The 43806-nt window shown below is 63.2% G+C and carries 41 protein-coding genes; 28 read left to right on the top strand and 13 right to left on the bottom strand.

Going from position 1 to position 43806, the window contains the following annotated elements:
- The first annotated feature begins 374 nt into the window (after nucleotides 1-374).
- From rpmH to yidC, 4 genes are all read left to right on the top strand, one after another.
- Nucleotides 375-518 (top strand): 50S ribosomal protein L34, encoded by a 144-nt coding sequence (gene rpmH, locus E7T06_RS17405; protein WP_019010814.1) that lies wholly within the window; start codon nucleotides 375-377, stop codon nucleotides 516-518.
- 91 nt (nucleotides 519-609) lie between these two features.
- A complete protein-coding gene (gene rnpA / locus E7T06_RS17400) occupies nucleotides 610-1047 on the top strand; it encodes a ribonuclease P protein component (protein WP_136367034.1) in 438 nt (145 codons plus the stop codon).
- A gap of 71 nt (nucleotides 1048-1118) precedes the next feature.
- Nucleotides 1119-1403: a membrane protein insertion efficiency factor YidD gene (yidD, locus tag E7T06_RS17395; protein ID WP_205750972.1), complete on the top strand. Its 285-nt coding sequence runs from the start codon at nucleotides 1119-1121 to the stop codon at nucleotides 1401-1403.
- Nucleotides 1400-3013 carry a membrane protein insertase YidC gene (gene yidC / locus E7T06_RS17390; protein ID WP_136367024.1) on the top strand — a complete coding sequence of 538 codons (1614 nt, stop codon included), beginning with the start codon at nucleotides 1400-1402 and terminating at the stop codon, nucleotides 3011-3013. Before yidD ends, yidC begins: the two co-directional genes overlap by 4 nt.
- A gap of 86 nt (nucleotides 3014-3099) precedes the next feature.
- Here the strand turns inward: yidC and E7T06_RS17385 are convergent, their stop codons facing one another.
- The 4 genes from E7T06_RS17385 to E7T06_RS17370 all read right to left on the bottom strand — a co-directional run bounded on the left by E7T06_RS17385 (nucleotide 3100) and on the right by E7T06_RS17370 (nucleotide 8260).
- Nucleotides 3100-4146: a C39 family peptidase gene (locus E7T06_RS17385; protein ID WP_240741144.1), complete on the bottom strand. Its 1047-nt coding sequence runs from the start codon at nucleotides 4144-4146 to the stop codon at nucleotides 3100-3102.
- Between the two features lie 310 nt (nucleotides 4147-4456).
- Nucleotides 4457-5467: an alpha-ketoacid dehydrogenase subunit beta gene (locus E7T06_RS17380; RefSeq protein WP_136367023.1), complete on the bottom strand. Its 1011-nt coding sequence runs from the start codon at nucleotides 5465-5467 to the stop codon at nucleotides 4457-4459.
- Nucleotides 5468-5585: 118 nt separating this feature from the next.
- Nucleotides 5586-6704, bottom strand: a complete 1119-nt coding sequence (pdhA, locus tag E7T06_RS17375) for a pyruvate dehydrogenase (acetyl-transferring) E1 component subunit alpha (protein ID WP_240741143.1) — start codon at nucleotides 6702-6704, stop codon at nucleotides 5586-5588.
- A gap of 650 nt (nucleotides 6705-7354) precedes the next feature.
- On the bottom strand, nucleotides 7355-8260 hold the full coding sequence (locus E7T06_RS17370) for a DUF4384 domain-containing protein (RefSeq protein ID WP_136367022.1): 906 nt from the start codon (nucleotides 8258-8260) through the stop codon (nucleotides 7355-7357).
- A gap of 174 nt (nucleotides 8261-8434) precedes the next feature.
- Here E7T06_RS17370 and E7T06_RS17365 point away from each other — a divergent pair, with 174 nt between their 5' ends.
- Complete coding sequence (locus E7T06_RS17365) at nucleotides 8435-9151, top strand: hypothetical protein (protein ID WP_240741142.1); 717 nt, start codon at nucleotides 8435-8437, stop codon at nucleotides 9149-9151.
- Complete coding sequence (locus E7T06_RS17360) at nucleotides 9148-10434, top strand: HAMP domain-containing sensor histidine kinase (RefSeq protein WP_136367021.1); 1287 nt, start codon at nucleotides 9148-9150, stop codon at nucleotides 10432-10434. The genes E7T06_RS17365 and E7T06_RS17360 overlap by 4 nt, the downstream gene beginning before the upstream one ends.
- Before the next feature lie 120 nt (nucleotides 10435-10554).
- On the opposite strand, the gene E7T06_RS17355 is transcribed toward E7T06_RS17360, so the two are convergent.
- The 4 genes from E7T06_RS17355 to E7T06_RS17340 all read right to left on the bottom strand — a co-directional run bounded on the left by E7T06_RS17355 (nucleotide 10555) and on the right by E7T06_RS17340 (nucleotide 17048).
- Nucleotides 10555-11592, bottom strand: a complete 1038-nt coding sequence (locus E7T06_RS17355) for a CAP domain-containing protein (RefSeq protein WP_136367020.1) — start codon at nucleotides 11590-11592, stop codon at nucleotides 10555-10557.
- Nucleotides 11593-11922: 330 nt separating this feature from the next.
- Nucleotides 11923-12519 carry an RNA polymerase sigma factor gene (locus tag E7T06_RS17350; RefSeq protein ID WP_136367019.1) on the bottom strand — a complete coding sequence of 199 codons (597 nt, stop codon included), beginning with the start codon at nucleotides 12517-12519 and terminating at the stop codon, nucleotides 11923-11925.
- A gap of 235 nt (nucleotides 12520-12754) precedes the next feature.
- Nucleotides 12755-14539 carry a S8 family serine peptidase gene (locus tag E7T06_RS17345; RefSeq protein WP_136367018.1) on the bottom strand — a complete coding sequence of 595 codons (1785 nt, stop codon included), beginning with the start codon at nucleotides 14537-14539 and terminating at the stop codon, nucleotides 12755-12757.
- A 100-nt stretch (nucleotides 14540-14639) separates the two neighbouring features.
- Complete coding sequence (locus E7T06_RS17340) at nucleotides 14640-17048, bottom strand: tetratricopeptide repeat protein (RefSeq protein ID WP_136367017.1); 2409 nt, start codon at nucleotides 17046-17048, stop codon at nucleotides 14640-14642.
- 452 nt (nucleotides 17049-17500) lie between these two features.
- Between E7T06_RS17340 and E7T06_RS17335 the strand changes: the two genes are divergently transcribed.
- A complete protein-coding gene (locus E7T06_RS17335) occupies nucleotides 17501-18238 on the top strand; it encodes a cyclase family protein (RefSeq protein ID WP_136367016.1) in 738 nt (245 codons plus the stop codon).
- A 76-nt stretch (nucleotides 18239-18314) separates the two neighbouring features.
- Entirely contained in the window at nucleotides 18315-19502 is a 1188-nt protein-coding gene (gene kynU / locus E7T06_RS17330) for a kynureninase (RefSeq protein WP_136367015.1), read from the top strand.
- Nucleotides 19503-19874: 372 nt separating this feature from the next.
- Here kynU and E7T06_RS17325 read toward each other — a convergent pair whose 3' ends face one another.
- From E7T06_RS17325 to E7T06_RS17315, 3 genes are all read right to left on the bottom strand, one after another.
- Nucleotides 19875-20711, bottom strand: a complete 837-nt coding sequence (locus E7T06_RS17325; protein WP_136367014.1) for a cytochrome c oxidase assembly protein — start codon at nucleotides 20709-20711, stop codon at nucleotides 19875-19877.
- Nucleotides 20708-21403, bottom strand: a complete 696-nt coding sequence (locus tag E7T06_RS17320) for an SCO family protein (protein ID WP_136367013.1) — start codon at nucleotides 21401-21403, stop codon at nucleotides 20708-20710. Before E7T06_RS17320 ends, E7T06_RS17325 begins: the two co-directional genes overlap by 4 nt.
- A gap of 141 nt (nucleotides 21404-21544) precedes the next feature.
- Entirely contained in the window at nucleotides 21545-22144 is a 600-nt protein-coding gene (locus E7T06_RS17315; RefSeq protein ID WP_240741141.1) for a copper chaperone PCu(A)C, read from the bottom strand.
- 242 nt (nucleotides 22145-22386) lie between these two features.
- Here E7T06_RS17315 and E7T06_RS17310 point away from each other — a divergent pair, with 242 nt between their 5' ends.
- The 3 genes from E7T06_RS17310 to E7T06_RS17300 all read left to right on the top strand — a co-directional run bounded on the left by E7T06_RS17310 (nucleotide 22387) and on the right by E7T06_RS17300 (nucleotide 25829).
- A complete protein-coding gene (locus E7T06_RS17310) occupies nucleotides 22387-23391 on the top strand; it encodes a LacI family DNA-binding transcriptional regulator (RefSeq protein WP_136367012.1) in 1005 nt (334 codons plus the stop codon).
- 69 nt (nucleotides 23392-23460) lie between these two features.
- A complete protein-coding gene (locus tag E7T06_RS17305; protein WP_205750970.1) occupies nucleotides 23461-24306 on the top strand; it encodes an ABC transporter ATP-binding protein in 846 nt (281 codons plus the stop codon).
- Nucleotides 24303-25829 carry a hypothetical protein gene (locus E7T06_RS17300; RefSeq protein ID WP_240741140.1) on the top strand — a complete coding sequence of 509 codons (1527 nt, stop codon included), beginning with the start codon at nucleotides 24303-24305 and terminating at the stop codon, nucleotides 25827-25829. The genes E7T06_RS17305 and E7T06_RS17300 overlap by 4 nt, the downstream gene beginning before the upstream one ends.
- Nucleotides 25830-25876: 47 nt before the next feature.
- On the opposite strand, the gene E7T06_RS17295 is transcribed toward E7T06_RS17300, so the two are convergent.
- Both E7T06_RS17295 and E7T06_RS17290 read right to left on the bottom strand, forming a co-directional pair.
- Entirely contained in the window at nucleotides 25877-26254 is a 378-nt protein-coding gene (locus tag E7T06_RS17295) for an FUN14 domain-containing protein (RefSeq protein ID WP_136367011.1), read from the bottom strand.
- A 246-nt stretch (nucleotides 26255-26500) separates the two neighbouring features.
- The gene (locus E7T06_RS17290; protein ID WP_136367010.1) at nucleotides 26501-28549 is read right to left on the bottom strand and encodes a DNA topoisomerase subunit B; all 2049 of its coding nucleotides are present in this window, start codon (nucleotides 28547-28549) and stop codon (nucleotides 26501-26503) included.
- A 318-nt stretch (nucleotides 28550-28867) separates the two neighbouring features.
- Here E7T06_RS17290 and E7T06_RS17285 point away from each other — a divergent pair, with 318 nt between their 5' ends.
- The 17 genes from E7T06_RS17285 to E7T06_RS17210 all read left to right on the top strand — a co-directional run bounded on the left by E7T06_RS17285 (nucleotide 28868) and on the right by E7T06_RS17210 (nucleotide 43624).
- Nucleotides 28868-30871 (top strand): vWA domain-containing protein, encoded by a 2004-nt coding sequence (locus E7T06_RS17285; protein ID WP_136367009.1) that lies wholly within the window; start codon nucleotides 28868-28870, stop codon nucleotides 30869-30871.
- Nucleotides 30872-30989: 118 nt separating this feature from the next.
- Nucleotides 30990-31472, top strand: coding sequence for a hypothetical protein (locus E7T06_RS17280; protein WP_136367008.1), 483 nt, complete (start codon nucleotides 30990-30992; stop codon nucleotides 31470-31472).
- A 256-nt stretch (nucleotides 31473-31728) separates the two neighbouring features.
- Nucleotides 31729-33045, top strand: coding sequence for a LysM peptidoglycan-binding domain-containing protein (locus tag E7T06_RS17275; protein WP_240741139.1), 1317 nt, complete (start codon nucleotides 31729-31731; stop codon nucleotides 33043-33045).
- Between the two features lie 71 nt (nucleotides 33046-33116).
- Complete coding sequence (gene rbfA, locus E7T06_RS17270; RefSeq protein WP_064014105.1) at nucleotides 33117-33404, top strand: 30S ribosome-binding factor RbfA; 288 nt, start codon at nucleotides 33117-33119, stop codon at nucleotides 33402-33404.
- A gap of 11 nt (nucleotides 33405-33415) precedes the next feature.
- Complete coding sequence (locus E7T06_RS17265; RefSeq protein WP_136367006.1) at nucleotides 33416-33853, top strand: thioesterase family protein; 438 nt, start codon at nucleotides 33416-33418, stop codon at nucleotides 33851-33853.
- 273 nt (nucleotides 33854-34126) lie between these two features.
- Complete coding sequence (locus E7T06_RS17260) at nucleotides 34127-34603, top strand: NUDIX domain-containing protein (RefSeq protein WP_136367005.1); 477 nt, start codon at nucleotides 34127-34129, stop codon at nucleotides 34601-34603.
- Between the two features lie 15 nt (nucleotides 34604-34618).
- Nucleotides 34619-36085, top strand: coding sequence for a M1 family metallopeptidase (locus E7T06_RS17255; protein ID WP_240741138.1), 1467 nt, complete (start codon nucleotides 34619-34621; stop codon nucleotides 36083-36085).
- A gap of 128 nt (nucleotides 36086-36213) precedes the next feature.
- Complete coding sequence (locus tag E7T06_RS17250) at nucleotides 36214-36957, top strand: BON domain-containing protein (RefSeq protein ID WP_136367004.1); 744 nt, start codon at nucleotides 36214-36216, stop codon at nucleotides 36955-36957.
- Between the two features lie 110 nt (nucleotides 36958-37067).
- On the top strand, nucleotides 37068-37304 hold the full coding sequence (locus E7T06_RS17245) for a ferredoxin (RefSeq protein ID WP_136367003.1): 237 nt from the start codon (nucleotides 37068-37070) through the stop codon (nucleotides 37302-37304).
- 40 nt (nucleotides 37305-37344) lie between these two features.
- Nucleotides 37345-38001, top strand: coding sequence for a Crp/Fnr family transcriptional regulator (locus E7T06_RS17240; protein WP_136367002.1), 657 nt, complete (start codon nucleotides 37345-37347; stop codon nucleotides 37999-38001).
- 363 nt (nucleotides 38002-38364) lie between these two features.
- Nucleotides 38365-40137 carry a sensor histidine kinase gene (locus E7T06_RS17235; protein WP_136367001.1) on the top strand — a complete coding sequence of 591 codons (1773 nt, stop codon included), beginning with the start codon at nucleotides 38365-38367 and terminating at the stop codon, nucleotides 40135-40137.
- A complete protein-coding gene (locus E7T06_RS17230; protein ID WP_205750968.1) occupies nucleotides 40134-41402 on the top strand; it encodes a hypothetical protein in 1269 nt (422 codons plus the stop codon). Before E7T06_RS17235 ends, E7T06_RS17230 begins: the two co-directional genes overlap by 4 nt.
- A complete protein-coding gene (locus E7T06_RS17225) occupies nucleotides 41399-42079 on the top strand; it encodes a response regulator transcription factor (protein ID WP_136367000.1) in 681 nt (226 codons plus the stop codon). Before E7T06_RS17230 ends, E7T06_RS17225 begins: the two co-directional genes overlap by 4 nt.
- Nucleotides 42080-42117: 38 nt before the next feature.
- Entirely contained in the window at nucleotides 42118-42621 is a 504-nt protein-coding gene (locus tag E7T06_RS17220) for a hypothetical protein (RefSeq protein ID WP_136366999.1), read from the top strand.
- Between the two features lie 4 nt (nucleotides 42622-42625).
- Entirely contained in the window at nucleotides 42626-42916 is a 291-nt protein-coding gene (locus E7T06_RS17215) for a hypothetical protein (RefSeq protein WP_136366998.1), read from the top strand.
- 41 nt (nucleotides 42917-42957) lie between these two features.
- Entirely contained in the window at nucleotides 42958-43131 is a 174-nt protein-coding gene (locus E7T06_RS21335) for a hypothetical protein (RefSeq protein WP_168733614.1), read from the top strand.
- A 40-nt stretch (nucleotides 43132-43171) separates the two neighbouring features.
- Nucleotides 43172-43624 (top strand): DUF3995 domain-containing protein, encoded by a 453-nt coding sequence (locus E7T06_RS17210; protein WP_240741137.1) that lies wholly within the window; start codon nucleotides 43172-43174, stop codon nucleotides 43622-43624.
- The last annotated feature ends 182 nt before the right edge of the window (nucleotides 43625-43806 follow it).

Genomic DNA, 43806 nt, shown 5'->3' with positions numbered 1-43806 from the left:
GTGCGCGAACCTTGAAGGCATTGAAGGCACGCCTTCGGGTCGGTTGGCAGCGCGTTCGATATATCCGGCTGCCAACACAGCTGCTTCATAGCTACCTTCCGTCGTAAACTTCAGCCGAGATCAATAGACCCTAGACCTTTAGACCCTTAGACCTTCCCCCTTTTGCGCCGCCCACCCCCCGTGCTACACTCCCAGAGTTTGCCCTCTAGAGGGGGCGCAAGATCGCGGGCCGAACAGGCCTAGGCAGGGCCGCAGGAACAAGGCAACCTACCAAGAGGGCAACCTCGGACTAGGCAGCCGGAAACCAGCGGGACAGCCAGCAGCGGTGCGGGGGCGTGAATCCTCCCGTCCGCCGCGAACGAAGGAGAGAGCACATGAAGCGTACCTACCAACCCAACGTCCGCAAACGGGCCAAAACCCACGGCTTCCGCGCCCGCATGAAGACCAAAGCTGGCCGCAACATCCTCGCACGCCGCCGTGCGAAGGGCCGTCAGCAACTCACCGTCGCCGACGAGTAAGCGCCTCCCCCTACAGGAAGCGTCTATCGTCACGCCCGATCAGTCCAGCGCCATGCAGGAGCGGCCCCGCCGCCCGGTGGCGCTGGACTCTTTGCGTGGTGACCGCGAATTTCGCAAGGTGCGTCAGCAGGGTGTGGCGGTGCGCGATCCGCTGTTTACGTTGCGCCTCACCGACTATCGCCCGCGTTACGGCGAAACATGGCAACCTCGCGCCATCATCGGTGTTGTCATTTCCAAAAAAACCCTAAAACGCGCTGTAGACCGCAACCGTGCCCGCCGCCGGGTGCGCGAGGCGCTGCGAACCTTAGAGGGCGGCCTTCCGCCTTGCCGGGCTATTTTGCTCCCCAATCCGGGTGTGCTGACCGTGCCGTTTCCGGCGTTGCAGTCGGCCCTGATTCGGGCCTTAGCCAAAGCACCGGGCCGCGTGAAAAAGGGCGCGGGCGGCAAGGGGGGCGGGAACTCTGGCCGCTCTCAGCCCGTATCTGTCCCTGTGACCCAAGTTGTGACTCAGGGCGAACCTTCTGCATGAAGCAGATTCCGACCACATCCGTCCTGCCCCCGACGCCGCCCGCCCCTTCTCCGGGGCTGGTGGCGCGGGGCATGGTGCGCGTGGTGCGCGGCTATCAGCGCAAGCTCTCGCCGCTGAAACCCGTGCCCACTTGCCGTTTTGTACCGACTTGTTCGCAGTACGCTCTAGAGGCGATTGAACGCTTCGGGGCCGTGCGGGGCGGGTGGCTGGCCGCGTGGCGGGTCATGCGCTGCAATCCGTTAGTGCCGGGCGGCTTCGATCCGGTGCCAAGTTCATTCCCGGCCTATCTCGGCTCGGCGGCCCGCGCTCCTACGGCTGACCCGGCCCATCCCACCGCTGGAAAACCCAAACCATGAAACCAAAACATCTGCTTCCCCTGACCGCCCTCGGTTTGCTGCTCCTGACTGGATGCGGTCAGACTGGCCCGCTTCCCACCTTCGGCAAGGCCATTACGCCCGAATGGATCAAGGCCGACTTTGACGGCGTTCCCGGCGATGAATTCATTGCCACCAGCAACCTGCAAGACGTGGTGTTCAACGCACGCGGCGAAGTCATTGGCTGGTACATCAAGCAAAATGCAGGTACGCCTTACATCAAAAAAGGTGCTAACGGCTACGACTTCAGCACCCTGAAAACCCAGAAGGGTCTGGTGAACATGGTGGGGCAGCCCGCTGTGCAGGGCGCTGGCGCGGCAGCTTTTCCCCCAGATCGCCGTGCGTTTGCCCTCAAAGGTGGCCCCCTTGATCCGGCGACGGCTGCCGAAACCACCGTGCCCCGACTGACGCAGGATTTGGCGCAAAACCGTCAGGACGCCGTGTTCCGCTACACGCAGGGCGGCGCAACCGTAACCAAAACGGTGACGTTGCGCCCCCGCAATTTTAAAATTGACATTAAAACCGCTGTAACGGGCGGCCCCGATAGCGTGAATATGTTGTTCCCCGGACTGGGCAAGGCCGACAATCCTCAGGTGCGGGCCGTCCCAGTGGGTGGAGAGGCGGCCAGCGTTCAGGGCAGCGGCACGATTACCGTCAAAAACATTCAGTACGCCGCCCTTCAGGAAAAGCCCAGCCAGATCGCCCACGCCCTGATCGTGCGCCCGCCGAGTGGTTCGTCGGTCAGCGCCACGCTCACGGGCGGCTCGCAAGGCCTGATCAGCGTGGCCCTGCCTGCTACCAGCACCCTAGAAGTGTACGGCGGCAAAAACGAACTGATCCATCTGTACCAGAGCGGCTACAGCGTGTTGCCCGGACTGTTCAAGCCCAATATCTTCGGCCAAATCAGCCTGTATATCGTGAAGCTGATGGAAGCCATGTACAAGGTGATCGGCAACTGGGGCCTCGTGCTGGTACTCCTGACCGTACTGCTGCGCCTCGTGATGTGGCCGTTGATGCAGGCTCAGGGCCGCACCACCGCCCGGATGCAGGTTATGCAGCCCAAGATCAAGGAAGTGCAGGACAAGTACAAAGACCGCAAAGACGCCGACTCGCAGCGGGCGATGCAGGCCGAAATGCAGCAGGTCTACCGCGATTACAACTTCAATCCGGCGGGCTGCTTCAGCACCTTCGTGCCGTTCCCGGTGCTGATCGCGCTGTGGTCTACCATTCGTAACTTCGAGTTCGATAGCGGCTTCTTGTGGTTGCCCGATCTTGCCATTCCCGATCCGCTGTACATCTTGGCCCTGATCTACCTGATCGTGAACATCGGCCAGTTGTACGTGATGACCCGCAAGAACCCAGCAATGTTCCGCCAGCAGGCCTTCATCTACCTGATCTTCCTGTATTTCGCCCTCACCTTCCCCGCAGGCGTGACGATCTACATTATCTTCAGCACCCTAATCGGTATTGGGCAGCAAATCCTGATCAATAAGCAAGTGGAGAAAGAAACGGCCAGCATTGGTACCACCGTGCAGAAAACGCCGATGCGTCCTGCAAAAGTCGCCAAAACGATAGACGCGCCTAAGAAGTAGGTTTAAAGCAAGAGATGCCGCCCCAACTGTAGAAGTGGGGCGGCATTCTTTGTGATCGTAGAACGTGGAAAGAGCCAAACCACGATCTACGTTCCCGTGTTCAATCCCGCCAACGCTACCCGCGCCGCTGCGAACGAAGGACGCACCCTCAACGCCTCGCGGTAGGCGGCCTTCGCCTTGGCGCTCTGACCCTGCGCGGCCAACGCTCGGCCCCGCCAGTACAGGGCTTCCTCATGGGCGGGGGCGTCTTGTAGCACGGCACTTGTCAGGCGCAGCACATCGGCGGTGCGGCCTGTGCGGGTGTAGGCTTCCAGCGGCCCGAAGGAATACCAGAGCGTGCGCCAAGGCAAGCCGCCCACCGTGCGGGCAGGCCGGGTGGGGTCTAGCGCGGCGTCGGGGCGGCTGGCAAAAGCCTGATCGTAGGCGCGCACCGCGCCGCGAGAATCGCCCAAGGCCAGCCGTGCATTGCCCAAGTTCAACCACGCAATCGCGTCGTTTTTGCGGTTCGCTTCGGCCACCGCCACCCGCAAGGCTTCTCGTTTTGCCAGCACGGGATCGGCCCGGAACCCCAGCAGCCCACGCAGTTCTTCCTCACGCTCCGGCGGCGAGACTACCAAGTACGTGCGCCCGAAGGCCCGCCACAGTTCATCCAGTTGGGCATAGGTAAAACTCAGTTTGCCCAAGTAGGAATCCAGCGCCGTGAATTTTTGTTTGGCGTCGTCGTAGCCGTTGAGGATGCGGTAATGGCCCATGCCGCCGCTGTCTGAAGTCACAAACCACGTTTCGACGATGACTGGAAATCCGGCGGCCAGCAGGCGCTTCAGCATGGCGCGGCTGCCATTGGTCGCCAAGTGCGTTTGCATGCCCTGTTTGCGGGCAAACGCGGCTAACTCGGGCGGGGTCACGTTCACGTCTCCGCCATTGGGCTTCAGCACCGGCGCAATCTGATACTGCGTTAGCGTGCCGCCCCAGCGGCTCAGGGCCATGCCTACCGTGACTGGGCCGCAGTTGTTGAGGCGCTGATATTCGTGCCGCACGCCTGACACGTTGGCAAACGGCGGGAGTGAAGACGCTGCCCCAGCGAAGCCGCAGCACGCGAGAAACAAGCCGAAAGACAGAGAGCGGAGGCTCATGCTCTCTATCGTTTCAGGTCTGGGGGGACGGGATTGTGGGGAATGGGGGAGTGGGGTTGGAAGGTGAACCCCCCCGTTGCTGGCGCAACGCCCCCCCTTAGAGGGGAGGACTAAACAGCTTTTGCGCTCCCCTTAAGGGGGGCTGGCTGCGAAGCAGACTGGGGGGTTTTCGCGGAATCGTAGTGTGGCTTGGAATGTGAACCCCCCGTTGCAGGTGCAACGCCCCCCCTCAGAGGGGAGGACTAAGAGCTTTTGCGCTCCCCTTGAGGGGGGCTGGCTGCGAAGCAGACTGGGGGGGTTACACGCAGCGTCAGTACCCCATCACCGTCCGAATGGCCCGCGCCACCCGCACCGCGTTCGGGCGGTACACGTCCTCAATGGCGGTAAACGGCGGGTAAGGTGCGTCATATCCGGTCACGCGCAGGATCGGGGCGCGGAGGCTGTCTATGGCGTGTTCGGCAATGTTGGCGCTGATTTCGGAGTGGAAGCCGCCCGTGCGGGGTGCTTCAGTCACGACGACGGCGCGGCCCGTCTTTGCCACCGAGTTCAGCACCGTTTCCAAGTCCATCGGCACCAGCGTTCTCAGGTCTATTACTTCTACGCCGATGCCGTGAGCGCGGGCGGCTTCGGCGGCTTTCACACTCACTTCCACCATGCCGCCGTAAGTGATGACCGTTACGTCGTCGCCTTCCGTCACCACCCGCGCTTTGCCCAGCGGAATGGTGTAATGGCCGTCTAGTACGCTCTCTTTGTTGCTACGGTACAGCTTGATAGCTTCCAAGAAAAACACCGGATCGGGGTCTTCTATGGCGGCCAGCAGCAGGCCTTTGGCGTCGGTGGGCGTGCTGGGAATGACCACCTTCACGCCCGGTACATGCGCCAAAATCGCTTCGGGGCTGTCGGCGTGCTGCTCCGGTGTATGTACGCCGCCGCCGTAAGGCGCACGAATGACCATCGGCAGGCTGTAGCGGCTGCGGGTGCGGTGGCGGTAACGGCCCAAATGCGACAAGATTTGATCGAGCGCCGGGTACATGAAGCCTGCAAACTGAATCTCGGCAATAGGCCGCAGCCCCGCCAGCCCCATGCCGATGCCCATGCCCACGATGCTCGCTTCCGCCAGCGGGGTATCGAACACTCGGTCAGTGCCGAACCGCGCCTGCAACCCATCCGAGGCCCGGAACACGCCGCCCATCACGCCCACGTCTTCGCCAAACAAGTAGGTGGTGGGGTCGCGCTCCAGCGCAATGGCGAGGGCGTCGTTGATGGCGGCAACCATCGTGCGGGTGGTGGAGGCAGTGGGAGGGGTTTGGGTAGCGGTCATGCGGGAACCTCTGTTTGGAAGGTGGATCGTGGGAGGTAGATCGTGGGCTGAAGGGCAAAAGATTGGACGTTCTGAACGCTGTTTCTACGATCCACGATCCACCCTCTACGCTCCCGCCTCATTCCCCTACCTCACGCAGAATCTCGGCCCGCTGCGCCACCAATTGCGGCGTCGGCTCGGCAAACACATGATCCAGAATTTCGGCAGGTTCGGGGTCCGGGTAGGTGTCGGCCTCGTTCAGCGCGGCTTCAAATTCTTCGGCAATCTCCTTCAGCAGGGCGGTGTCGCTCTCTTCGGTCAAGATTCCTTCGGCCAGCAGATGAAGGCGTAGGCGCGTGATCGGGTCTTTTTCGGCCCAGCCAGCGGTATCGGCGTCGGTGCGGTAGCGGCTGGGGTCGTCGGCCACCGTGTGCGCGGCAATGCGGTAGGTCACGGTTTCGATCAGGGTCGGCCCCTGTCCGGCGCGGGCGCGGGCCACTGCTTCTGCCGTGACCTGATAGGTCGCCAGTACATCGTTGCCGTCTACGCGCACGCCGGGAATGCCGTACCCATCGGCGCGGCGGGCCAAGTTCACGGCGCGGGTCTGGGTGCGGGTGGGCACACTGATGGCCCAGCCGTTGTTCTGCAAAATAAAGATGCACGGTGCGTTCAGTGCGCCCGCAAAGTTCAGCGCCTCGTGAAAGTCGCCCTCGCTGCTGCCCCCGTCTCCGATATAGGCCATCGCCACATTCTTGGTGCCCTTGCGCTGCTCGGCCAATGCCGCGCCCACCGCGTGCGGGTACTGGGTGGCAATCGGGATGTAAAAGGGCAAGACCTTGAGGTGCTCGGGCATGTGCCAGCCGTGCGGGCTGGTGCGCCAGTAGGCCAGCGTGCGAGCAATCGGCAGGCCCAGCGTCAGGGCCGCGCCCGTATCGCGGTAAGTCGGAAACAGCCAATCGTCGGCAGTGAGGGCCGCTGCCGTGCCCACCTGACTGCCTTCCATGCCCTTAAACGGCGGAAAGACCCCCAGCCGTCCGGTGCGGTACAGCACCCAGCCGCGCTCGTCAAAGTGACGGATTCGGCGCATATGCTGGTACAGGCTCAGGCGGGTCTGGGGATCGGGCAAGGCGTCCGGGTTGGGCGCGGTGCCGTCTGGCGCAAGCAACTGAAAAGGAATGTCGGTGGCGGGCGCGTGCCGGGGAAAGTCGGTTGCAGGATCGGGAACAGCGGGAAGCGGTGCAGAAGCGAGATCGGTCATAGAAACTCCTGAAAGGGGAGAGGCAAGCAGCAGACAGGCAGACTCCGGGGCCGAGTCAGGGAGCGCGGCGCTGGTTCATCAGGCGCGTGCTGGAGCTTGGGCCAATGCTGCATGCCGCTCCATTCGTCAACTTGTCTGTGTGAACCGTCATTCCATCACCCGATCTGCCTTACTTGAGCTGCCTTTGGGAGTGCTGCGATTTGTTTGAAAGCTTGAGGCGTCTAGCCTACCAGACCTGCCTAACGCCCGTTTGGGTATGAGGGGCGATGTGGATGCTTGGGTGGTCTAAGGGTCAAGAGTCAAAGGGTCTAAGGGCAGGTCAAGGGCAATCGGTGGGGCTGCCCGCTGTGCTTGTGCGCTTTTCTTGATTCTTGCCTGTGTGGGTAACACCTTCGAGCGTTGGCGGGTGAACCCCCCCGTTGCTTCGCAACGCCCCCCCTTAGAGGGGAGGACAACTGCTGTTGCGTTCCCCTTGAGGGGGGCTGGCTGCGGAGCAGACTGGGGGGTTTGCCTAGAATCGTGGACTCTGCGCTCTTGTCAAGTTCACGAGCTTTTCTTAGACCCTCGACTCTTAGACGCCCCTCTTACCCAGAACACAAAAAACCGCCGCCCCTGTATGCAGGAAAGCGGCGGACTGAATTGAAGAAGGTTTAGCGGCGCGTAATCGTCACGTCAAAGCGGTTGCCACGCTGCTTCACTTCGAGGCTGGCGCTTCCCCGGCTGCCCTTGAACTCGCTGCGGATGTGGTTTCCGGTCTGGCGGCTGCTGACCAAGACGAAGCCTTCGTTGCGGAGGCGGTTCACGTACTCGTTGTTCACGTCGCCCAAGCTGCGGTTGCTGCTAAAGCTGCTGCGCGTCACGCCCACGCTGTAGCCGGGCTGAATCGGAGCGGGTTGCACGGGAACCGGGCGTACAGGAGCTGGCTGAACCGGAACCGGACGAACAGGAGCGACATTGCCCTGAGCCACGTTGTAGAACGCGGTGGCCGAATCCCAAGTGTTCTGGGGCACGGGGTTCACGACGATGCTCAGCGCCTGCGCCAAGCGCTCTGGCCCCTGCGCCGCAGGACTCACGGGCGCGAAGCTGTTCTGGCCTGCCCGCACTTTGGCGATCTGGTCGATGTTCAGGGCCGTTTTGCTGGCTACCGCCAACACTTTGTTCAGGCCGTAGGGTGCGGCAATTGTAAAGGTAAACGCGTCGCCGTTGCTGGGAAACACTTTGACCGTGTTGGCCTTCAAAAAGTTTGCGCCGCCCGCATAGCCGTTGGGCAAAATCAGATCGACTTGGCCCTGCGGGTCGATATTAAACAGGTACACATACGAATCTTGAGACACGCTGGTGTACAAGCGGATATTTTCGCCGGGGTAGTAGTTGGGGCTTTGGGTACCACTGGCGTCGCGGTCTGTCCAGACGCGCACATTCACAGTGGTGGGCACAGGGTTCACGATGATGCTTTGGGCACTGAGCTGGGGCGCAGCCTGAACGTTGCCGAGCGTCGCGGCAGCAAGCAGTGCGGTCAGGGTTGCTCCGGCGGTGAGGGTCAACTTGTTCTTCATGGGTCTATCTTGGCGGCTCCGCGTGACTGAGGCCTGACCTGCGCGGCGCGGCAACCATGACGCTCCTCTCATACGGGCGTCAGGTGCAAACCAATATTTCTTTTTCTGAACAGCTAGTCACACAGGCGTAACCGAGCCGACGTTTCGGGGCAAGCAATACTCTAGACTGCTCAAGTGACCCGCCATGAACCCGGCCATTCCCACACGGCCCCTGTCGTGGTGGGTCGTTCGCGCAGCCTTCCGAGCAGGCCTCTGGGCTGGAATCTGCGTTGGAGTTTAGGCTGGAACCCGCACCGGGCAGCCTGTACCCTGCTGATGGCAGCGGGATTGTTCGGCGCTGGGGCGGCGGCCCTTTCCACTGCCCAGACTGTTCCCGCTTTGCCTGCCTCGCGTCAGGCGGCGTCTATTCCGGCGCTGCCGAGCAGCAATTCCGGCCCTTTTCAGTATCTGCGCCCCGGTAGATCTATGTTGCCAGCCGCCAAGCCCGGCGAGCGAGTCATGCTGACGCTGGAAAGTCCGGGCGGTAGATTTAAGCTTACGCGGGCGCAATTGCTGGCGCTGCCCACCATGCGTTACACCACCGAGCAGCCCCAACTGCACCGCACCTTTACCTACGAGGGCGTGCCGCTACGCGATCTGGCGCGGTTGGGCGGCTTTGCGGGCAAAGACCTGCGTGTGTATGCCAGCAACGGTTTTATGACTATCATTCGGGCCAGCGACTACCTGAACACCCCGATGATGCTGGCGCATACGGCAGGCGGAAAAACCATCCCAGTGCTGGAAAAGGGGCCGCTCACCATCGTGATTCCCAGCAACGCCACACAGCTTCCGGCCCGGCTGTATTCACGTTACTGGGTCTGGTACGCCGTTAAAATCTCGCCCGCCCCATGAGCCGCGCCCGGCCCGCCGCTCCAGAGCAAAGCAAAAAAAGTGTCGCCCGGCCAGAACAGGCGGGACGCAAGCCCCGGACAGTGGTCACAGCGCGGGAAGTGCTGTTGGCGGCCCTGCCTGCCCTGCTGACCGTGCTGCTGCTGACGCTGGTCACGCGGCCCGCCTACACCAAGCTGCTGGAAAACGACAATGGCTGGTCGCCTTACGCCTATCAGGCGTTGGTGCAAGACATTTTGCGTTATCAGGTGGGCTTGCTCGATCCGGCGCAGCCCGCTGAAGAGTTGCCCGAGCTTCGTGACCATGCCCGCTCCAGCTCCCGGAATCCCGGCCAATTCACTTCTCTGGCGAGGGTCGAAAGCTACGGCGACGCGAGGCTGGCAACCGTAAACCGCTTGTTGCTGCAAGACACGGCAGAGTCGGTGGCCGCTGCCGGAGCAGAAGCTATTTTGCTGAATTCGCAGGCCAATAATTTTGGGCAAGAAACAGGCGGCGAGTACTTCAAAGCCATTTCGGAGATGCGGTATGCCCTGATTCTCACGGCCATTATTACGGGCTTGCTGAGTATGCTGCTGACGGTGCGGGCGCTGTGGCTGTGGCGCACCGAGCGCGAACGCCGCAGCCAGCGCGAAGCCCGCCAGCGCGAAGCCCTGAGTTTGGCCAGCCACGAACTGCGCCGCCCGCTGCAAAGCTTGATGCTCGCCAGCGATCTGCTGCGGCACGCCGAAACGCCGGAGCAACGTCAACATCTGCTGACCCTGATCGAAGACAGCGCCACCCAGTTGGCCAGCCGCGCCGACCTGACCCGCCTGAACGACCTCTATTTGGACGTGACTCTCAAGTTGATGCGAACTGACCTTCGCCCCTTGGTTCTGCGCGCCGCCGAAACGGGGGGCCGAGTCACTGCCGCCGTGCCAGACGCGCCGCTGATCTGGCCGGTGGACATCAACCGTGCGCGGCAAGTCATCGAAAATCTGGTGGAAAATGCCTTGAAATACACCAGTGGCCCGGTCAACCTGACCCTCAGCGAGCAGGACGGCCAGCCAGAAATAGACGTCCGGGATTTTGGCCCCGGTATTGCCCCAGAGCTGCGAGAACAGCTGTTTTTGCCCTACGAGCGTGGCCCCAGCGGACTGATAGAAGGGCATGGGCTGGGGCTGTCGCTGGTGCGCCGCTACGCCCGCGCTCACGGCGGCGACGTGACCCTGCACACTCCAGAAGACGGCGCGGGAACACTGGTGCGGGTGCGGTTCGGTACGCCGCTGCTGTCCGAACAGAGCGTGTGAGGGACGTTCCGAACCTATGTTGTTGCCCTCTCCACCTGTGGGAGAGGGGCGCTGTGAAACAGCGGGGTGAGGGGGCAGTTCAGCGGTGTATCCGCCAAATGCAAGGAATTTAGTTTCGAATTAGAGCCGCGCAAACACCTGCGTCCAGTAGGTCTTGTATTTGGTGCCGGGGCGGGTCACGTAGCTTAGGCCGATGAAACTAAACTCTCCCATGATGTTGTGGCAGTGGCCGGGACTGTGTAGCCAGCCGTCTACGACTTCCTCGGGCGAAGTTTGCCCAGCAGCTATATTTTCGGCGCTGCTGCGGGGTTTCATGCCGGTGGCCTGCACGCGGCGAAATGGGGTGCTGCCGTCAAGGGCGCTTTGGTGGTCGAAATATCCAGCGAGGGCCATGCCCGCCGACTGCGCGGTGGCTGCCAAATCGAGTTGGCTGTTGCGGGCCAACGGAGGCAAGGCCGGGCCACCTTCCTTCTTCGTGGCGCAGTTCCAGCCCCGTTGCCGGGCGCGGTTGGTCAGGCGCAAGACCTCGGCGTCGTAGGGAACGCTGCCGCCCAGTGGGGCCATCGTAAAGCTGAGGCTGCGCTCCAGCAGGCCCGCGCTGCCTGCCATCCGGACAGTGACGCGGTGTGGCCCAGCCGCCAGCGCCACTGCTTTTGGCCCGACTTCGCGGCCATCCACCTGAAACTGGGGCGTGCCGGGGGCATAAGCCACACTGCCCGCCGCACTCACCCGCACTTCTCCTGCGCCCAGCAGGAGCGTCACTTCGGCCCGCTCTGCGCCGCTGCTCTGCACATCTATCTGGCCTGCCGCCGTCGTCACCACTCGGCCTTGACTATCCAAAATCTGTGTATTGATGCTGTAGCTTCCGGCCCGGTAATAGGTGTGCTGCACGTCTGCGCCTGCGCCCTGCTGCCCATCGCCAAAATCCCACGCCACGCGGTAGCCGTCCGGTACGGTGGCCGACATGGTCACGTCTAGAGGGGCGCGGCCCTCGCCATTTGCGCTCAGGCGCACGCTGTAGCTCACAGAGCGCTGGACACCCTGCGCCAACGCCGACAGCCCCTGACCCAAATCCGCCGAAGACACGGTACTCAGGCCCACCAGCAACAACGCCCGCCCTGCATTCTGTTTCCAGTTTCTCTTTGTTCCAGCGCTCACCCATTCAGCTTAAGGGCGCGAATCTTAAGACGGCGTGAAGGAGTGTACGCGGCCCGCTGGGGGAAGCGCGGGCGCATTGGGGGGGTGCTGAACTCAGAAACGTTGAGAGGGCGGCCCCACCGGATGTCTGTCCCTCACGCCTTGCCCGCCCTCTTTGCTCATAGCTCTGCCCCGACTAAGGCCCGCTGTGTTGGGATTCAACCGCAATCTGGATCAGCCGTTCAAGGCTTCACCACAACAAGTTTTAGCGAACCGTCCTACAACGTCGTCCAGAAAAGTCGCTTGCTCTAAGCGCAGATAGGGCTGCCTGACTTGTTCCCCTGACCCAACTCAATGCACATCGGCAACGTCGGCCAGAAGCGCGGCCAACTGCTCTTTGGCCCGGAACACGCGGCTTTTGGCTGTACCCACCGCTACGCCCTGAATGCGGGCTATTTCGTCGTAGGGCAGGTCTTCTACAAAGCGCAGGACAACGGCTTCCCGGTACTCTTCGGGCAGTTTCAGCAGGGCACGCTGTACCCGGTCTTGGGCCTGTGCGCTTTCGGCGGCTTGAGTGGGGCTGCGGGCCGCGCTGGTCACTTCAAACCCCACGTCCTCGCGGGCTTCTTCTAGGCTAAAGCGTTGCAATTGGCGGCGGCGGTGAGATTCGATCTGGGTGTTGCGGGCCACCTGATACAGCCAAGGCAACACGCGCTCGCCGGGGCGGAAGGTACGAATAGAGCGCCACGCCCGGTAAAACACTTCTTGTGTGAGGTCGAGGGCGTCTTCGCTGTTGCCTTCCAAGCGGTACAAGTAGCCGTACATGCGGCCCTCGTATTCGGTCACAAAGGCGTGCCACGCGGCTTCCTCGCCTGCCACGAGCTGTGCCAGCAGTTCCGCAGACAGCAGATCGGGAGGTGGGGGGAGCGGGGGCGGGGCAGGTTCCACGTTGCCTACACCATACCGCCCCAGCACACGGTGCGGCAGGCAAGAGGGTAAAGTAGGCCAGATTGCTCAGCCATGAGGCCTGATCCGTCTTGAAATTCAAAGTCAAGAGGTATGCGCTTTAAATCGGGAGACGTTTTTCCCGTCTTGCTCTGCTTCGCAGCTTTGCCAGTCCGCTGGGCTGAGAAGTCAACATACACGGCTCTTAACCGGACTTGATGCGCCATGAACAACCTGTTTACGGGCAGCCGCCCAGAGCAGCCAAGTTCAGGGGAGCCGTACCCGGCGTCAGTACCAGCGGCAAAAAGGGCACGCCGGGGTTGCACTGGGCCCACAGCGCCAGCCCGCCCGCCACCACCGGAGCGGCAAAAGATGTACCGAAATAGGGCCGCCCCCCAAACCAGAATTCGCCCGGAGCCTGCACGCTGGGCGGCGGCGCGGTCACTCCTTTCAGGCGCATGGCTCGGTTGTAGGTCGCCATTTCCTGAGTACCGATGTCCCAGCCCGCCACGCTGAGCAGCAGAGTCGGACGGCGGCGCTGCGCGATCAGGCTGGGCAGGCCCATCACCGAGAATTCGGCGTGCCAGTCGGCGGGATAGTGCCAGCAACGGTCACCGGGGATCAGGCCAGCGCAGTCGTCGGTATTGCCATACGAGGCGGCGGTGGGAACGCCTAGGGAGGCTACTTCTTGAAGGGCCAGCCGCAATCCCACCAGCGGCACGGGGCCACCCAAGCTGAAATTGATGACATGCCGCCCACCCTGCTGCGCCGCCGCAGCCACCGCGCATAAGGCCTGCACAGTCCTCAGAGTGGAACAGTTGCCCGCGCCGTCGCACACGGCCTGATACTGCAACGCTGCGCCGGGGGCTACTGTTCCAGCAATTTGACCCACCATGCTGCCGTGTCCTGCTAAACCGGTATAAATCTGGTTGTAATAGTTGATCGGCTCGCCCATCACGAACGGGTCAGAGACGCTGTTGCCCGCGCTGCTGGCCGTGTCCAGCACGTGAATAGTGACGCCTTTGCCTGTGCCTTTTCCGGTGCCGATCAGTTTTTCCAGCACAGTGCCGGGTTTTTCGTTTGGGAACGGAGGAGTGGCTTGGGCAGGGTGAAATCCACCGGAAGGATCGACTTGCAGGTCATCTCCGAACAGTGCGCCCAGCAACGCCAAGACGCGCCCGGTAGGAAGGCCGGACGTAGGCAGAGCTGTACCCAGCCAACTGCAAAAGTTGCTGTTTCGGCGGGCAGCGACAACTGCGGCGCTGCTGAGGGGCGGCAGGGTCAGGTTGGGCAGTCTGAGGCTTTGAATGTTGAGGGCGGGCGTAGGTGTCACAGCGGGCGCACTTGGCACATTGGCCGCACTCGGAGTGATTCGCACAGGAGTCAGCGCCACGGCAGGCGAGCGTACCGTTCCCACAGGCGCTGTGCCCAACGGCTGCAAAGCGGGCAGGGTCAGCGCCGACAAGCGCCCAAGCGTATCGGTCAGTTCGGTGGGGCAACCGCGCTGGCAGGCCGCCCCAAACCGTTTCACGCGCTCGCTGAAGGTGCTGCGAATCTCTGCCGCTGCCGCTGGATTCACGTAGATCACCACGTCGCCCGCCGCCGATTCTGGAGGCAAGACGTTCAAGACAGGGCTGCCCTGCTGCGCTGGGGCATTCACACCTAGACCTTGTGGGCCGCCCGCCGCGTCTTTTGGCACATCAAAGGCCAGCCAGCCCGACACCGCATCGCGCAGCAGCGCCGTAGGCCGCCCGCCGATCCACAGGGTGTCGCGCACCGTGAGGCGGGTCGGCCCCGGAATCCACACGCGCTCGCCGGGGGCCGCCATGCTAGGAAAAACCGTGCCGATGCTGGGAATCGTGGCAACAGTGTTTTGTGCGTTGGCTGCGCTGCAGATCAGCAGGGACAACAGAACCAGCAGTAAAGCGTATGGCACAGATAAAACTGGGGCAGGCAGGGCTGCCGTGCAAGTCTGAGCCGTGCTGATTCGTAGCTGGCGGTGAAGCAGGTGAGCAGGATTCATGGCCGAACCTCCTGAATGCAGTGTGAAGCTGTAAGGAATATGAACCCTCGCCCGTGATCAGGGCGTGACCGGAGGGCGGCGGCGCTACCGAACAATGCTGCTACGACTGCAACGAACTGGGGGGAAGGCGCGACACCACCTGAGCGTTGCGGCGAATAGAGGCCACGAGTTCATGCTGTCCGGCCCGCTCCAGCATCTCCATGACGTCCTCAAACTCGCTGAGATCGCCCTCGATCTCGCTGAGGTTACTTAGGGCTAGACCCAGATTGCGGATGCTGCCCGTTCCCCTTAATAGGTACACAGCGTCCTTGTACAGTCCCAACGCCTCCATCAGCTTGAATTGCAGATGAAAGCACAGCCCCAGATTGATCATGGCCTGCGCTGCGCCGATAGAGTCTCCGGCCTGCTTAAGTTGCTCGGCGGCCTGATGGAGGGTGATTTGGGCCAGTCCCCAATTCTGGTTCTCGACGAGCAGAAAGCCGTAATTCACCAGCATCGTGCCGCGCACACTTGGTAGGCCTTTGGCACGTTCGAGCAAGGCTTCAAAGGCTTCGGCGGGGGCCGCACCGAGGCGCACGCGGGCCAGTGCCACGAAGCCCAGTTCACTCAGGTGTTGTTCCTCGTCGCCGTTCAGTTGCCACAGGTCGGCGGCAATGCGGCTGTAGCGGCGGGCCTCGTCCCAGCTTTCGCGGATGCGGGCGGCGTGGGCCAGCACACTCGCGGCCTGTGCGCCCTCTGCGCCCGTTCCCGTGACCCGGCCTGCCAACGCGCCAGCTTCGGCGTGGCGGCCCATACGAACCAGTGCCGTGGCGCGGGCCGCCAGCACAGCGGGAGTGTCGGCGTGCGGCGGCGTCAGGGCGTCCAACCGCCGCAGCGCCTCGGCGTATTGGCCTGCACCCAGCAGCGCCCAAGCGTGCGGCACGGCCAATTCGGGCCAAGCTGGAAGGCTGTCCAGCAGGGCGCGGGCTTCTCCGGGGTGGCCCCGCCGAATCAGGGCGTCGGCGCGGGTCGCAGCCAAGGCGGCAATGCGCGTGTCGTCAGCCCCTTCCCACAGGTCGCGGGCGGCGGCGTAGTGCGGCCAAGCGGCCTCGGGCGGCAGGGCGCGGGCCAAACGCAGGTGCAGCAACTGAGACTGCACGTAAATGGCCGACAAGGAATGCCGAATGGCCGCCGCCGCGTACACCCGGCCCGTTTCGCCCGTCAGTCCTTGTACGGTCAGCGCCGACAGGATGCGGGCAAAAGCGTCGGCGTGCAAGTTCAGGGCGGCGCGGGTGGCCCGCAAATCGGGGTCATCTTGCAGGGCCAGCAGCAAAAAGGTGTCGCGCAGTTCGGGCGGTAGGGCACGCACTTTGGCCCCCTGCCCCAGTTCCAGCGGTTGCCCACGCAGGGCCGCGCCCACCAGCGTCGGGTGCCCATCGGTCAGGGCGTGCAGGCCGTGCTGCTGCACGTCTTCAGGCTCCAGCAATCCCAACGTCAGGTGAGTCCGGACTTCAAACGGGGGGTGGCGGCGCGACGTGACCACGATCACGGCTCCGCCCGGTTCCGCAGAAACGGCTTGCCGGGCAGCGAGGGTCAGCACCTCTCGGCTGGCGTCGTCCACACTGTCCCAGTCGTCAATGGCGACTTTTAGGCGGGCCGTCTTGAAGGCGCTCAGTGCTTCTCCCACACTCCTGACCGGACGCGGCAGCAGGGGCGAGAGTGTGGCGTAAGGCTCAGGACTCCCCGTCAACATCTGCCAGCCCCCGGCCCGGTTCAGGGCGTCCAGCAGCGCAGTTTTGCCCATTCCACCGGGGCCGCTGACCCATGCGAAGCTTCCGGGCGGCAGGGCGGCCAGTTGCCCCAGTTCGGCGGCGCGGCCCACGAACGGCGCAGCGGCCACGATGCGGGCACTCGGACTGTCCAGCGGCACACCCAGCGTGCGGGCGTCGCGCTCCACTTGTGCGGCCAGCGGGTGGGCGCTCAGGTTCAGTAGGTGGTACAGGCGCGGCAGTTCGCTTTCGTCGGGCGGGGGCGCACCGGGGAGCATCAGGGCGTGGGCGGCCAACGTTCCGGCTCCCTCGGTGTTGCCCCGCGCCGCTGTTTGCCCACCCAGCGTCAGTAGCGCCGCCCGCATCTCCAGCGCCAAAGCTTCCCGCGTTTCATATACCCATTCCTCTAAATCGGCCCCCAGCGGAATCGTCAGGCTGTCTAGGAACGGCCCGCCATACAGCGAAACCGCTTCCTCCAACAGCCCACTTCTGGCCGCCGCCCGCATCTGGGCCGCGTCGCAGGCTAGGGCAGCTTCCACGCGACTGCCTTCTTCGTGCAGCGCCCCCGGTAACCCGCGCAGATGCACCAGATGTTGCGCGAGGCTGTTCATGGGGTTGGCGGCGTCGGGCCAAAACACATCGGCCAAACGGCGGCGCGGCTGCGGCCCCTCTAGGCATAGGTACGCCAGCAACAGCAGCACCTTTTCACGCTTCAGGCCCGCGCCTTCTACTGCCAACGTCCCCAATGTGCGAAGTCTCATGAGGTCAGCAGTGGCCCAAGTGGGCTGGAGTAAAGCAAAGCCGTCTCATACGCGCATTCTTGACCAAGGCGGGAGAGGCGTGCAAGCAGCGTAGGAAAAACCTCACAAGTCGGGCTAAAAGCGGGACAGGCAGCGGGTCAATTTTGTTAGGGTGGCAAACAAGAATGCTTACTGGCACACACTCCGCTTGCCTTGAATCTGCTGCTGCAACTCCGGCTCTCTGAACCCGGTGCAAATCTGTTCGGTGCTGGCTTGGAACCGGACTTGGAAGGTGAACCCCCCAGTCTGCTTCGCAGCCAGCCCCCCTTAAGGGGAGCGCAACAGCTTTTAGTCCTCCCCTCGAGGGGGGGCGTTGCGTTAGCAACGGGGGGGTTCACCCGAAATCGTCACCTCTTCCATGCACACCAAGGGTTAAAGCCCACGCTCCCGCCCCAGCGGTTTATGGTAGGAGCATGTCAACTGCACCCGCCGCCCTGCAAGACATCTCCCGCGCCCTCACCCCCGGCCATCCGAGTTGGCCCGGCGATCCCGAATTCGTGCTGCACCCCCGCGGACGTATGGCGGCGGGTGACAGCGTGAACACGGGCGAACTGGGCCTGAGTACCCACACCGGAACCCATGTAGACGCGCCTTGGCACTACGCCGACGCCGCCGAAAAGCTGGACGCCGTGCCACTGAGCCGCTATGTGGGCCGATGCCGCGTGATTCGGGTGCAAGGCAGCGGCGAGCCTGCACGGGTGGGCGTAGACGCGCTGGCAGGATTGCCCGACCAACTGCCGCCCCGCGTGCTGCTGCATACCGGGCAACCCGCCCACTGGGACACCTTTCCCGAAGATTTTACGGCCCTGCACCCCGACCTGATCACGGAACTCGGGCGGCGTGGCGTGCAACTCATCGGCACCGACAGCCCCAGCGTAGACCCCCTGACCAGCAAAACGCTGGACGCCCACGCCGCCTGCTTTGCCGCAGGCATTCTGATTCTGGAAGGCCTGAACCTGAGCAGCGTGCAGGACGGTGAATATGACTTGATGTGCCTGCCGATGTCGCTGGCGAGTGGCTCCGACGCCGCCGGGAACTACATCGGCATAGACGGAGCACCTACCCGCGCCGTGTTGCTGCCTGCCGGAACGCTGGCCGCGTTGGAGCCGACAGAACTAGAGGTTGCGGCGCTCAGTGGATTGGGCGAATGAGGGGGCAGGCGAGCCGCGTTGAAACCAGAGACAACATTCCACCTGTTCACTTCAAATCTGTTCAAATAGAGCCACTATGAGACGCGACCTTTTTGCGATGCCCCCCGGCATCTACATGGATGGCAACAGCCTCGGCGTCATGCCACACGCGGCGCGGGAAGCGGTGCTGCGGCGTCTGGACGACTGGCAGCACGACGCGGTACACGGCTGGGACAAGTGGTTTGGGCTGGCCGAAAGCCTGTCGCCGGGAGTGGCGCGGCTGGTGGGCGCACTGCCGCACGAGGTCATGGCGACGGGCAGCATCACCTCTAATCTGCACTCGCTGATGGCCACCCTGTACCACCCGCACCCCGGTGACACACGGCGGCATCTGGTAGCCACGTCGCTGGATTTCCCCTCGGACGTGTACGCCATGCAGAGTTGGGCCGACATGCACGGCGCAGACCTGAGACTGATTCCCAGCCGCGATGGGCAAACGCTGACCACCGAAGACATTCTGGCGACCCTGACCGACGACGTGGCTGTCGTGTTGCTGCCCACCGTGTTGTACCGCAGCGGCCAACTGCTGGATATTCCGGGTCTGACCGCCGAGGCTCAGGCACGCGGCATTCTGATCGGCTGGGACGCGGCGCATTCGGTGGGCAGCGTGCCACACGACTTGCACGGCAGCGGCGCGGATTTTGCGGTGTGGTGCCATTACAAGTACGTGAACGCTGGCCCCGGCGCACCCGGCGGGCTGTTCCTGCACGAGCGGCATCATCACCGTATGCCCGCCCTGCGCGGTTGGTGGGGCCACGATAAAACCAGTCAGTTCGAGATGGCCCACAACTTCCGGCCAGCAGCGGGCGCGGGCGGCTACCAATTGGGCACGCCGCCTGTGCTGGCGCTGGCGGGACTAGAAGGGGCGCTGGAAGTCTTCGCCACGGTGGAAATGGAAGACATCCGCACCCGCAGCCTCGCCCTGACCGACCACATGATCGCCCTTGCAGACGCGCATCTGCCCGAACTGAAGATGGTCACGCCCCGCGATCATGCCGTGCGCGGCGGCCATGTGGCGCTGGCCCACCCGGACGCCCTCGCCCTCAGCGTGGCTCTGCGTGAGCGCGGCATCATCCCCGATTTCCGCCAACCCGATATTTTGCGCCTCGCACCAGTGGCCCTCTATACCACCGAGGCCGAAGTAGAAGAAACCGTGCGCGTGCTGCGCGACTTGCTGGATACGGGGAGCTATAAAGCTGCGCGGGAAGTGGGGTTAGTAACTTAGGCAGTCAGAAACGAAATAAGAACAGCCCACTTGTACCGAACAGGTGGGCTGAAAACTTTGAAAAAACGGCGCACGACGGGGGAACGAGAGGGCGATTACTTCAGGGCTTGCAGGATCGCCGCCAGACCCGTCAACACAGTGCCAATTGCCGTGAAAATCACAGCAACTTCACTGGGCTTCAGTGGTCTTTGGGCGCGTTTTGGTGTACCCTTACGTTGTTTACGCATAAGGATGTCACCTCCTTTTTCGCAACGCCCGGAAGTTCAGTCCGGGTGTTGCCGCTTCCGTTCTGTTGCTCCCTCTGTTCTCCCCGGTTGTCATACGCCGCATCCCTTTGGGGACAGACTGACTCTAGAGTTTTTTAAGTCGTCCCTACTCCCGCTGAGTTCCCCCATCGGCCAACGCGATCAGCCACGCGAACAACTGGATGAAGGCCAACGCTAGCGCGGGCAAGCCGGCCAGCATCATGATCCAGCCGCTGAATTGCTGGTTGTCCAGCGGGGTCAGGTTCCAGAGGCATAGAGCGTTGACATAGGGCGTGTACAGCACGGCGGGCGAATACAGCCAGACCATGCCCACCGTCATCATCGGCAGAGCGGCCAGCAGTCCGAACCAACCGCGAGAGCCGATAGTGGCAGGCTGCACGGCAGGCAGGGGCCGCAATACGACTGCCCAGACCATCAGGCTACTCAGCAGGTACAGCGCAGGCAGCAGCGCCGCCGCCGTGTTGGTGACCACCGAGGCGTTGAATCCGGCGGGAATATTCCAAAAGATGATGACGGCAGACCAGACGCCCAGCGCCACCCAAGGGTCGAGCAGCACGCCCAGCACGCGGCCTAGGCCTCTGCGCGGGTCAAGGTTCACGTTGCGGGGAATGCCCAGCATCAGCAGGGGCGGCACCACTTCGGCCAGCACCATCAGGCGGCCCATGTACAGCGCCATGCTCCCCGAAGTCAGGCCAGCGGCGCGGCTTTGGGTGGTCAGCAGCAACAGCACAATGCCGAGGCCAAACAAAAGAGGCTTCCACACAGGCCAACGCCCCCGGCCTTCTGGGGTACGCCGCGCCTGTGCATACCGCCAAAAATACAGCGCCGCCACGATCAGCGCGGGCACCAGCATCAGCGGATCGGGGCGCAGGGCCAGCAGGTCGGCCAGTGTGGGATTCAGGTTGGCGGCCACTTCCGAAACAGGGACAATCGGGGCGCTCACGGTTGCTGTCCAGCTTGCGCCGCGCTGCCCAGCACGTAACGCACGTCGGCGGTCACGCGCTCCACTTGCGGCAACTGCGTGTAGTCCCACAGCACGCGCAGGCGGCCTTCTGCGTCAATCAGGTAGGTGGCGGTGGTGTGGTTGATCTGGTATTCGGTGGCACTTTTTATATCCGCCTTCTGGTAGCTGGCCCCGTAGTCCCGCGCCACTCGGCTCAGGGCAGATTCAGCCATCCAAATACCCTGCGCCTTGCCAAAAAACGTGACGTACTCGCGCAGGCGTTCGGGTGTATCGCGGGCCGGGTCTACGCTGACCAAGACCACCTGAAAGCGGGCTTGCTCGGCGGGCGTGAGACTCAGGCGCACTTTGTCGAGGTAAGCCAACGAAAGCGGGCAAATGTTAGGGCAGTGCGTAAAGCCGAAAAACAGCGCCGTGACCTTCTTGTCGGTTGCCGGAGTGAAGGCGAACGGGCGGCCATCCTGATCGGTACCCTTAAAGGCGGCGGCCTGCTTGGGCACGTCGTAAGCTGTGCCATAAAACGGAAACGGGCTGCGAATCCGTGCAAACACCCATGCGCCGCCTAGCACCAACGTAATGGCGCACACGGCCAAAATAGCCGACACATACCAAGGCCGCCCGCCAGAAGGGTGCAGGGTGACGGCTTCGGTAGGGTTGGCGGGATGATCGGTCATGGGTGAGCCTTATGTTGAGACGGGACTTAATTCGACTGGCTTGATCTGAATTGCATACGGGGTTGGGTTCCCCGAACTGTCGGGAGCGGAGATGAATCGGCTAAACTCGCCTCTCCCACTCTCCGCGTCCCGAACACACTCTCACGGCTTACGTACCACCGCCGTCACCTTCAAACTACGGCCATCCGACGTGCGGAGCGTGAGGGGCAGGCGCTCGCCCGCCTTCAGCGGACGCTTGAGGCCCGTCAGCATCAGGTGATCTCCGGTGGCGCTGAGGGTCAGGCTGCGGCCAGCGGGAACGGGCAGGGCGCGGGTTTCCGACATGCCAGTGCGGCCTTGTGCGTCGCGGCGGGTGATCATCAACATGCCCTGTGCAGCCACCGCAGAAGTCACGCCGCTCAGAACGATGGGTTTGCTGCTCGTATTTCGGAGCGTCATAAACACGCTGGTTTCGGTGATGCTGGGGGGCACGGCTACGATGGTGGCGTTTTGGGCTGTGAGAGGCAGGGCAGCGGCAGACACCGATAAGGGAGCAGCAACCGGAGCAGTGATCGGCACGGCCAAAGGTTCAGCTATGCTGTGCCCCGACATGTGGCCCTGTTGGGCGGCAGCCGTATTTTGCGCCAACGCCACCGACAGCACGAAAGCGACGGAAGCAGCGGCCAAAGACAAGGCGAGCGCCACAGGCTGCCGCACAGGTTGGCTATTGGGTGACGAAATGGAAGGTTGGGCAGAAGACATAAGGACTCCAGTGGGGCCGGGGAGGTGTGTACTACGGCAAGAAAGTGTATTGCCCTGAACCGCCACTAGGGGCAGTTTAGACGCTTAGGCCGGGCTGAATTGTCCCTGTGTGCGGTCAGCGGGATATCTGGTAGGCCAACTCCTGTGCTGACTGTCCCGCCTGCTTAGACGACTAACCACCCATCTGAGTAAGCCGTAATGGAACCCGTTCCATGTGGCGCGGTATGGTGACCGGTATATCTATGCGAAAGCCCACCATTCAAGATGTCGCCCGTGAGGCGGGTGTCGGCGTCGGCACCGTGTCCCGCGTGCTGAACAACCACTCTGCTGTGCGCGGCGCGACCCGCGATACGGTGCTGAAGGCCATTGCGGACCTCGATTACACGCCCAATCCCCATGCCCGGCGCATTGCGGGCGGCAAAAGCTACACCATCAGTGTGCTGCTGCCCGTCGTGACCACCGAGTTTTACGTGCGCCTGCTGGACGGCTTGGAGACGGCCTTTCAGGAAGCGCGGTACGACGTCGCCATTTTTCCGCTGCTGGATCGTTCGCGGCTGGAACGCTATTTGGGGTCACATACGCTGGCGTATCAGGCCGATGGCTTGGTGATGGCCACCTATAACCTCACGCAGATGTTTAACGAGCACCGCCTGAGAACGCAGCAACCCACTGTGCTGGTAGACGCCTATGCCGAGGGCGTGGACTGCGCCTTTATGGACAACGTGACGGGCGGCAAATTGGCCGGAGAGTACGCCGCCACGCTGCCGGGCACGCTGCACGCCATTTGGGTCGAAACCGAACTCGATCAGTTGTTTACCACCCGTGTCTTCGAGGATCGCCGCGCCGGATTCCTGAAAGCAGTGGCCGGGGCAGGGCGGGAAGTGAAGAGCGAACACACGTCTTCCTTCGACCCGTTGGCTGCCCGCAATAGCGCCTGTACGCTGCTGGACGAGGTGGCAGCCGGGGGAGGCTTTCCCTGCACCGTGTTCGCCTCTGCCGATTTGCTGGCCGGAGCCTTGCTGGACGAGGTGCGGGCACGCGGCCTGACACCGGGCCAAGACGTGAGGATCATCGGGTTCGACGATCAGCCTTGGGCCGCCGCACGCGGGCTGACCACCTTGCACCAGCCTGTAGAGAACATGGGCTACGAGGCCGCTCAGTTGCTCCTGTCGCGCTTAGGTGGACACAGAGGCCCCGCCCGTGCCCGCCGCTTTGAACCTAAGTTGATGGTGCGCGACACGGCCTGAACCCTTCACATCTGACCCATTGCCTAGCTTGAGGCAACTGTCGCTGCCAAGGGCGCGTAGCCTGACGGTATGACCTCAAGTGCTGACATGGCATCTGTTCAAGCTCACCCACACGCTGCCCCGGCGCTGGAACTGGTGAATCTCAGCAAACGCTTTGGCAGCCGCGAGGCGGTGCGGCGGCTGAACCTGCGGGTCGAGGCGGGCGAACTGTACGCGCTGCTGGGGCCGAACGGGGCGGGCAAAACCAGCACCATCCGCATGATCGCGGGCCTAAGCCGCCCCGACATGGGCGAGGCGCGAATTGGGGGCCACAGCGTGACCACCGACGCGCAGGCCGCCAAACAACACCTTGCTTATCTGCCCGACGATCCCTTGCTGTACGACAAATTGACGCCGCCCGAATATCTGGAATTCGTGGCGGGGTTGTGGGGCATGGGCGCGGCGCAGGCGGCCCCCGAAGCCGAGCGCCTGCTGACGTGGCTGCAACTCTGGCCGCACCGTTTCGAGCGCACCGAGGGCTTTTCACGCGGGATGAAGCAAAAGCTGGCGCTGGCAGGCGCACTGATTCACGGGCCGCGCCTGCTGCTGCTGGACGAACCGCTGACCGGGCTGGACGCCGCCGCTTCCCGCCAAGTCAAGGACGCCCTGCGCGAGTTTGTAGACGCGGGCGGCGCGGTGGTGCTGACCACGCACATTCTGGAAGTGGCCGAGCGACTGGCCGACAGAATCGGCATCATCGCGGGCGGCGAACTGGTGGCCGAGGGCACGCCCGCCGAACTGCTGGCCCGCACCGAAACGGCCACGCTGGAAGACGCCTTCCTGAGCCTGACCGGGCCGACTGCGCCAATCACGACTGCGCCAATCACGACTGCGCCGCCGCCTACCACCACCCTTCGGGCCGAGGAGAAGGAGTGAACAGCGCCCCACCCGGCAGCCTGATGTGGCTGCTGCGCTGGCAAACGCGGGCAGCGTTGGCAAACCTGACCCAATCACAGCGCTGGTGGATCGGGATTGGGCTGCTGCTGTTTTCAGGGCTGCTGATTTTTGTGGGCCTGACCCTGCGCCCCGATCTGTCGGCCCTGAGACTAAATGCTCCGCTGCCCGACGCGGCCCTCCCGCTGCTGGCGCTGGGGTTGGTGGTGCTGTGGACGATGATGGTGGCGGCGGCTGTAAATGCAGCGTTGGCGGCGTTGTTTACGCGGGGAGATATGACCTTGCTGCTGCACTCGCCCATCGCGCCGCGCACGGTGCTGGCGTCGCGGGCGCTGGGGGTGGCGCTTTCGGCAGGCGTCAGTGTGGCTCTCCTGATGGTGCCGCTGCTGGCCGCCGCCGCTGTACTGGGGGTGTGGCGGGCCATGGGACTGCTGGGATGGTGGCTGGCCGCCGCTGTATTGGCCGCCTGTGTGGGCCTGTGGCTGACGCTGGGGCTGGTGAGAATTTTGGGCGTGCAGCGCACTCGCACCGTGTCTGCCGTGTTGGGATCACTGATCGGCGCGGCGGTGTTTCTGGCCTTCCAGTTGCCTAATATGCTGCGGCTGTCGGGCCAAGACCGGGGCGCTGACCGTCTCAATCCTGTATTCGACTTCTTGGCTGGCTTGCGCCTGTCGTCGGGCAGTCTGCTGGCCCTCCCGGTGCAGGCGGCGTGGTCGGAACCCGGCCCGCTCTTGGCGCTGCTGGGGGCGGCGGCGCTATGCCTGATGGTCACGGTCATGGCGCTGACCCGGCTGTTTGTGTTGGGCGCACAGACCTCGCAGGAACGGGCCACTGCACGCCCGCCGCGCCGTACCGCTGCCCGCCCGCTACGGTTCCGGACGGCCAGAACAGCCACGCTGCTCAAGGAATGGCGGCTGATCTGGCGTGACCCGGCGTTGTTGTCGCGCACGCTGCTGCAACTGTTGTATTTGCTGCCGTTGCTAGCTCCGGCTCTACGCGGGGGCAACTTGGCAGCCACCGTCGGCGTCGGAGTGGTGCTGCTCACGTCCAATCTGGCTGTGTCGCTGGCCCAACTCACCCTCAATGCCGAAGACGCCCCCGATCTGCTGCGCTCGGCCCCGCGTTCGCCTGCGGCCCTGCGGCGAGACAAATGGCTGGCTGCCAGTTTGCCCCCGCTAGGGTTGGGGCTGATCGGACTGACTTTACTGGCCTTCCGGGGGCAGGCTCAGGCGGCGGCTATAGATGTGCCGCTGCTGCTGCTCGGCGTAGGCGGCTCGGCCCTGATGGTGCTGTGGCAACCGCTCCCCACCCGCCGCGCCGATCTGTTCAAGCGTCAGAACACTGCCCCCTTTTGGCTGACTATCCTGACCCTCGTCTTTCAGGCGGCGTTGGCCGGAACCGCTTACCTGCTGAATGCGGGCCAGTGGTGGGGACTGGGCACGCTGGCGGTTGCACTGGCCGCGCTTGCCATCGCTTACGGCGAACGCCGCTCGGACGCCACCTGAATCCAGCTGTGTTCTCACTCCCCAGTCGTTCCAACTCGCCGCAAGCCCTAGCCCCGGGCCCGCAAACCCACCAATAACGCCGCTGTAAATGACCCCGCAAACGGCAAATTGGCGGTCAGCAGGCGCGAGAGCCATGCCGCGCCCTGTTCGCCGCCCTGCCTCAGCCAAGGTTCGCTGAGCGCCTGCACCCGCGTCCAATGCACCGTAATCAGATCGAACCACGACAGCACTTGCAGCGTGATGAACAGCAGGCCCACCAGCAGCAGCACAACGCGCCCCAGTTTTTTGAGGGCGTATCCGGTGGCAAAGCCCAGTACCGCGCCCACGCTCAGGTCGGGCAGGAGGGACGCCAGTAGGCCACCGCTAAGGGCTGGGTCGACAGCAGTGGGGTCAGTCAGTGTTGAAGAAGAAAGGGGCGCAGGCATGGACGGGGGCGCATGCTAGAGCATCTGGCCTGTCAAAGACCTGTCAGGGCAGGATGAACAGCGTCTAAGGGTCGGGGGTTTAAGAAACAATAATGGACTCCAGTTGTATAGAGTTAAAAAATCATCCCCTATCTGTCCAGTAGAACAAATTATTTCGATCCTATAGAAGTTCCGAATTTTAAAAGCAAATAAAGCCGCCCCTTCTATCTGGGGGCGGCTTCATTGACTCTCTATTGTGGCTAACGCTTAAACGCTGATTTCTGCAAACCTCGCGTTCTCGCGGATGAATTCCTTGCGGGGCGCAACATCTGTGCCCATCAGGGAATCGAACACTTCGTTGGCGACGATCAGGTCTTCGATGTTCACACGCTTCAGCACGCGCAATTCGGGGTTCATGGTGGTTTCCCACAACTGGTCGGCGTTCATTTCGCCCAGTCCCTTAAAGCGCTGAATCTCGTACTTCTTGCCTTCCTTGTTGGCGCGGGCCACATGCTGCTTCAACGTTTCTTCGTCGTACAGGTAGGTGCCTTTTTTCTCGCGGCCAAGCGTAATGCGGTACAGGGGCGGCTGGGCAATATACAAGTGGCCCTGTTCAACAATGGGGCGCATATAGCGGAAGAAGAAGGTCAGCAGCAGCGTAGTGATGTGCCCGCCGTCCATGTCGGCGTCGGTCATGATGACGACTTTGTGGTAGCGCAAGTTGGTCAGGTCGAAGTGCATCCGGTCACCCGTGCCTTCCACACCCGCCCCGATGGCCCCGATCAGGGCGCGGATTTCGGCGTTTTTCAGAATCTTGTTCAGTTCCGACTTTTCCACGTTCAGGATTTTGCCGCGCAGGGGCAAGATGGCCTGAAAGCGGCGCTCGCGGCCACCTTTGGCGCTGCCGCCTGCCGAGTTGCCTTCCACGATAAACAGTTCGGATTCGGCGGGGTCTTGCGAGGAGCAGTCGGCCAGCTTACCGGGCAGGTCGTCGTTTTCCAGCGGGTTGCTGCGGCGCACGATGTCGCGGGCTTTGCGGGCGGCTTCGCGGGCGCGGGCGGCTTCGGCAGCCTTTTCTACAATCGTCTTGCCGATCTTGGGGTTCTCTTCCAAAAACTCCGCGAATTTCTCGCCCACGATGGCATTTACGGCGGTCTGCGCTTCACTGTTCAGCAGCTTCACTTTGGCCTGAGACTCGAACTGAGGCTCGCCCAATTTCACGCTGACCACGCAGTAGATGCCCTCCAGCAGGTCGTCTCCGGTGGGAATGGGGTTGCCGTTCTTGATCAGGTTCTTGTCGCGGGCATACTTGTTCAGAATGCGCGTGTAGGCCGTCTTAAATCCGGTCAGGGGCGTGCCGCCGTCGCGGGTACGGATCATGTTGGCGTAGGTCAGGATGTTGTCGGCGTTGTAGGTGTTGGCGTGAATGAACGCCACTTCCACTTCCACTTCGCTATGCGTGCCGCGCATCACGATGGGCTGGTCGTACAGCAACTTGGAGTCGTCGGTTACAAGAGCGCGGGCAAAGTTGGCGATGCCGCCCTGCTCGTAGAATGTCTCTTCCTTCACGTCGCCCGCGTGCAGTTCGGTGCGCTCGTCGCGGATCACGATTTTCAGGCCAGTCAGGTAGGCCAACTCGCGCAGGCGGCGGCGAATGCGGTCGTAGTCGAACAGGTTGGCAAACTCGCTGAACACGTCGGCGTCGGGCAGGAAGCTGACTTGGGTGGCCCACTTCACATCGGCGGGCGTGTCGCCCAGCACTTCCAGCGGGGTCACTACGTCGCCGCGCTTAAAGCGGATGTGGTGCAGTTTGCCGTCCTTGTTCACGGTTACGTCAAGGTAGGTGCTGAGCGCGTTGACCACGCTGCTGCCTACGCCGTGCAAGCCGCCCGACACCTTGTACGCGCCCTGTCCGAACTTGCCGCCTGCGTGCAGCTCCGTAAAGATCACTTCGATGGCGGAACGGCCTTCGCTTTTCATGATGTCTACGGGAATGCCGCGCCCGTTGTCGGTCACAGTGGCGCTGCCGTCGGCGTGCATGATCACATGAACTTCGTTGGCAAAGCCCGCCAAACCTTCGTCAATGGCGTTGTCGATGATTTCGGTGAGCAGTTGATGGTAGCCGTCGATGCCCGTGCCGCCCTGCACGTACATGCCGGGGCGTTTGCGAACGGCTTCGAGGCCTTTCAGAACAGAAATGTCGGCGGCGGTGTAGCTTCCGCTGGGGCCGCCTGCGACGGTACTTTCTGCTTGGTTGCTTCCATTCTGGGCGCTGTCCAGCACGGCGTCCTTAGGTTTGGGGTCAGTTTTCGTCATGTTCCTCCTGATCCGCCCACGCGGGGCGTCTCGCTGGTTCTGGCTGGGTGTGGAATGAAACGGGAGAGAGCCAGAGGTGGAAAGGGAAAGTAGAGTGGTGAGGTGGCACGCAACTGCGCCTCCATCAGTCTGCTCAGTATACTCCCTTTACTGAAATGGGTCAAATAAATTATGTTATAAACGTAATCTTAGGGTGGTCTTCTTGAGGGGCGTTGGGGGTAGAAAATCCGTCCCAGCGCCCGTCTGGTTGCCTGCATTTTTGGGGGCAGGGGCCAAGGTTGCACGTTGACCCTCTGTACAGGTCAGAATGGGCACGCGATGCGCCGCGTTTTCTCCCTCTCTCTCCTTTGCCTGACCGCTTCGTTGTCTCTGGCTAGTCCCACAACGCCGCCCCCGTCTGCCCCGGCCCCTGCCTGTGTTCTCCCTGCGGGGCCGCTGCCCACCCAGACGCGGGCGGTGTTCCTGCTGGACACCAGCGGCAGTATGCGCGGCATTGGCGACGGTCAGGCCAATATTTTCGAGCGGGTGAAGGTCAGCATCAACAACTATGTGCGGGCCGAACAGCCTGACCGCGTCGACCTCGTGACCTTCGACAGCGGCGTGAGAACCCAGCGCGGTTACGATTTTCCAGCCGCCGCTGGGCGCTTTAATGGCGACCTTGCCGCGCTGCGGGCCGATGGGCGTAACACTTATCTGTACCAGAGTTTGCAGGCCGCGTTAAAGCCGTTGTCGGGTGCGAACCGTTACCTCACCCGCGTTTTTGTGCTCACCGACGGCATAGACAACGACACCAGCCGCTCTGCTACAGCCCAGGGTGCGCTGGCGGCCTTTAAGGGACGTGGCACGCTGGATACGCTGCATTACGTGGCGCTGGGGGCCACCATTCCCGCCGACGCCGCCCGCGCCCTAGCCGCCAGCAGCTACGCCGATACCCAAACCGTGCCAGTGGGCGAGGTGCCTGATCTGACGCGGGTGGCTACAGGCGACGGCCTGAGAACCGTGACCGATGCGGGCAAGGTGGCCGCCCCCTACCTCGACGGCACACCGCTGGCGTTGGCCTCGGCTGCCAGTGGCGTGCAGTTGGCCCAACCCACCGCGCAGGGCGGCTTGGTTCGCCTGAATGTGCCGCCGCGCTTGCCACACGGCACGGTGGTGCTGCTGTGCGCTCCTTCGTCCCGCGCCGAAGCTCCGGCCCGCCGCGTGCTGCTGCGCCTGAATATCGGCACCGATCCGGCGCTGGCGTGGCTTAATCCTGCCGCAGACCTCACCCTCAAGGCAGGGGAGACGGTCAATCTGCGCTACCGGGCCGCCATTGGCCTCAACTTGGACGGCGCGAGGGTGGGCGGCGTAGCTGGAACCGGGCTGGAAGGCGTGCTGGAGCAGCAACCCGGCAGCCGTGAATTCACGGTGCGGGTGACCAACGCGGGCCTAAAACCGGGCAGAACCCTGACACCAACTTTGGCGCTGGCAGATGGGCGGCGGCTGGCTCTGCCTCCCATTGCGGGCGACGAGGGAGGGCGCGTGCTTCCTGCGGCTGGAAGCGTCGGCACTGGCCCGTCTGTCCCGCCAACCCTGCCTGTAACACCAGAGAACTCCGGTGGCCCCGCCCGCTTCGCCGCTTGGGTGTTGGGCGGCGCGGCGCTCTTGGGGCTGCTGTTCTTCCTCTGGCGCAGAAGACAGGCCCGCCGCTTAGCTCCCGCTGCCCGCGTGTCTGTCCCGCCGCCCGCCGTAGAAGGCATCGAATACCGCGAAGACCGCACGCTGGCCCTCGTGACCGCCAACGGCGACGTGAGCAGCGTGAATATGCCGCTGGGGGGCGCGTTCGATTTGGGCCAACTCGCCAGCGTGCCGCACCTCAGCGGGTTGCGGGCCGAGCAGCACCGCGACGGCCTCAGCATCATCAACGTGCCTGTCGACCTAGAAGTGAGTCAGGGCGCACGCCTGCTGCAATCGGGCGACGTGGTGCGCCCCGGCACGCTGCTGGGGGTGGCGGTGGCGCGGCTTTCGCGTGCGCCTCACCCGCCGCTGGGGTCGTTGGTGGGATTAGGTCTGCCCCTGCGCCTGCTGGCCGATGGCGTGACCCTGCACGTCACCGGGCCTTACGGCGATCACGCCTTTACGCTTGGGGCGGGCATCACCGATTTGGGCGAGGCGTTTCAGGCTCCGGCGTTGGTGGGCGTGCGCGTCAGCTCCAGCGGCCCGCGTGTGCTGCTGGCCGACGTGCCCAGCCACCTGATTCTCAGCCGATTTGGGGAACCCGCACCACTGCGCCCCGGCACGTATCTGCCGCCCGCATCGGAATTGACGTTTTTGAACGACTGAGTTCATAGGAAAGGTGACGGTGAGGAGGCGGTGAGCGAGTGAGAGTAACGCTCTATGTTCTCATTCCTGCCTGCGTTGTTGCCGCCACCTCCCGCCCCTAGCGCGTTAGGCTAGCCCTATGGAGTTGCTGCAAGCGGTTCACGGGTATCAGTTTTTTGGGGCGTGGGCCAAGCTGACGCCCACGCCTTACGCTTTGGTCACGTTGGTGCTGTTCGTCTGGAGCGCCTTTCCGGCCATCAGGGGTGCGGTGCATTCCAGTTTCACGGTGGGGCTGCGCGTCACGTGGTTCTTTACGCTGCTGCCAGCGGTTACGGGAATTTTGCTGGCCCTGAACGGCCTCAAGGTTCCCAGTGCCACTGCTGCGGCGGGCGGCCTGACCAAATACGGCTTCGAACCCGATCCCAGCCGCAATTGGGAACACTGGATGTACAGCCTGTTTGCCCTGATGAGCCTCTATGTTCTAGAGATTCTGGTGCGCGGCAAATTGATCGAACACCGCGTCGGCCTGCGCTTTTTGCCAGTCGTGACGCTGTTTTTGTATGGCGTGGCCTACATGATTGGGCGTGTGGCGGTGTTGCCGGGGAGTACGCCGGGGACTTGAGAGCTTGCGGCGCTGACGTGTAAACCCCCCAGTCTGCTTCGCAGCCAGCCCCCCTTGAGGGGAGCGCAACAGCTTTTAGTCCCCACCTCTAAGGGGGGCGTTGCGTCAGCAACGGGGGGGTTCACCTTCCACCCTTAACCGCACCCCCCACCGCCCCGGCCCCTTCATCCTCACTCCCAGTCAGCTTCGGCTCACCCGCTGCTGAACTTGGCATGCTCAGCTAGGGGCGATGGTACGCCGTGTTTGCTCTGTTGCTATGTTGACCCTGATGATGTTTGGTGCAGGTGTGGCCGCGCCCGCTACCGTAAAAGTGAAGTCTGGCGATACCCTTTTTAAGATCGCCACCCAGCAGGGTGTGAGTGTGACCCGCCTCAAAACCCTGAACGGCCTGACCGGAGACACCATCCGAGTCGGGCAAGTGCTGCGCCTAAGCGGGAATGCCGCGCCTGCCGTGCGTCCAAGCTCTTCGGTCAACGCTGGTCAGGGCGTGTATACCGTCAAATCTGGCGACTTCCTCAGCAAAATTGCGGTGCGCTACGGCGTCAGCGTGGGGTCTTTGCAAGTGCTGAACGGCTTACGCGGCAGTGTGATTACGCCGGGTCAGCGGTTGCGCCTGCCCACGCGGGGAACGGGCATCGGCTCTGTGGCTGCCGCCCGCCCTGCACCCCGGCCCACCACCGAAGTTCGCATCATCTATACCTACGTGCGCGTGGGCCTGCGCGACAGCGCCGACAGCCTCGCCGCCCGCTACCGCACCACCCGCCCTGCCCTGATGAACCTGAACCGCCTGAATGCCAACACGCGCTTGGTACCGGGGCAAAAGCTGCTGGTGCCTCAGCGGGTGCCAGTGCCGATTCCGCCCGCTGCACGCGGGGCCGCCGTGACCTTCAAACGCTTCAATCCGCTGAATATTCCGGTGCAGGTCTTCCGGGTAGATTTGCGTCACCGCGACGTGTTGGTGGCCCCAGTGTTGCCACGTGCGGGCCTCGGCTACGGAGCGCGGGTGAGCACGCTGGCCCAACAAAGCGGAGCGCGGGCCGTCATCAACGGCAGTTATTTTCATCCTCAGACCTTTGCCCCCGCCGGAGATTTGGTGATGCAGGGCCGCCTGCTCACGTGGGGCCGCATTCCCGCTGCCCTCGCCATTACGCCGGACAACCGCGCCGCCTTTGCCGTGACCACCACCGGACTGCTGGGCCGCCCGCTGGAGTCCACATGGAACGGCATGGAAACCGTAATTGCCACCGGGCCGCGCATTTTGTTGGGGGGCCGAGTCCAAACGCGCTACAACGTGGCTTTCCGTGATGCGGCGCTGTTTGGCCGAGCCGCCCGGAGTGCCGTGGGCCTCAGCAGCAACCGCGACTTGGTGTTCGTATCAACGCATTCGCGCCTGACCACCACCGAAATGGGCAAAGTCATGGCCCGGCTTGGCGTGCGCGACGCCTTACTACTTGACGGCGGCAGCAGTACGGGCGTGGCTTGGAACGGCGCGGCGATTATAGACAGCACACGCAAAGTCAGCTACGGCATCGGCGTATTTACCGATTACACGGGCAGACGTTATGCCAGATAACACTGCGCGAGATAGGTCATCCCGTAACATGTCCAGATGATCTCGCCCGTTTTTTCCCTCCCGGTGCAGCCATGAGGCCCGAACAAGTCCAGTCTCAACTCCTGCGCGTGCTGAGCGACGCCATTGCCCAACTGCGTGACCCGCGTGTGCCCATGATCGTGACCGTAGAGCGGGTGGCCGTCACATCCGATTACGGCATCGCCCGGATTTACGTCAGTTCTATGAACGCCGACATGAACGGCCTGCTGGACGCCCTGAACCACGCACGCGGCCACCTTCAGCGGGAAGTGACGGCGCAGGTCAAGCTGCGGCGCACGCCTGTGCTGGAGTTTCATTCGGCGGCGGATGTTCCCCTTTAACGGTGAATGGAATGACTGAATCCAGCGCCAGCATTCAAACAGCCAGTATTCAAACCGAAATCCGTGTGCGCTACGCCGAAACCGATGCGATGGCGGTGGCGCACCATGCCAATTACCCCATCTGGTTCGAGGTAGGCCGCACCGACCTGATGCACGCGCTGGGGCTACCGTATGCTGAGGTGGAAGCACGCGGCTATTTCCTGATGCTCAGCGGCCTGAACGTGCAGTACCGCCGCGCCGCCCGCTACGATGACCGCCTGACCCTGACCACCCGCGTCTCGGAAATTCGCAGCCGCACCCTGAAATTTACCTACGAACTGCACCGCGCAAACCCGGACGGCCCCGCCGACTTGATCGCCACCGGAGAAACCCAGCACATCGCCACCGACAGGACCTACCGCCCTGCGCGCCTGCCGGATGAGGTGCTAAGGCTGCTGCAAGGGCAGTAGGGGGATGGGGGTGGCGGAAGGGCAATCGCTGGCGCTCACTCACCCTCTCCCAGCCTCCCCCCTCAAGGGTGAGGAGCTAAAAACCCAAGTTTCTAGCTCTTGCCGTTCGCCCTCGCCCCCTGCGGGAGAGGGGCGCTGCTTAGCAGCGGGGTGAGGGGAAGTGAGCGCAGCGATTGCCCTTCCTTAGACCCTAGACCCTTAGACCAAGCACCCGCAAACCAAACCTACCCAATCCCCCTCACCCACACGCCAATGCTCTAGACTGCGCGGCACATGAGTCACCTCTCGCGCACCCTGCCCATCAAGCGCGCCGCGCACGTCTACTTGGTGCGCGAAGGCCAATTGCTGCTGGTGGAAGAACGGATGGACGACGGCAGCATCTTTTACGGCCTTCCGGGCGGCAAAGCGCAGGCGGGCGAAACGTTGGCCGCCGCCGCCGTGCGCCAAGTGCTGGTCGAAACGGGCCTCACTGTCACCGACCTGATGTTTGTCAGCCTGCTGGAAGGCGAACTGCTGACGGGCACACGCAACGAGTGTTACGCCACCTTTGCCCGCTTTACCGCCGAGTTTCACGGTGAACTTGACCCCACCGACCCCGAAGTCGTGGGCGTCAAATGGGTGCCCTTCGAGATGGTAGAGGCGTTGGTGCGCTACGGCCCGCCGCCCGAAGTGGAGGAGCGCAATCCGCTGATTTGGCTGCCCACCAAAGACTTTTTGCGCGGCAAAACCCGCAGCTACTACTCCATCTGAGGGTGAATCCATCTGATGATGAATGAGAACAGGTGTGGGGCGTTTATTTTGCTTGGGCTGCTTCTGTGCGGCGGCAGGGGAGAGGCGCTCAGCGTGCCGACTTTGCCGCCCCCCACCGCCTTGCCTGCTCCGCGCACCATCGGAGATTCCATCTTCCCGTCGCTGGGCCAAGCGGGGCTGGATGTCCTGAATTACGACCTGTCGCTCACCGTCGTCCGCCCCGGCACACCCCAGTTGCAGGGCGAAGTGACCCTGACGCTCACTGCCACGCAGCCCCTCTCGCAGATTCGGCTGGATTTTGTTGGCCCCACCGTCTCGGCCGTGCGCTGGAATGGCCGCCCGGTGGTGTTCCGCACCGACAGCGCCGCACAAAAGTTGTTGGTGGCCCTGCCTAAGCCGCTGCTGCCGGGAACGCAGGCCACCCTCACCGTCAGTTACGCCGGAACTCCCGGCATCGTCCGCGATCCGGATTTCACTTTTCCGGTAGATTTGGGCTGGCAAAGTGTGCCTGCTGCGGGCACGGGCGCAGATGTAGCGGGGGCCAATTTTGCCCTCAGCGAACCCAACGGCACCCACAGCTTTTTGCCCAGCAACGATCATCCCTCCGATAAGGCCACGTTTACCACGCGCATCACGGTTCCGGCAGGCTTTACGGCGGCGGCCAGCGGCGTGCAGGTCAGCCAGACGGGAACACAAAATGGCCCGCAGACTTTCGTGTTTTCGCAGGCCCAGCCGATTCCCACCTACGCGCTCGGTATTCATGTCAACAAGTTCCAGCGGGTCGATTCTCCCGGCGTGCCTGTGGGCGTAGGCGGCGCACCCGTTCAGCGCCGCGATTATTTTCCTCCCGGCACGTTTTTTCAGGCCAAGGGAGCCTACGCCCGCACCGACGAGATGCTGCGCGTGCTGTCGGGCTGGTTCGGGCCGTATCCGTTCGGGGCTTACGGCGTCGCCATCGTCACGCCTCAGCTTCCGGCCCTAGAAACGGCCACCCTGACCACCATGCCCCTCACGTCCAGCCGCGAACCGGTGGCCCTGCACGAGTTGGCGCACCAGTGGTTTGGCAACGACATTACCCCCGCCGATTGGTCAGACGTGTGGCTCAACGAAGGCTTTGCCACCTATGCCGAGTTGCTGTGGGCGCAGTCCGATGGGCAAGATGGACAGGCGATGGCTGCCCGCTGGTGGGCCACCCTAAACCAGTTCGGCACGCGCCCACTGGTGGCCCGCCGCGCCGAGCAACTCTTCGACACCAGCGCCTACCGCCGGGGCGCACTGGCCCTGCACGCCCTGCGCGTTGCTGTGGGAGACGCCCAATTTCGGGCTTTCCTCCAAGCTTACGTCGCCCGCTCTAGCGGCGGCACAGTCAGAACCGATGACCTTGTGACTTTGGCGAGAGCCCTGACCGGGCCAATAGGTGAGGCGGCCTTGAGGCTTTGGATAGAATCACCAACCTTGCCCCCACTGCCTAAACTTCCCTGACTGGGTAGTCTCATATTCTTTGGCGTCCCAGCAGGCGGTTTTCAGGCTGCATGAGAATCGCCGCTGAGCTTCCCTTCATCAAACGTGGGGTATTTCACAGTGGGGGCCTCGGGGTGTACGCTGCCCCTATGTGGCCCTTTGGAAAAAATACCGCTGACCGAGTGAAAGACGCCCTCAACGCCCAGCCCAAGCTGAAAGATTTGGGCCTTCAAGTCACTGAGAATCACGGTAACGTGACGGTCAGCGGCATGGTTCCCAACGACCGCTACGGCAACTTGGTACGTATCGTCGCCGAGGGCATCAACGGCGTCAAGAGCGTGGATGTGGGCGGTTTGGTAGCCCAAGAAACCACCCCTACGCCTGCCAGCGCTCCCGCTCAGGTTGCGCCCGGCGCACCCACGCCTAGCATTTCGGCCCCTAGCCTCGGCACGCCCAGCATTGACGCCGAACTTCAGGAAGCCGAAGACAACAGCAAGATCGCCAAGGCCGTTTACAGCGCCCTCAAGAACAACGGCGAACTGAAAGACGACCCCATTGACGTTCTGCAAAGCGGCAAGAGCATCATCTTGCGCGGCGTCGTAGATAACGACCACGAGCAGCGCCTAGCCGAGCAGTTGGCCCGCGCCGTACAGGGTGTGGCTTCCGTAGACGTGAGCGGCCTGAAAGTTGCCGCCGGAGCGAAGGAACTGACTAAAGAGAAGGACACCGACACCGGAGACACCGTGTACACCGTGCAATCCGGCGATACCTTGGGCGAAATTGCCCAGAAGTACTACGGCAACGCGGGCGAGTACAAAAAGATTGCCCATTACAACAACATCAGCAACCCTGACCTGATCAAAGTGGGCCAGAAACTGCGTATTCCTAGCTGAGCCAACTGAACGTAGCGCCGCCTTCCAAGTTGGGGGGCGGCGGCTTCTCTTTGGGCGGCGCTTGACCTAGGTCATGGCGTGGGCGGGGCAGACCCGGCAAGCTACCCAACATGATTCATGTCATTACCAGCCCATGCATAGGCGTAAAAGACTCGGCCTGCACCGAAGTTTGCCCCGTGGAATGTATCTACGACGCCGGGAATCAGTTCGTCATTCATCCCGAAGAATGCATTTGGTGCGGTGCTTGCGTGCCTGCCTGCCCCGTCAACGCTATTTATCCCGAAGAAGATGTACCCGCCGATCAGTACAGTTTTATTGCCCGTAACCGCGCCCACTTTTCCTTTTGATACGGTCACGCTGATTCTCCCTAGATGTCAACATCCGGGCATGGATATTCTGGCCCTCCTGCGCCTGACCCCGCTGTTCACCGAGGCGTCGGCAGAGGCGCTAGGGCCACTAGTGGGGGTGGCCCGCGTGCTGGATGTGGCGGCGGGAACGGTACTGGCGCGGCAAGGTGACGCTGCCGACTGCCTCTTTATCGTGCAGTCCGGCACGGTTCATGCGTCGAGCTTTGCGGCGGGGGGCCGGGAACTGACCCTGTTTGTGGCCGGAGCGCGGCAAGTGACGGGCGGGAGCGAGGTATTCCTGAACTCTGCACCGTACACAGCGACCCTGACTACGCTGACGCCTGCGCGGGTGCTGAGCCTGCCTGCGTCCCAAGTTCGGCAGACCGTGTTTGCTTCCCCCGACCTCTCGCGGGCGTTGGTGGCGCACTTGGCCCGCCGCGAAGCCGAGTTGACGGCGCGGATGCAGCGGCTGGTGCTGACCGAACTGGGCGCACGCTTGGCCGCCTACTTGCTGGAATACGCCCACCCCGGCGCTTTTCCTCTGCCCACCAACAGCACCCTTGCCGCCGAACTGGGCAGCGTGCCCGAAGTGGTCAGCCGCAAGCTGGGCGAGTTCTACCGCTTGGGCCTGATTTCGCTGGAACGCCGAACCGTGCGCGTGACGGATGCTGGGCGGCTGCGGGACATCGTGGGGTGAGGGTGGGTGTAAAGCGGCGTTTCTGGGGGGATTGTTCTAAGGGTCAAGGATCTAAGGAAGGGCAATCGCGTTGCTCACTCACCCCCTCCCCGGCCCACTGCTTCGCAGCTCTGCGAGTCCCCCCTCAAGGGTGAGGGAGCTAAACCCAGCTTCTGGCCCTTGTCTGTTGCCCTCGCCCTTTGCGGGAGAGGGACGCTGTGAATACAGCGGGGTGAGGGGGCCACCCAGTAACCGCCCCAGCACCTTAGACCATTAGACCAACCCCCCACAACCCTAGTCTTCCCCCACCCCCCGCCTCCCTTCCCCCTTTCGGCGGACGCCCCGCACACCCACACCCCTTAGCCTGCGTGCATGATGAGGGCCATGACCGCCCCACCCCCCCCCGTCTCCTCTCCTGCCCCCCGGCGCGGGTTGCTGGCCGATGTACTCGACCCTTATGCCTTCCGGGTGGCGTTGTATGTGTTGCTGGCGCTTCCGGCGGGCGGTTTGGTGGTGGGTCTGCTTACGGTGGGCGTGGTGGGCGGCGTCCTGACGTTGGCGCTGGTGGTGGGCGCGGCCTTGCTGCTGGGCGCACTCTGGCTGGTGGGGGGCTTGGCCGACGTGCAGCGCGTACTGGCTGGGCTGTTGGGCGTCACGTTCGTGCGGGCGGGGCCGCCTCCGGCCTATACGGGCGTGTGGGCGTGGGTGCGGGCCACCCTGTCCGACCCGGCCACTTACCGGGCACTGCTGTTTCATGTCGTGCAGTTTCCGTTGGCGGCGCTGTGCTGGCTGGTGCTGGGCAGCCTGCTTTTGCTGACGCTGGGGGCGTTGGCCTCGCCGCTGTGGTGGCTTTATCCGCCGTTGTTTCCGCTGGTGTGGCAAGATTCCACCGTTACGCCGGGGCTGCCTGTCGTGGCCGGACTGTTGGTGCTGGGCCTCGGGAGCCTGCTGGTGCTGGGCGGCGTGCTGAACCTGATGGGCCGGATGTGGACGCGCCTCACGTTGGCCCTGTTGGGCGGCGACATGGGCTACGAAGCGGCGCGGCGAGAAGTGATGGCGCTGCGGCGGGCGGCGGGCCGGGTGGCGCTGGGCGACGACCTAGACGCAACATTGGCTGACCTTGCCGTACAAGCAAGGCTGGCCAGTACCGCGCAGGCGGTGGCGCTCTTGGCCCCCGATGGCACGGCTCGGGCGTCAAGCGGCACGGCCCCCGCAGAGTGGCTGCTGCCCAATCAATCTGCGCCCGTGCCCCAAGGAGAGGCCGACGTACGCTATACGGCGGGCGGGGCCACTCTGGTCTCTTTTCCGGTGTCGCTGCCCCCCTCTGCCGAAGTGCTGGACGGCGGGATGTTGCAGGCCGTCTATACCCCCGGTACGCGCCCCGGCCCCGATGAACTGGCCTTCCTGCTCTCTATTGCCGACCACGCCGGAACCGCCCTGCACGCCGCCCAACTGATCGAGCGGGCAGGCACACGGGCCGGAGAACAGGAACGCGCTCGGTTGGCCCGCGAACTGCACGACAGCGTGGCGCAGGCGCTTTACGGCATTACGCTGGGGGCCAAAACCGCCCGCGCTACCCTCGACCGGGACACTGGAAAAGCCCGCGCCAGCCTCGATTACACCATTCGCTTGGCCGAGGGCGGCGTGTCGGAAATGAAAGCCCTGCTGTTCAGCCTGCGCCCCGACGCGCTGGAAGAAGGCGGGCTGGTGGCTGCCCTGACCGGACACGCACAGGCGATGGAAGCCCGGCACGGTCTGACGGTTTTTGCCGATCTGCCCGCCGAACCTCACCTGACCCCCGACGCTCAGGCCGCCGCCTATCGTGTGGCGCAGGAAGCCCTGCACAACGTGGTCAAGCATGCCCGCGCCCATCAGGTGTGGCTGAGTGTGCAGCAGGCGGGTGGCTGGGTCACGTTGACCGTGCGCGACGATGGGCGAGGTTTCGACCCAGAACAACAGGGCCGGGGCACTTTGGGCCAGCGCAGTATGCGCGAGCGGGCGGCGGGCGCGGGCGGCACGCTGGAGGTGCGGAGTGTGCGGGCCGCACAGGTAGGAATACCGTCTGGAACGGAGTCTGGGACGACGGTAACGCTGCGTTTGCCTGCCGCCCCCGCCGAACCGCAACCCGTCGCCATGTCTACCGGAGCGCAGTCATGACCCGCACCCCTCCCCGTCCCCACCCCGCTAACCAAACTGGACAGCCCATTCCCCCCGTGCTGGCGCGGATGGCGCTGGGGCTGGGGCTGGCCGTGTTGGGCGGTACGCTGGCTTGGAACACGGTCACGGTGCGGCCTACACCCGGTTTACGCGGCAGCCTCACGCCCATCAACATCTCGCAAGATGGGTTGGCGGCGGCCACCGTGCGGCTGGAAGGCGACCGAACCGACCTGCGCCTAGACGCTCTGGCCCCCGGCAGCGCCGACTTGTTGGGTGGCACCGCCACCCACCGCACGCGCAATCCGGTCAGCGTAGACACGACCCGCACGGGCGGCACGCTGGGAGCTTCTGGCCTGAAAGGAGCCACCATGACCGCCGCCGTCACGCTGAACGTGCAGCCGCTTCAGCGGGGCGTAACCGTCACCGGGGGGCCAGAGCCGCTGCAACACCGCCTAGACCTGCGCCTGAGCCGGGGCCTGCCCATTACGCTCACCACCCGCACGGTCACGGGCGACCAAACCCTCGACCTCAGCGCCCTGCGGCTGCGTGCCCTGACCACCCGCACCACTTACGGCCAACTCAAGATCACCCTCCCAGCGCGGCAAAGTGGCCCGCTGTCTATCGTGAGCGCCGCCGGGAGTATCACGGTGTCGGCTCCCACCGGAGCGGCCCCCGAAGCCCTGCGCGTAAATGCTGACGGCGGCAACTTGGCCCTGAACTTGGGCGCGGCGCGGGTGCAGACGCTGAGTGTGGGCGCGTCGGGCGGCAACGTGCGCCTGACCCTGCCGCAATCGGGCAGAAGCAGTGTGAATGCGGGGCAGGGCAACGTGACCGTGAATGTGCGCCCCGGCACACGCGGCAGCCTCGATATTCGGGCGGGGGCGGGCCGGGTGCTGCTGAAAGTACCGCAAGCCCTCAGCCTACGCGTGCGCTTTACAGACCGTGACCCGCTGGTGTTGCCGCTGCCCGCGCCTGCTTTGCCAGAGGCATCGGCAGAAGCGGAGACGCTGTTAGGGGAGAACGCAGTGGGAGAAGCGGCGACAGATCAAACAGTGACCGGGGAGACGCCCCCATTCCCCGACACCCCGCCGCCTTTCGTTCCCCCCGCGCTGGACGTGTTCGTAGACGCGCCCGCCAGTGCTTTTGCGTTGGCTTACACCGACGCCGCCTCTCCCTATGACGCTGCTCCGACGCCTACGCCCGACACCTCGCCTACTGACACCTCAACTTCTGACAGCACATCTGACCCCCGGAGGAATCCATGACCCAGCACCAAACGCCCGACGCCGCCCCCACCTCTAGCCGCAGCGTGCGCGTGCTGCTCGTAGACGATCATGCGGTGGTGCGCCAAGGCCTGCGCCTGTTTCTGGGCCTAGACCCGCTGATAGACGTGGTGGGCGAGGCCGCCAACGGTGAAGAAGCCCTTGCCGAAGCCGCCCGCCTGCGCCCCGATGTGGTGGTAATGGACTTGATGATGCCCGTGATGGACGGCATTACCGCCACCCGCCTGCTGCGCCGCCAACTGCCCGACACCGAAGTGATTGCCCTGACCAGCACGCTGGAAGAACACAAAGTCAACGGCGCGATTGACGCCGGGGCGATGGGCTACATGCTCAAGGACGCCAGTAGCGATACGTTGGCCGAAGCCATTCATGCCGCCGCACGTGGGGAAGTGAGATTGCACCCGGAAGCCGCCCGCCGCTTGGTGCGCGATTTCCGCTCGCCCGAAATGCGCGAGAACCTGACGCCCAAAGAGGTGATCGTGCTGCAACTGATCGCGCACGGCCACTCTAACCGCGACATTGCCCAAGATCAGGGCGTGGCAGAGGCCACCGTAAAAACCCATGTCAGCCGCTTGCTGGGCAAACTGGGACTGGAAAGCCGCACGCAAGCCGCCCTGTACGCGCTGCGGCATGGGCTGGCTACGCTGGATGAAGGTTGAATTTCCGGCTTCTGCCGCCGTTTGCCCTGCCTTTGCTGATGCTGGGTGTGCCGCTGCTGGGCAGTTTGGCGAGTGTGGTGCGCGGCCTGCTGCTGGGCAAAAGTGACGCCCTGAATGTGGGGTTTGCGATTTTGTTTCTGCTTCCGATTTCCATCATCACTGCGCTGTGCATCTGGGTAGGCCAGCGCAGTAAAGGTGCGGCATGGGGTGCGGGGTTGGGCGTTGTCATAGTGGCAACTGTCGTCAACGTTTACCTGCTGATGCCTGAACACCGCCAAGATAGTGACATTCCCTATTCCATCTACATGCTGACTGGGTGGCTCTTTCCTCTGATGCCCGCTGCACTCTTGGGCGGTGTTGTTGGCGTGGCAGTGTGGCCGGAGCCAAAACAAGTCAGACGCCCCACGCTGCCCGTCAAACCTTGGCTGTGGCCGATAGTGCTTCCGTTGCTCGCATCGACTGTTGTCGCCTTGAGAATGGAGTGGGTTGAGTCTCAAGAATTTGTACCTCTACTTGTTCTGATTAGGTTTTGTTCTGATTAGGTTTTTGATTCCTCTGGCGCTGCTGCTGGGTCTCATGTTGTTGCCGCTTGCCCTACTGCGCGTGAAGGCCAACAGAACTCGTCAAGCTCAACCCCATCTGAGCGCGTGGTGGGGCGTCTGCGTCGGCTTGGCTTCAGCGGTGTTGGTATTTCATTTCTGGATTGCTATAGAGTTTGGTCTACTGTTTGTCCTTAGCCTCGTTCTCCCGTTTATCGGCTACGGCTTGGGCCTCCTCTGGGGCGAAGGCTGGGGCAAGATTGCTGCATCCCCAGCGCCAATACATCCAAATGGCTAGGTTGTCAGATTCGCGTCACGGCCTGCGCTCAGGCTAACCTCATGTTGAGCCGCCCCCTTATCTTGTTACCTGTCTTACTGATCGTGGGGCTGGTAGTCGTTTCGCTTCTTTCGCTCGCCGTCCCTTTCCCAGAATCGCTGTGCATGATCCTCACGGCCTACGCGCTGGGCTACGGCCTGCTAATGCTGGGCCAAACCGGGCGCGATATCGCCTAAGCAGGACATTCTTCTGCTTCAAAAAGTGTCTGATCACCCTATGTCAGACAAACTCCCGGCCCCCGTTTTGATGCGCTTTGCTTCTGCGGGGGCCGCCCTGATTACGGGGGTCATTTCTGCTGTGCATGTGTACTGGGCCGCCGGGGGCCGCGCCGGACTGACTGCCGCTCTGCCCCAAACTACAGCGGGCAAGCCGGTGTTTTTACCCTCGCCCGCCGCGACGTTGGTGGTGGCCGCAGGTCTGGCAGGCATGAGCGGCGCGGCTCTGTTCTCTCAATCCCAAAGTGCAGCCCGATTGCGCTGGCCTTTGCGCGTCATTGTGGGCGTGTTCCTGATTCGGGCTGTGGGCGATGGCCGCAGCGTGGGCCTGACCCGCAAGCCCTCGGACACCCAGTTTGCCCGCATGGACGCCCGGTTCTATACGCCGCTGTGTTTGCTGCTGGCGGCGCTGTATGGTGTTTTAGGGTTCAGCCAAGCTAAGCAAGCTGATTGACGTCAGGCAAAGGACTTTCCAGCGGGCAGGTAGGTAAAACGAAAAATCCGCCCTTCTCGGACGGTGGCTGATCTCGTTTGATTGACGTCAATATAGCGCGGTATGCAAGGCGTGTCAATGCCATACGTTGAAATCCGGACAAAAGTGTGCATATTCAGGGAATGACGCCCTCAGCGACGGTG

Source organism: Deinococcus sp. Arct2-2 (genome assembly GCF_004801315.1).
GTDB lineage: Bacteria > Deinococcota > Deinococci > Deinococcales > Deinococcaceae > Deinococcus.
This window is presented reverse-complemented; position numbering and strand designations above follow the sequence as displayed.

What these genes read in the sequence shown, in the direction of transcription:
- E7T06_RS21335 (WP_168733614.1), top strand. Translation starts at nt 42,958, where the DNA reads ATGTTGAGCCGCCCCCTTATCTTGTTACCTGTCTTACTGATCGTGGGG.
- E7T06_RS17280 (WP_136367008.1), top strand. Translation starts at nt 30,990, where the DNA reads ATGGAGTTGCTGCAAGCGGTTCACGGGTATCAGTTTTTTGGGGCGTGG.
- E7T06_RS17320 (WP_136367013.1), bottom strand. Translation starts at nt 21,403, where the DNA reads ATGACCGATCATCCCGCCAACCCTACCGAAGCCGTCACCCTGCACCCT.
- yidD (WP_205750972.1), top strand. Translation starts at nt 1,119, where the DNA reads ATGGTGCGCGTGGTGCGCGGCTATCAGCGCAAGCTCTCGCCGCTGAAA.
- E7T06_RS17225 (WP_136367000.1), top strand. Translation starts at nt 41,399, where the DNA reads ATGACCCAGCACCAAACGCCCGACGCCGCCCCCACCTCTAGCCGCAGC.
- E7T06_RS17345 (WP_136367018.1), bottom strand. Translation starts at nt 14,539, where the DNA reads ATGAATCCTGCTCACCTGCTTCACCGCCAGCTACGAATCAGCACGGCT.
- rpmH (WP_019010814.1), top strand. Translation starts at nt 375, where the DNA reads ATGAAGCGTACCTACCAACCCAACGTCCGCAAACGGGCCAAAACCCAC.
- E7T06_RS17385 (WP_240741144.1), bottom strand. Translation starts at nt 4,146, where the DNA reads ATGAGCCTCCGCTCTCTGTCTTTCGGCTTGTTTCTCGCGTGCTGCGGC.
- E7T06_RS17250 (WP_136367004.1), top strand. Translation starts at nt 36,214, where the DNA reads ATGTGGCCCTTTGGAAAAAATACCGCTGACCGAGTGAAAGACGCCCTC.
- E7T06_RS17285 (WP_136367009.1), top strand. Translation starts at nt 28,868, where the DNA reads ATGCGCCGCGTTTTCTCCCTCTCTCTCCTTTGCCTGACCGCTTCGTTG.
- pdhA (WP_240741143.1), bottom strand. Translation starts at nt 6,704, where the DNA reads ATGACCGATCTCGCTTCTGCACCGCTTCCCGCTGTTCCCGATCCTGCA.
- E7T06_RS17230 (WP_205750968.1), top strand. Translation starts at nt 40,134, where the DNA reads ATGACCCGCACCCCTCCCCGTCCCCACCCCGCTAACCAAACTGGACAG.
- E7T06_RS17335 (WP_136367016.1), top strand. Translation starts at nt 17,501, where the DNA reads ATGTCAACTGCACCCGCCGCCCTGCAAGACATCTCCCGCGCCCTCACC.
- E7T06_RS17240 (WP_136367002.1), top strand. Translation starts at nt 37,345, where the DNA reads ATGGATATTCTGGCCCTCCTGCGCCTGACCCCGCTGTTCACCGAGGCG.
- E7T06_RS17380 (WP_136367023.1), bottom strand. Translation starts at nt 5,467, where the DNA reads ATGACCGCTACCCAAACCCCTCCCACTGCCTCCACCACCCGCACGATG.
- E7T06_RS17255 (WP_240741138.1), top strand. Translation starts at nt 34,619, where the DNA reads ATGATGAATGAGAACAGGTGTGGGGCGTTTATTTTGCTTGGGCTGCTT.
- E7T06_RS17305 (WP_205750970.1), top strand. Translation starts at nt 23,461, where the DNA reads ATGACCTCAAGTGCTGACATGGCATCTGTTCAAGCTCACCCACACGCT.
- yidC (WP_136367024.1), top strand. Translation starts at nt 1,400, where the DNA reads ATGAAACCAAAACATCTGCTTCCCCTGACCGCCCTCGGTTTGCTGCTC.
- kynU (WP_136367015.1), top strand. Translation starts at nt 18,315, where the DNA reads ATGAGACGCGACCTTTTTGCGATGCCCCCCGGCATCTACATGGATGGC.
- E7T06_RS17260 (WP_136367005.1), top strand. Translation starts at nt 34,127, where the DNA reads ATGAGTCACCTCTCGCGCACCCTGCCCATCAAGCGCGCCGCGCACGTC.
- E7T06_RS17245 (WP_136367003.1), top strand. Translation starts at nt 37,068, where the DNA reads ATGATTCATGTCATTACCAGCCCATGCATAGGCGTAAAAGACTCGGCC.
- E7T06_RS17290 (WP_136367010.1), bottom strand. Translation starts at nt 28,549, where the DNA reads ATGACGAAAACTGACCCCAAACCTAAGGACGCCGTGCTGGACAGCGCC.
- E7T06_RS17315 (WP_240741141.1), bottom strand. Translation starts at nt 22,144, where the DNA reads ATGTCTTCTGCCCAACCTTCCATTTCGTCACCCAATAGCCAACCTGTG.
- E7T06_RS17360 (WP_136367021.1), top strand. Translation starts at nt 9,148, where the DNA reads ATGAGCCGCGCCCGGCCCGCCGCTCCAGAGCAAAGCAAAAAAAGTGTC.
- E7T06_RS17275 (WP_240741139.1), top strand. Translation starts at nt 31,729, where the DNA reads ATGTTGACCCTGATGATGTTTGGTGCAGGTGTGGCCGCGCCCGCTACC.
- E7T06_RS17265 (WP_136367006.1), top strand. Translation starts at nt 33,416, where the DNA reads ATGACTGAATCCAGCGCCAGCATTCAAACAGCCAGTATTCAAACCGAA.
- E7T06_RS17310 (WP_136367012.1), top strand. Translation starts at nt 22,387, where the DNA reads ATGCGAAAGCCCACCATTCAAGATGTCGCCCGTGAGGCGGGTGTCGGC.
- E7T06_RS17370 (WP_136367022.1), bottom strand. Translation starts at nt 8,260, where the DNA reads ATGAAGAACAAGTTGACCCTCACCGCCGGAGCAACCCTGACCGCACTG.
- E7T06_RS17340 (WP_136367017.1), bottom strand. Translation starts at nt 17,048, where the DNA reads ATGAGACTTCGCACATTGGGGACGTTGGCAGTAGAAGGCGCGGGCCTG.
- E7T06_RS17235 (WP_136367001.1), top strand. Translation starts at nt 38,365, where the DNA reads ATGACCGCCCCACCCCCCCCCGTCTCCTCTCCTGCCCCCCGGCGCGGG.
- E7T06_RS17220 (WP_136366999.1), top strand. Translation starts at nt 42,118, where the DNA reads ATGCTGGGTGTGCCGCTGCTGGGCAGTTTGGCGAGTGTGGTGCGCGGC.
- rbfA (WP_064014105.1), top strand. Translation starts at nt 33,117, where the DNA reads ATGAGGCCCGAACAAGTCCAGTCTCAACTCCTGCGCGTGCTGAGCGAC.
- E7T06_RS17295 (WP_136367011.1), bottom strand. Translation starts at nt 26,254, where the DNA reads ATGCCTGCGCCCCTTTCTTCTTCAACACTGACTGACCCCACTGCTGTC.
- E7T06_RS17210 (WP_240741137.1), top strand. Translation starts at nt 43,172, where the DNA reads ATGTCAGACAAACTCCCGGCCCCCGTTTTGATGCGCTTTGCTTCTGCG.